Source organism: Sabulicella glaciei (genome assembly GCF_026183895.1).
GTDB classification, from domain to species: domain Bacteria; phylum Pseudomonadota; class Alphaproteobacteria; order Acetobacterales; family Acetobacteraceae; genus Roseococcus; species Roseococcus glaciei.
Genome location: NZ_JAPFQI010000007.1, coordinates 1 through 56,063, shown reverse-complemented (window position 1 = coordinate 56,063; position 56,063 = coordinate 1). Strand labels below are relative to the sequence as shown.

At 70.4% G+C, this 56,063-nt stretch carries 54 protein-coding genes and 1 tRNA gene (1 of these 55 running past the window's edge); 34 read left to right on the top strand and 21 right to left on the bottom strand.

Annotated features, from left to right (window positions below; all coding sequences use genetic code 11):
- The 3 genes in view from OF850_RS10985 to OF850_RS10975 are tightly spaced (at most 13 nt apart) and all read left to right on the top strand, a layout consistent with a single transcriptional unit that may run on beyond the window.
- On the top strand, positions 1-641 hold the 3' portion of the coding sequence (locus tag OF850_RS10985; protein WP_301590133.1) for a cation diffusion facilitator family transporter. Its footprint begins 247 nt before the window's first position; the window shows 641 of its 888 coding nt (coding positions 248-888); its start codon lies beyond the left edge, outside the window; its stop codon occupies positions 639-641.
- Positions 638-1,627, top strand: a complete 990-nt coding sequence (locus OF850_RS23675) for an energy transducer TonB (RefSeq protein ID WP_301590132.1) — start codon at positions 638-640, stop codon at positions 1,625-1,627. Before OF850_RS10985 ends, OF850_RS23675 begins: the two co-directional genes overlap by 4 nt.
- 13 nt (positions 1,628-1,640) lie before the next feature.
- Positions 1,641-2,201, top strand: a complete 561-nt coding sequence (locus tag OF850_RS10975; RefSeq protein ID WP_301590131.1) for a cob(I)yrinic acid a,c-diamide adenosyltransferase — start codon at positions 1,641-1,643, stop codon at positions 2,199-2,201.
- A 9-nt stretch (positions 2,202-2,210) separates the two neighbouring features.
- On the opposite strand, the gene OF850_RS23670 is transcribed toward OF850_RS10975, so the two are convergent.
- Positions 2,211-3,368: a helix-turn-helix transcriptional regulator gene (locus tag OF850_RS23670; RefSeq protein WP_301590130.1), complete on the bottom strand. Its 1,158-nt coding sequence runs from the start codon at positions 3,366-3,368 to the stop codon at positions 2,211-2,213.
- Between the two features lie 214 nt (positions 3,369-3,582).
- Here OF850_RS23670 and OF850_RS10965 point away from each other — a divergent pair, with 214 nt between their 5' ends.
- Genes OF850_RS10965 through OF850_RS10955 form a run of 3 tightly spaced genes read left to right on the top strand, consistent with a single transcriptional unit; the run spans position 3,583 to position 5,695 of the window.
- The gene (locus OF850_RS10965) at positions 3,583-4,308 is read left to right on the top strand and encodes a dienelactone hydrolase family protein (RefSeq protein WP_301590129.1); all 726 of its coding nucleotides are present in this window, start codon (positions 3,583-3,585) and stop codon (positions 4,306-4,308) included.
- Positions 4,305-4,484, top strand: a complete 180-nt coding sequence (locus OF850_RS10960) for a hypothetical protein (RefSeq protein WP_301590128.1) — start codon at positions 4,305-4,307, stop codon at positions 4,482-4,484. The genes OF850_RS10965 and OF850_RS10960 overlap by 4 nt, the downstream gene beginning before the upstream one ends.
- Positions 4,481-5,695: an MFS transporter gene (locus tag OF850_RS10955; protein WP_301590127.1), complete on the top strand. Its 1,215-nt coding sequence runs from the start codon at positions 4,481-4,483 to the stop codon at positions 5,693-5,695. Before OF850_RS10960 ends, OF850_RS10955 begins: the two co-directional genes overlap by 4 nt.
- 13 nt (positions 5,696-5,708) lie before the next feature.
- Here the strand turns inward: OF850_RS10955 and uvrA are convergent, their stop codons facing one another.
- Positions 5,709-8,612, bottom strand: coding sequence for an excinuclease ABC subunit UvrA (gene uvrA, locus OF850_RS10950; protein WP_301590126.1), 2,904 nt, complete (start codon positions 8,610-8,612; stop codon positions 5,709-5,711).
- A gap of 125 nt (positions 8,613-8,737) precedes the next feature.
- Here uvrA and ssb point away from each other — a divergent pair, with 125 nt between their 5' ends.
- The 9 genes from ssb to OF850_RS10905 all read left to right on the top strand — a co-directional run bounded on the left by ssb (position 8,738) and on the right by OF850_RS10905 (position 19,569).
- The gene (gene ssb / locus OF850_RS10945; RefSeq protein WP_301590125.1) at positions 8,738-9,289 is read left to right on the top strand and encodes a single-stranded DNA-binding protein; all 552 of its coding nucleotides are present in this window, start codon (positions 8,738-8,740) and stop codon (positions 9,287-9,289) included.
- Positions 9,290-9,359: 70 nt separating this feature from the next.
- Positions 9,360-12,005, top strand: a complete 2,646-nt coding sequence (gyrA, locus tag OF850_RS10940; RefSeq protein WP_408906469.1) for a DNA gyrase subunit A — start codon at positions 9,360-9,362, stop codon at positions 12,003-12,005.
- Positions 12,002-12,502, top strand: a complete 501-nt coding sequence (gene coaD / locus OF850_RS10935) for a pantetheine-phosphate adenylyltransferase (protein WP_301590122.1) — start codon at positions 12,002-12,004, stop codon at positions 12,500-12,502. Before gyrA ends, coaD begins: the two co-directional genes overlap by 4 nt.
- A gap of 65 nt (positions 12,503-12,567) precedes the next feature.
- A complete protein-coding gene (locus OF850_RS10930; RefSeq protein WP_301590121.1) occupies positions 12,568-13,086 on the top strand; it encodes a peptidylprolyl isomerase in 519 nt (172 codons plus the stop codon).
- Positions 13,087-13,124: 38 nt separating this feature from the next.
- Positions 13,125-13,200: transfer RNA gene (locus OF850_RS10925), tRNA-Lys, on the top strand.
- 256 nt (positions 13,201-13,456) lie between these two features.
- A complete protein-coding gene (locus tag OF850_RS10920; protein ID WP_301590120.1) occupies positions 13,457-13,807 on the top strand; it encodes a response regulator in 351 nt (116 codons plus the stop codon).
- A gap of 85 nt (positions 13,808-13,892) precedes the next feature.
- A complete protein-coding gene (locus OF850_RS10915) occupies positions 13,893-15,842 on the top strand; it encodes a PAS domain S-box protein (RefSeq protein ID WP_301590119.1) in 1,950 nt (649 codons plus the stop codon).
- A 443-nt stretch (positions 15,843-16,285) separates the two neighbouring features.
- On the top strand, positions 16,286-18,307 hold the full coding sequence (locus OF850_RS10910) for a hypothetical protein (RefSeq protein WP_301590118.1): 2,022 nt from the start codon (positions 16,286-16,288) through the stop codon (positions 18,305-18,307).
- The gene (locus OF850_RS10905) at positions 18,304-19,569 is read left to right on the top strand and encodes a glycosyltransferase family 4 protein (RefSeq protein ID WP_301590117.1); all 1,266 of its coding nucleotides are present in this window, start codon (positions 18,304-18,306) and stop codon (positions 19,567-19,569) included. Before OF850_RS10910 ends, OF850_RS10905 begins: the two co-directional genes overlap by 4 nt.
- A gap of 82 nt (positions 19,570-19,651) precedes the next feature.
- Here OF850_RS10905 and OF850_RS10900 read toward each other — a convergent pair whose 3' ends face one another.
- From OF850_RS10900 to OF850_RS10890, 3 genes are all read right to left on the bottom strand, one after another.
- Positions 19,652-21,526 carry a calcium-binding protein gene (locus OF850_RS10900; protein WP_301590116.1) on the bottom strand — a complete coding sequence of 625 codons (1,875 nt, stop codon included), beginning with the start codon at positions 21,524-21,526 and terminating at the stop codon, positions 19,652-19,654.
- A 168-nt stretch (positions 21,527-21,694) separates the two neighbouring features.
- Positions 21,695-22,225 carry a carboxymuconolactone decarboxylase family protein gene (locus OF850_RS10895; protein WP_301590115.1) on the bottom strand — a complete coding sequence of 177 codons (531 nt, stop codon included), beginning with the start codon at positions 22,223-22,225 and terminating at the stop codon, positions 21,695-21,697.
- A gap of 157 nt (positions 22,226-22,382) precedes the next feature.
- Complete coding sequence (locus tag OF850_RS10890) at positions 22,383-22,958, bottom strand: peroxiredoxin (RefSeq protein WP_301590114.1); 576 nt, start codon at positions 22,956-22,958, stop codon at positions 22,383-22,385.
- A 224-nt stretch (positions 22,959-23,182) separates the two neighbouring features.
- Between OF850_RS10890 and OF850_RS10885 the strand changes: the two genes are divergently transcribed.
- From OF850_RS10885 to acdA, 4 genes are all read left to right on the top strand, one after another.
- Positions 23,183-24,109, top strand: a complete 927-nt coding sequence (locus tag OF850_RS10885) for a manganese catalase family protein (protein WP_301590113.1) — start codon at positions 23,183-23,185, stop codon at positions 24,107-24,109.
- A gap of 97 nt (positions 24,110-24,206) precedes the next feature.
- A complete protein-coding gene (locus OF850_RS10880) occupies positions 24,207-25,163 on the top strand; it encodes a hydrogen peroxide-inducible genes activator (protein WP_301590112.1) in 957 nt (318 codons plus the stop codon).
- A gap of 43 nt (positions 25,164-25,206) precedes the next feature.
- Positions 25,207-25,839 (top strand): DUF533 domain-containing protein, encoded by a 633-nt coding sequence (locus OF850_RS10875; protein WP_301590111.1) that lies wholly within the window; start codon positions 25,207-25,209, stop codon positions 25,837-25,839.
- A gap of 4 nt (positions 25,840-25,843) precedes the next feature.
- Positions 25,844-27,058, top strand: coding sequence for a 3-sulfinopropanoyl-CoA desulfinase (acdA, locus tag OF850_RS10870; protein ID WP_301590110.1), 1,215 nt, complete (start codon positions 25,844-25,846; stop codon positions 27,056-27,058).
- Between the two features lie 5 nt (positions 27,059-27,063).
- Here acdA and OF850_RS10865 read toward each other — a convergent pair whose 3' ends face one another.
- The 4 genes from OF850_RS10865 to ispH all read right to left on the bottom strand — a co-directional run bounded on the left by OF850_RS10865 (position 27,064) and on the right by ispH (position 30,557).
- Positions 27,064-28,071, bottom strand: a complete 1,008-nt coding sequence (locus OF850_RS10865) for a glycosyltransferase family 2 protein (protein WP_301590109.1) — start codon at positions 28,069-28,071, stop codon at positions 27,064-27,066.
- A gap of 111 nt (positions 28,072-28,182) precedes the next feature.
- On the bottom strand, positions 28,183-28,629 hold the full coding sequence (rnhA, locus tag OF850_RS10860) for a ribonuclease HI (RefSeq protein ID WP_301590108.1): 447 nt from the start codon (positions 28,627-28,629) through the stop codon (positions 28,183-28,185).
- Positions 28,622-29,590 carry a homoserine kinase gene (locus tag OF850_RS10855; RefSeq protein WP_301590107.1) on the bottom strand — a complete coding sequence of 323 codons (969 nt, stop codon included), beginning with the start codon at positions 29,588-29,590 and terminating at the stop codon, positions 28,622-28,624. Before OF850_RS10855 ends, rnhA begins: the two co-directional genes overlap by 8 nt.
- A 7-nt stretch (positions 29,591-29,597) precedes the next feature.
- On the bottom strand, positions 29,598-30,557 hold the full coding sequence (gene ispH, locus OF850_RS10850) for a 4-hydroxy-3-methylbut-2-enyl diphosphate reductase (RefSeq protein WP_301590106.1): 960 nt from the start codon (positions 30,555-30,557) through the stop codon (positions 29,598-29,600).
- An 87-nt stretch (positions 30,558-30,644) separates the two neighbouring features.
- Between ispH and OF850_RS10845 the strand changes: the two genes are divergently transcribed.
- Entirely contained in the window at positions 30,645-31,175 is a 531-nt protein-coding gene (locus OF850_RS10845) for a hypothetical protein (RefSeq protein ID WP_301590105.1), read from the top strand.
- A gap of 17 nt (positions 31,176-31,192) precedes the next feature.
- Here OF850_RS10845 and OF850_RS10840 read toward each other — a convergent pair whose 3' ends face one another.
- Genes OF850_RS10840 through pdxA form a run of 4 tightly spaced genes read right to left on the bottom strand, consistent with a single transcriptional unit; the run spans position 31,193 to position 34,212 of the window.
- Complete coding sequence (locus OF850_RS10840) at positions 31,193-31,513, bottom strand: P-II family nitrogen regulator (RefSeq protein ID WP_301590104.1); 321 nt, start codon at positions 31,511-31,513, stop codon at positions 31,193-31,195.
- Positions 31,510-32,469 (bottom strand): sodium-dependent bicarbonate transport family permease, encoded by a 960-nt coding sequence (locus OF850_RS10835; RefSeq protein WP_301590103.1) that lies wholly within the window; start codon positions 32,467-32,469, stop codon positions 31,510-31,512. The genes OF850_RS10840 and OF850_RS10835 overlap by 4 nt, the downstream gene beginning before the upstream one ends.
- A 40-nt stretch (positions 32,470-32,509) precedes the next feature.
- Positions 32,510-33,244 carry a pyridoxine 5'-phosphate synthase gene (locus OF850_RS10830; RefSeq protein WP_301590102.1) on the bottom strand — a complete coding sequence of 245 codons (735 nt, stop codon included), beginning with the start codon at positions 33,242-33,244 and terminating at the stop codon, positions 32,510-32,512.
- Entirely contained in the window at positions 33,244-34,212 is a 969-nt protein-coding gene (gene pdxA / locus OF850_RS10825; protein ID WP_301590101.1) for a 4-hydroxythreonine-4-phosphate dehydrogenase PdxA, read from the bottom strand. Before pdxA ends, OF850_RS10830 begins: the two co-directional genes overlap by 1 nt.
- A gap of 99 nt (positions 34,213-34,311) precedes the next feature.
- Here pdxA and OF850_RS10820 point away from each other — a divergent pair, with 99 nt between their 5' ends.
- Positions 34,312-35,046 (top strand): sulfite exporter TauE/SafE family protein, encoded by a 735-nt coding sequence (locus OF850_RS10820; RefSeq protein ID WP_301590100.1) that lies wholly within the window; start codon positions 34,312-34,314, stop codon positions 35,044-35,046.
- Positions 35,047-35,123: 77 nt separating this feature from the next.
- The gene (locus OF850_RS10815; protein WP_301590099.1) at positions 35,124-36,704 is read left to right on the top strand and encodes a DUF4214 domain-containing protein; all 1,581 of its coding nucleotides are present in this window, start codon (positions 35,124-35,126) and stop codon (positions 36,702-36,704) included.
- Here the strand turns inward: OF850_RS10815 and OF850_RS10810 are convergent.
- On the bottom strand, positions 36,694-37,440 hold the full coding sequence (locus tag OF850_RS10810) for a DUF2189 domain-containing protein (protein ID WP_301590098.1): 747 nt from the start codon (positions 37,438-37,440) through the stop codon (positions 36,694-36,696). The two genes, OF850_RS10815 and OF850_RS10810, sit on opposite strands and share 11 nt — an antisense overlap.
- Positions 37,441-37,646: 206 nt before the next feature.
- Here OF850_RS10810 and ccoN point away from each other — a divergent pair, with 206 nt between their 5' ends.
- Genes ccoN through OF850_RS10765 form a run of 9 tightly spaced genes read left to right on the top strand, consistent with a single transcriptional unit; the run spans position 37,647 to position 45,522 of the window.
- Positions 37,647-39,146, top strand: a complete 1,500-nt coding sequence (ccoN, locus tag OF850_RS10805; protein ID WP_301590097.1) for a cytochrome-c oxidase, cbb3-type subunit I — start codon at positions 37,647-37,649, stop codon at positions 39,144-39,146.
- Between the two features lie 14 nt (positions 39,147-39,160).
- Positions 39,161-39,892 carry a cytochrome-c oxidase, cbb3-type subunit II gene (ccoO, locus tag OF850_RS10800; protein ID WP_301590096.1) on the top strand — a complete coding sequence of 244 codons (732 nt, stop codon included), beginning with the start codon at positions 39,161-39,163 and terminating at the stop codon, positions 39,890-39,892.
- Positions 39,893-39,902: 10 nt separating this feature from the next.
- Positions 39,903-40,064: a cbb3-type cytochrome oxidase subunit 3 gene (locus OF850_RS10795; protein ID WP_301590094.1), complete on the top strand. Its 162-nt coding sequence runs from the start codon at positions 39,903-39,905 to the stop codon at positions 40,062-40,064.
- A gap of 7 nt (positions 40,065-40,071) precedes the next feature.
- Entirely contained in the window at positions 40,072-40,938 is an 867-nt protein-coding gene (gene ccoP / locus OF850_RS10790) for a cytochrome-c oxidase, cbb3-type subunit III (protein WP_301590093.1), read from the top strand.
- A gap of 12 nt (positions 40,939-40,950) precedes the next feature.
- On the top strand, positions 40,951-42,438 hold the full coding sequence (ccoG, locus tag OF850_RS10785; RefSeq protein ID WP_368044686.1) for a cytochrome c oxidase accessory protein CcoG: 1,488 nt from the start codon (positions 40,951-40,953) through the stop codon (positions 42,436-42,438).
- Positions 42,435-42,896: a FixH family protein gene (locus OF850_RS10780; RefSeq protein WP_301590092.1), complete on the top strand. Its 462-nt coding sequence runs from the start codon at positions 42,435-42,437 to the stop codon at positions 42,894-42,896. The genes ccoG and OF850_RS10780 overlap by 4 nt, the downstream gene beginning before the upstream one ends.
- Entirely contained in the window at positions 42,893-45,187 is a 2,295-nt protein-coding gene (locus OF850_RS10775; protein ID WP_301590091.1) for a heavy metal translocating P-type ATPase, read from the top strand. Before OF850_RS10780 ends, OF850_RS10775 begins: the two co-directional genes overlap by 4 nt.
- Positions 45,187-45,348 carry a cbb3-type cytochrome oxidase assembly protein CcoS gene (ccoS, locus tag OF850_RS10770; RefSeq protein WP_207537599.1) on the top strand — a complete coding sequence of 54 codons (162 nt, stop codon included), beginning with the start codon at positions 45,187-45,189 and terminating at the stop codon, positions 45,346-45,348. The genes OF850_RS10775 and ccoS overlap by 1 nt, the downstream gene beginning before the upstream one ends.
- A 3-nt stretch (positions 45,349-45,351) precedes the next feature.
- Positions 45,352-45,522: a hypothetical protein gene (locus OF850_RS10765; protein WP_301590089.1), complete on the top strand. Its 171-nt coding sequence runs from the start codon at positions 45,352-45,354 to the stop codon at positions 45,520-45,522.
- Positions 45,523-45,778: 256 nt separating this feature from the next.
- Here OF850_RS10765 and glnA read toward each other — a convergent pair whose 3' ends face one another.
- On the bottom strand, positions 45,779-47,203 hold the full coding sequence (gene glnA / locus OF850_RS10760) for a type I glutamate--ammonia ligase (protein WP_301590088.1): 1,425 nt from the start codon (positions 47,201-47,203) through the stop codon (positions 45,779-45,781).
- A 123-nt stretch (positions 47,204-47,326) separates the two neighbouring features.
- Complete coding sequence (locus OF850_RS10755; protein WP_301590087.1) at positions 47,327-47,665, bottom strand: P-II family nitrogen regulator; 339 nt, start codon at positions 47,663-47,665, stop codon at positions 47,327-47,329.
- 266 nt (positions 47,666-47,931) lie between these two features.
- On the opposite strand from OF850_RS10755, the gene OF850_RS10750 reads away from it, so the two are divergent.
- On the top strand, positions 47,932-49,119 hold the full coding sequence (locus tag OF850_RS10750; RefSeq protein ID WP_301590086.1) for an aminotransferase: 1,188 nt from the start codon (positions 47,932-47,934) through the stop codon (positions 49,117-49,119).
- 5 nt (positions 49,120-49,124) lie between these two features.
- On the opposite strand, the gene OF850_RS10745 is transcribed toward OF850_RS10750, so the two are convergent.
- Positions 49,125-49,355, bottom strand: coding sequence for a hypothetical protein (locus OF850_RS10745; RefSeq protein WP_301590085.1), 231 nt, complete (start codon positions 49,353-49,355; stop codon positions 49,125-49,127).
- 300 nt (positions 49,356-49,655) lie between these two features.
- Between OF850_RS10745 and OF850_RS10740 the strand changes: the two genes are divergently transcribed.
- A complete protein-coding gene (locus tag OF850_RS10740) occupies positions 49,656-50,084 on the top strand; it encodes an SRPBCC family protein (protein WP_301590084.1) in 429 nt (142 codons plus the stop codon).
- Between the two features lie 65 nt (positions 50,085-50,149).
- On the opposite strand, the gene OF850_RS10735 is transcribed toward OF850_RS10740, so the two are convergent.
- On the bottom strand, positions 50,150-50,557 hold the full coding sequence (locus OF850_RS10735) for a hypothetical protein (protein ID WP_301590082.1): 408 nt from the start codon (positions 50,555-50,557) through the stop codon (positions 50,150-50,152).
- 23 nt (positions 50,558-50,580) lie between these two features.
- Positions 50,581-51,129: a YgaP family membrane protein gene (locus OF850_RS10730; protein ID WP_301590081.1), complete on the bottom strand. Its 549-nt coding sequence runs from the start codon at positions 51,127-51,129 to the stop codon at positions 50,581-50,583.
- A 497-nt stretch (positions 51,130-51,626) separates the two neighbouring features.
- Here OF850_RS10730 and OF850_RS10725 point away from each other — a divergent pair, with 497 nt between their 5' ends.
- On the top strand, positions 51,627-53,681 hold the full coding sequence (locus tag OF850_RS10725) for a calcium-binding protein (RefSeq protein WP_301590080.1): 2,055 nt from the start codon (positions 51,627-51,629) through the stop codon (positions 53,679-53,681).
- Between the two features lie 643 nt (positions 53,682-54,324).
- On the opposite strand, the gene OF850_RS10720 is transcribed toward OF850_RS10725, so the two are convergent.
- Positions 54,325-55,197 carry a class I SAM-dependent methyltransferase gene (locus tag OF850_RS10720; RefSeq protein WP_301590078.1) on the bottom strand — a complete coding sequence of 291 codons (873 nt, stop codon included), beginning with the start codon at positions 55,195-55,197 and terminating at the stop codon, positions 54,325-54,327.
- A 146-nt stretch (positions 55,198-55,343) separates the two neighbouring features.
- On the bottom strand, positions 55,344-55,847 hold the full coding sequence (locus OF850_RS10715; RefSeq protein ID WP_301590076.1) for a GNAT family N-acetyltransferase: 504 nt from the start codon (positions 55,845-55,847) through the stop codon (positions 55,344-55,346).
- Positions 55,848-56,063: the final 216 nt, after the last annotated feature.

Below are 56,063 nucleotides of genomic sequence, written 5' to 3'. Positions count from 1 at the left end.
CGCTGATCCTCGCCGCGGCCTTCGTCATTCTCGTGGAAGTGTGGTCCTCCTTCTCGTCGCCCCGCATTCCCGACCTGACCTGGCCCGCCGCAGCCGTGGCGCTCGCGGCGACCGCCATCAACGCCCTCTGGTGCCGCCACCTGTTCCGCCGCTCCGCCGCGCTGCGCTCCCCCGCGCTCAAGGCCGATGCCCGGCACCTCCTGTCCGACGTCGTCACCTCGGTCGGCGTGCTGGCGGGAATCGGGCTGGCGGCGGCGACCGGACTGTGGTGGCTCGACCCGCTGCTGGCCGGCCTCACCGCGCTGAACATCCTGGCCAGCGGCGCGGGCCTCGTACGCGAATCCGTCGGCGGGCTGATGGACGAGGCGGTGGCGCCCGAATCCCTCGCCCGCATCCGCGCCATCGTCGGGCAGGCGGCGGAAGGCGCGATCGAGGCGCACGACATCCGCTCCCGCCAGGCGGGGCGCCTCGCCTTCATCGAGTTCCACCTCGTCGTCCCCGGCACCATGACGGTGGACGAGGCGCACGTGATCACCGATCGGGTGGAGGCGGCGCTGAAGGCCGAATTGGGCGAGGCCGTCATCACCATCCATGTCGAGCCCGAGGGCAAGGCCAAGCACAGCGGGGTGGTGGTGCTGTGACGCCCGAGGGGCCGCGCTGGGGAAATGCGCCGCCGGCGCCGCCCCGCCTGCCCATCGCCATCCCCGTCTCGCTGGCGCTGCACGGCGTGGCGCTGGCCGCCGCCCTGCTGCTGATCCGCCCCACCTTGCCGCCCCCCGCCGAGGAACAGGGGGTGCAGATGGTCTGGGACGAGGTGACGGAGGAGGGCGCCCCCGCGCCCGAGGCCGCACCGGAGCCGGTCGCGCCACCCCCCGCGCCGGAACCGGCCACCCCGGCGCCGCCCCCGCCGCCCAGCCCGCCCGTCGCCGCTTCTCCCCCACCCCCGCCCGCGCCGCCCGCTTCCAGCGCGCCGCCCCCCATGGCGGCCATGCCGCCCCCGCCGCCAGCCGCCCCCGCGCCAAGCCTCGCCGAGGTGCCGCCGCTCGCCTTGCCCGAGGCGACGATGCCGCCCCTGCCCACCGACCTCGCCCTGGCCCCGCCGCCCGAACCCCCCGCGGAGCCCGCGCCGGAAGCGGCGCCCGAGCCGGAACCGGCCGAGGAATTGCCCCTTCCGCCGCCTGCGCCGCCACCCCCGCCTCCACCCGCCCGCCCGTCGCCGCGCCCGGCCCCGGCGCAGCAGGCCCAGCCCCCGTCGCAGCCCCAGCCGCAGCAGCAGGCCAGCCCGTCGCCGCCCGCCTTCCCGCCCGTGATGAGCCCCACCGCCGGGCTCAACCGCGCCGCCGGCGTGCTGGTGCCGCCGGGCCTCGACCCGAATTTCCGCAACCGCGAGATCCCCTATCCCGAGGCGGCCCGCTTCCGGAACGAGACGGGCACCGTCGCGCTGGAGCTTTCGGTCGGCACGGATGGCCGCGTCGCGGGGGTGCGGGTCACGCAATCCTCCGGCTCGCGCATCCTGGACGAGGCGGCGCAGCGCGGCGCCCTGGCCTGGCGCTTCCGGCCGGCGACGCGCGACGGCTTGCCGATCCCGAGCACCGCGCGCACCAGCGTGCAATTCCGTCTGCAATAGAGGGGCACCGCCCATGGTCCGGCTTGACGTCATCACCACGCGCGGCGGCGATGCCGGCGAAACCTCGCTCGGCGACGGGGCGCGGGTCCGCAAGGACGCGCTGCGCGTCGAGGCCTATGGCACAGTGGACGAAGCGAACGCCACCATCGGCCTCGTGCGCCTGCACGCGGCCGGCGAGGCCGACGCCATGCTCGCCCGCATCCAGAACGACCTGTTCGACCTGGGCGCCGATCTCTGCGTCCCGGGCACGGAGGCGGAGAAGCGCCTGCGCATGGAGGACGCGCAATCGGCGCGGCTGGAGGCGGAGCTGGCGGCGATGAACGCGCGCCTCGCGCCGCTGCGCTCCTTCGTCCTGCCCGGCGGCAGCGCCGGCGCCGCCCATGCCCATCTCGCCCGCACCGTGGTGCGGCGGGCGGAGCGCCTAGTGGTGGCCCTGGCCGCGCGCGAGGCGGTGAACCCAGCGGCGATCCGCTACCTGAACCGCCTGTCCGACCACCTCTTCGTGCTGGCGCGCCACCTGAACGAGGATGGCGCGCGCGACGTCACCTGGGTGCCGGGGGCGGGCCGGACCTAGCCCCGGGCCTCACGACACGGCAAGGCCGGCGAGCATCCGGACCAGATCCGCCTGGCCCGCTGCCCCGGTCTTGAGGAAGACGCGCGCCAGATGCGTCTTGAGCGTCGTTTCCGCGATGTTGAGCCGCGCGGCGATGCCGTTGAGGCCGCGCCCCGGCATGGCGGCCACGGCATGCGCCACGGCCGCCTCCGCCGCGGTCAGGCCGAACAAGTCGGACAGCATCTGCGGCGTGGGCAGCGCGGGCGGCGCCGACAGGTCGCGCAGCAGCACCAGCGCCTGGCCGGGGATCGGCGTGCCGCTGCCTGATGCGCCTTGCACGAGGCGCTGCGGCAGCGGCGCGACCAGGACGGCCGTGGCGGCGCTGCCCTCCTCGTCGTGCAGCCGCATCGCGCCCCCGGCCTCGCCCCGATGCGCGACCCCCCGCACGAGGGCGAGGAGGCGGTCGGTTTCCACGCGGCGCCGCGCGACCGCGACGGTGCGGAAATGCGACCCCGCCTCGCCGACGCGCACCAGGCGGATGCCGCCGGCCTTCGCCATCGCCTCCGCCCTGCGGTTCGCCAGCACCACCGCGCAATCCTCGCCGAGGACAAGGAGGCCGAGGGGCAGCGCATCCAGCGCCGCCAGCGCGGGGGAGCGATCCAGGCCCAGCCGGTGCCGAAGCTGCAAGGCGCGCACCATGTGCGGCAGCACGAGCGACAGCTTGCGCCGCTCCTCCGCGCCGAAGGGCGGGGCCCCCGCCGCGCGGTGCAGCCCGACCGGCAGCAGCCCCGCGCTGCCCAGCGGCGCGACGGTGCCCAGCACGTAGCGCAGCCCGAGCGGACGGCCAAAATCGTTCCAGAACTCGCTGCGCACGTATTCCGCATCGGGGACCAGCATCTCCCCCTGCACCAGGACGCGCATCGTGCCTCTGGCGGCGAGGGCGCTGGCGCGATTGGTCCAGAGATCCACCGTGCGGTAGTAGCGCCGGTAGGCGGCGACGGCGTCCGGCGGGATGCCCTCGTGGTGCAGGATCTCCATGGCGCCGGCGGAAGGGTGGCCCACCATGATCGCCGCGGTGCGCGCGCCCACCGCCGCCTGCAGGCGGTGGCCGACCGCCTGCCAGGAGCCCGATCCCGTCGCCGCCTCGTAGATCATCTCGGTCAGCCCGAAGAGGTCCTCGCTCGCCACCGCGCACCTCCATCGCTCGTCGAACGCAGGTCTGATGTGAAGTCGTGAAGGCGGACGGCATGCCGCCGCCGCCACGTCTTGCTTCGCGTGGTCGGCATTTCGTCGCGCGTCCGGCGGCGGCGCGTCATCCATTCGGAGGATGCCGCCGCATGCTTCTTCGCCGCAACCTCCATCGCGTCGCAACGAGCCGAGGCTTCACGAGGAGCCGCTTCGCATGTGCAACCACGCATCCGCGCTGCTCATCGCCGCCTTGCTGGTGGCTTCTCCCGGGCTCGGGTGCGAGGGCGAGCGAGCGGAAACGCTCCCAGCGGACGCGGCCACTTCCGCCATCGGAGCGGGAACGGATGCGATGCTCGAGCTGCCGCCCCGGACCGGGAGCAAGCGCTGGCCGGTCGTGATGATCCTCCGCGGAGCGGACGCCGCGGATGCGCGGTCGGAGGATTACGCGGTCGCGCTGCTGCGGCAGGGCATCGCGGTGCTCGAGATCCACGCGCCCGACGAAGCCGTGCTGGACCGGACCTTTGCATGGGTTGCCGCGCATCCGCGCCTGGATGCTGCGCGCGTCGGCGTGCTGGGCTTCTGGGACGGGGCGCGGGTCAGCCTCGCCGCAGGGCGGGGCGCGGTCGTCGCGCTGGACCCCGGCTGCGCGGGCCTCGCCCTGCCGCGCGAAGGGGTGGTGCTGCTCGTGCACGGCATGGCCGCACCCGACGCGCCGGCCTGCGCCGCGCTGGACGGCACGCCGGGCCTGACGCGGCTGGCCCTGCCCGGCATCGGGCATGGCTGGGACCTTTCGCCCTTCGCCACCCTCGCGAGCGCCCTGCTGCCCGACCCCTCGGGCGTGGGACGGCGGCGCGTCCGGCCCGATCCCGTTGCCGCGGAGGCGCTCGCGCCGATCGTGGCCGCCTGGCTCGCAACCCAGCTCCAAAGGAGGCTTCCATGACACCGGAACAGCATGAGGCACTGCTTCGCCGCGTCGTCCAGAATGGCGACTGGCTCTCGGCCGAGCGGGCCACGCGGGCCTTCGCTTGGTGCGAGGCATGCCGCGCCATGGCGCGCGGCGCGCGCTGGCTGATGGACTGGACGGTCGCGGCCATGAGGCGGCGGATCCGCGCGTGACGCGCGAGTTCCGTTCCGGCTGGCGCGTCGTCCTCGGCGCCTTCCTCGTGACCATGGCGGGGTTCGGCGCCATCTATTCCTACGCCGTCTTCGCCGATGCGCTGGCGGCGGAGTTCGCGGTGAGCCCGGCCTCGCTCTCGGTCATTTATTCGCTGTCCGGGGGAAGCTGCTTCCTGGTCAGCGCCGTGAGCGGCCCGATCGCGGACCGCATCGGCTCCCGCGTGCCGGCGGGGTTCGGAATGGCGCTCGTTGCCGCCGGCCTGTTTCTCGCCGCGACCGCGACGAGCCTTGCGGAAGTCTATCTCGGCTACGGGCTGCTGATCGGGCTCGGCACCGGCTTCGCCTATGTGCCGGCCATGGCGGCAGTGCAGCGCCGCTTCGACAGCAATCGCGGCCTGGCCTCCGGCCTCGCGGTGAGCGGCATCGGCGCGGGCGCTGCCCTGGTCGCCTTCTCCGCCGATGCGCTGTTCAGCGTCGCGGAGTGGCGCGCGAGCTTCGTCGCCTTCGGCCTCTGCGTGGGCGCGGTCGGCTTCGGCGGCGCGCTGCTGCTGGAGCCGGGGAGGGGCGGCAGCGCCGCCGCGCGTTCCGCGCCCGCCGCCGGGTCTCCGGTGCCGGGCTTCGCCTGGATGTGGGCGGGCATCTTCCTGGTCTCCACCCCCTCGGTGCTGCCGCACGCGCTCCTGGTCGGCACCGCGCTGGATCTCGGCCTGCCGCGCACGAGCGCCTTCGGCCTGCTCGGCCTCATCGGGATCGGCACCATCGCGGGGCGCTTCCTGCTGGCGGTGCTGGCGGATGCGGTCGGGCGGCGCGGCGTCTTCCTCGTCTGCTGCGCCGGCATGGCCGGCAGCATGGCGGTCTGGGGCTTCGCGCGGGACGAGGCGACGCTGCAGGTCTTCGCCCTCGGCTTCGGCGCCTTGCAGGGCGGATTCGTGGCGCTGCTGCCGGCCTTCGTGGCGGACAGCGTGGGCGCGCAGCGCCTCGGCCGCGCCTTGGGCTTCCTCTACACCAGCCGGGGCGTGGCGCTGGTGGCGGCGGCGCCCGCGGTGGCCGGCGCGGCGGCTGCGTCCGGCCACACCATCCCCGTGCTGGCCGTGGCGGCGATGGGCGGGCTGGGCGCGCTGCTCCTGGCTTGGAAGGCACGGCCCGCCGGGGCCGTCTTCGCGGGCGGACCGGCCTTCGCCCTGGCCGTCACCGGCGGCGAAAGGGCCTGAGAACGCCCGCGCCTCAGCCCTTCGCCTTCGCCGCCTTCTTCGCCTTCACCGGCGCGTGCCGCTCCAGGATTGGCCGCAGGAAGCGCCCGGTGTGGCTCTCGGGGTTCGCCGCCACCTCCTCCGGCGTGCCCTGCGCCACGATGCGCCCGCCGCCCTCGCCCCCCTCGGGGCCGAGGTCGAGCACCCAGTCGGCGGTCTTGATGACCTCCAGGTTGTGCTCGATGACGATGACGGTGTTGCCGCCCTTCACCAGCGCGTGCAGCACCTCCAGCAGCTTGCGCACGTCCTCGAAGTGCAGCCCCGTCGTCGGCTCGTCGAGGATGTAGAGGGTGCGGCCCGTAGCGCGGCGCGACAGCTCCTTCGCCAGCTTGATGCGCTGTGCCTCGCCGCCCGACAGCGTCGTGGCCTGCTGGCCCAGGTGGATGTAGCCCAGCCCCACCTCCTCCAGCGTCTTCAGCTTCTCGTGGATGGAGGGGACGGCGGAGAAGAACTCGCGCCCCTCGCTCACCGTCATGTCCAAGACGTCGGCGATGCTCTTGCCGCGGAACTTCACGTCCAGCGTTTCGCGGTTGTAGCGCTTGCCCTTGCAGGTGTCGCAGGTAACGTAGACGTCGGGCAGGAAGTGCATCTCGATCTTGATGACGCCGTCGCCCTGACACGCCTCGCAGCGCCCGCCCTTCACGTTGAAGGAGAAGCGGCCCCCCTTGTAGCCGCGCGCCCGGCTTTCCGGCAGCTCGGAGAACCAGTCGCGGATCGGCGCGAACAGCCCCGTGTAGGTGGCGGGATTGGAGCGCGGCGTGCGGCCGATGGGCGACTGGTCGATGTCGATCACCTTGTCCACGTGCTCCAGCCCCTCGATCCGCGTGTGCGGCGCGGGCACGACGGCGCTGCCCATCAGGCGGCGCGACAGCCCGTTGTAGAGGGTCTCGATCACCAGCGTGGACTTGCCGCCGCCCGACACGCCGGCCACGGCGGTGAAGGTGCCCAGCGGGAAATCGGCGGTGACGTCCTTCAGGTTGTTGCCCCGCGCGCCGACCACGCGCAGCGCCCGCTTCATGTCCGGCTTGCGCCGCGACTGGGGCATCGGGATCTCGCGCCGCCCGGCCAGGTAGTCGCCGGTCAGCGACTTGGTGTCGCGCGTCACCGTGTCGGGCGTGCCCTGGCTCACCACCGTGCCGCCATGCGCCCCGGCGCCGGGGCCGATATCCACCAGCCAGTCGGCGGTGCGGATCGCGTCCTCGTCGTGCTCGACGACCAGCACCGTGTTGCCCAGGTCGCGCAGGCGGCGCAGCGTGCCCAGCAGGCGCTCGTTGTCGCGCTGGTGCAGACCGATGGAGGGCTCGTCCAGCACGTAGAGCACGCCCGTCAGCCCGGAGCCGATCTGCGAGGCCAGCCGGATGCGCTGGCTTTCCCCGCCCGAAAGCGTCGCGGAGGAGCGGGACAGCGACAGGTAGTCCAGCCCCACATCCACGAGGAACTGCAGCCGCTCCTCGATCTCGCGCAGGATGCGCCGCGCGATCTCCTGGCGCTGCGGCGTCAGCGTGTCGTTGACGGAAGCGAACCATTCCCGCGCGCGCCGGATGGACAGGGCGCTGGCCTCGCCGATGTGGCTGCCCGCCACCTTCACGGCGAGGGCCTGCGGCTTCAGCCGGAACCCGCTGCACACGTGGCAGGGCTTCTGCGCCTGGTAGCGCGACAGATCCTCGCGCACCCAGGGATTGTCGGATTCGCGGAAGCGGCGCTGGAGGTTGCGGATCACGCCCTCGAAGGGCTTCTCCACCTCATAGGCGCGCAGCCCGTCCTTGTAGCGCAGCGTGACGGAGGTGGAGCCGGTGCCGTGCAGGATCGCGTTCTGCGCCGCCTCCGGCAGTTCCTCCCACGGCGCCTCGGCGCTGATCTTCAGATGCTTGGCGAGCGAGGCGAGGGTCTGGTCGTAATAGGCGGAGGAGGCGTTGCCGGCCCAGGGGGCGACCGCGCCCTCCTTCAGCGAAAGGCCTTCCTGCGGCACCACCAGCGCCGGGTCGAAGAAGCTTTCCACCCCCAGCCCGTCGCATTCCGGGCAGGCGCCCTGCGGCGAGTTGAAGGAGAAGAGCCGCGGCTCGATCTCCTCGATGGAGAAACCGCTTTCCGGGCAGGCGAATTTCTGGCTGAACACCGTGCGCTCGCCGCTATCGGCGTTTTCCGCATAGGCAATGCCGTCGGCGAGGCCGAGCGCCGTCTCGAAGCTGTCGGCGAGGCGCTGGCCCAGATCCGGGCGCACCACCACGCGGTCCACCACCACCTCGATGTCGTGCTTCAGCTTCTTGTCGAGCTTCGGCGCCTCCTCGATCCGGTGCAGCGCGCCGTTGATCTTCACCCGCTCGAAGCCGCGGCGCTGGTACTCGGCCAATTCCTTGCGGTACTCGCCCTTCTTGCCGCGGATCACGGGCGCCAGGATCAGCAGCCGCGTCCCCTCCGGCATGGCCAGCACACGGTCCACCATCTGCGACACGCTCTGCGCCTCGATCGGCAGGCCGGTCGCCGGGGAATAGGGCACGCCCACCCGCGCCCAGAGCAGGCGCATGTAGTCGTGGATCTCCGTCACCGTGCCGACGGTGGAGCGCGGATTGTGCGAGGTGGTCTTCTGCTCGATGGAGATGGCCGGGGACAGGCCTTCGATGCTGTCCACGTCGGGCTTCTGCATGAGCTGGAGGAACTGCCGGGCATAGGCCGACAGGCTCTCCACGTAGCGCCGCTGCCCCTCGGCATAGATGGTGTCGAAGGCGAGCGAGGACTTGCCCGAGCCCGACAGGCCGGTCAGCACCACCAGCTTGCCCCGCGGCAGGTCGAGGTCCACGGACTTCAGGTTGTGCTGCCGGGCCCCCCGGATCCGGATCAGCCCGGCGGAGGAAGCAAGTTCGGCGGCATCGCGGGGCATGGGGGCACGGCTCCAAAAAGGGGCAATGTTCGCATTGCGTTCTTGCCCTTCAAGCACCATATGGGGTGGGTGTCCAAGGGGTTTTCCGGTAAGGAAATGCCCTTGGTTTCGAGGATGTGTGTGCGATGGCCGGCGTGAACAAGGTGATCATCCTGGGTCGCCTCGGGAAGGACCCCGAGGTGCGGAACTTCCAGAATGGCGGCAAGGTGGTGAACCTCCGCGTGGCGACGTCGGAGCGCTACAAGGACCGCGAGGGCAACCAGCAGGAGCGCACCGAGTGGCACTCGGTGGCGATCTTCAACGAGAAGCTGGGCGAGATCGCCGAGCGCTTCCTGAAGAAGGGCAGCGAGGTCTACCTCGAGGGCCAGCTGGAAACGCGCAAGTGGCAGGGCCAGGACGGCCAGGACAAGTACACCACCGAGATCGTGCTGCGGCAGTTCCGCGGCGAGCTGACCTTGGTCGGCGGACGCGGCGGTGGCGGCGGCGATGACATGGGGGCCGAGCCCTCCGGCTTCAGCGGCGGCGGCCGCTCGGGCGGTGGCGGCGGCTTTGGCGGCGGCGGCCGTTCCTCCGGTGGCGGTGGCGGTGGCGGTGGCGGCGGCGGTCGTCCTTCCGGCGGCTGGGACTCCGGTGGCGGCCGCGGCAAGCCCGACCTCGACGACGACATTCCCTTCTGATCGGATTCCCTGAACCTTGACCGACGAGACCACCCCGCCCGACATCGCGCCCATCGCGGTCGAGCAGGAGATGCGACGCTCCTTCCTCGACTATGCGATGAGCGTCATCGTCTCCCGCGCGCTGCCCGACGTGCGCGACGGGCTGAAGCCCGTCCACCGCCGCATCCTCTATGCGATGCACGAAAGCGGCTACGTGGCCGACAAGCCGCACCGCAAGTCGGCCCGCGTGGTCGGCGACGTGATGGGCAAGTACCATCCGCACGGCGACAGCGCGATCTACGAGGCCATGGTCCGCATGGCCCAGCCCTTCTCCATGCGCGTGCCGCTGGTGGATGGGCAGGGCAATTTCGGCTCCATGGACGGCGATCCGCCCGCGGCCATGCGCTACACCGAGGTCCGTCTCGCGAAATCCGCGACGGCGCTGCTGGAGGGGATCGAGGAGGACACGGTCGACTTCGTCGCGAATTACGACGAAAGCGCCCATGAGCCGCGCGTCCTGCCCGCCGCCTTCCCGAACCTCCTGGTGAACGGCGCCGGCGGCATCGCCGTCGGCATGGCGACCAACATCCCGACCCACAACCCGACCGAGGTGATCGACGCCACGCTTCGCCTCATCCGGGAGCCGGACACCACCCTGTCCGAGCTGATGGAGATCATCCCCGCCCCCGACTTCCCGACCGGCGGCATCATCCTCGGCCGCGCCGGGGTGCGCTCCGCCTTCGAGACGGGGCGCGGCTCCATCCCGCTGCGCGCGCTTTGCGACATCGAGGAGATGAAGGGCGGCCGCCAGGCCATCATCGTCTCCGAGGTGCCGTACCAGGTGAACAAGGCGGCGCTGATCGAGAAGATCGCGGAGCTGGTGCGCGCCAAGGCGATCGAGGGCATCTCCGACCTGCGCGACGAAAGCGACCGCTCGGGCCTGCGCGTCGTGATCGAGGTGAAGAAGGACGCGAATGCGGAGGTGGTGCTGAACCAGCTCTACCGCATGACGCAGCTGCAGATCTCCTTCCCCGTCAACTTCCTGGCGCTACACAAGGGCCGGCCGCAGCAGATGGGGCTGCGCGACGCGCTGCTCGCCTTCATCGCCTTCCGCGAGGAGGTGATCGAGCGCCGCTCGCGCTTCCGCCTGATGAAGGCGCGCGAGCGGGCGCACAACCTCATCGGCCTCGCCGTCGCGGTGGCCAATATCGACGAGGTGATCCGCCTCATCCGCCAAAGCCCGGACGCCGCCACCGCCCGCGTGGCGCTGATGGCGCGCGACTGGCCCGCCGCCGATGTTGGCCCGCTGGTCGCGCTGGTGCAGGACGAGGGCAACGAGATCACGGAGGCGGGCACGATCCGCCTGACGGAAGCCCAGGCCCGCGGCATCCTGGAGCTGCGCCTCCAGCGCCTGACGGGGCTGGAGCGCGAGAAGATCGACGCCGAGCTGAAGGAAGTCGGCGCCCGCATCACCGAGCTGCTGGAGATCCTGTCCAGCCGCCCCCGCCGCCTGGAGGTGATGTCCGAGGAGCTGACCGCGGTCCGCGCCACCCTGGCCAGCCCGCGCCTGACGCGGATCGACGACCATGCGGGCGACATCGACGACGAGAGCCTGATCGCCCCCGCGACCATGGTGGTGACGCTGACGCGCGACGGCTACGTGAAGCGCACGCCGCTCGACGTGTTCCGCGCGCAGCACCGCGGCGGCAAGGGCCGCTCGGCGGCCGCCACCCGCGCGGACGACGTGGTGGTGCGCTCCTTCGTCGGCCACACCCACCAATGGGTGCTGTTCTTCACCGATCGCGGCCTCGTCTTCCGCGAGAAGGTCTGGCAGCTGCCCGAGGGCGGGACGGGCGGCAAGGGCCGCTCCCTGCGGCAGGTGCTGAACCTCGCAGACGGGGAATCGGTGACCGCCGTGCTGCCGCTGCCACAGGACGAGAGCCTGTGGGACGCGCTGCACCTCGTCTTCGCGACGCGGCAGGGCAATGTCCGGCGCAACCGCCTGTCCGACTTCCGCAACGTCCGCTCCTCCGGCCTCATCGCCATGAAGCTGGATGAGGGGGATTCGCTGATCGGCGTCGCCACCTGCCGCGAGGGCGACGACGTGCTGCTGGCCACCCGCAAGGGCCGCGCCATCCGCTTCCAGGCGACGGAGGACGTGCTGCGCGTCTTCGCCGGGCGCGATTCCACCGGCGTGCGCGGCATCAGGCTGGCCACCGACGACGTCGTGATCGGCCTCGCCGTGCTCACCCACGTGGATGCGACGGTGGAGGAGCGCGCGGCCTTCCTCAAGGCCCGCCGCCCCTCCAATGGCGAGGAGGGCGAGCCCGTGCCCGGCCCCGCCGACGAGGAGCCGGTGGCCGAGGTGACGCTCAGCGCCGAGCGCATGGACGAGCTGGCGCGGCGCGAGCAGATCCTGCTTTCCGTCACCGATCGCGGCTTCGGCAAGCGCACCAGCGCCTACGAATACCGCGTCACCGGGCGCGGCGGGCAGGGGATCGGCAACATCACCCTTTCGCGCCGCACGGGCGACGCGGTGGTGGCCTGCTTCACCGTGACGCCGGGCGACCACATCATGCTGATGACCGATGGCGGACAAGCCATCCGCTTCGAGGCGCAGCAGGTGCGGCGCACCGGCCGCCTTTCCCAGGGTGTCATGTTCCAGCGGCTTGACGAGAGCGAGCGCGTCACCTCCTGCTTCCCCGTCATCGACGACGAGGAAGCGCCAGAGGCATGACGACGCGCACCGCCCTCTACCCGGGCACCTTCGACCCCGTGACCAACGGCCACCTGGACGTGATCGGCCGCGCCGCGCGGCTGGTGGACCGGCTGGTGATCGGGGTCGCCATCAACACCGGCAAGGGCCCGCTCTTTCCGCTGGAGGAGCGGGTGGCGCTGGTCGAGGCCGAGACGCGCGCCGTCGCGGAGCGCACCGGCTGCACGATCGAGGTGAAGCCCTTCACCGGCCTCCTCATCGGCTTCGCGCGCGAGGTGGGGGCGGGCATGATCGTGCGCGGCCTGCGCGCCGTCACCGATTTCGACTACGAGTTCCAGATGGCCGGCATGAACCACCGTCTGGACTCGGAGGTCGAGACGGTGTTCCTGATGGCGAGCGAGCGCAACCACTTCATCTCCTCGCGCTTCGTGAAGGAAATCGCGCAGCTGGGCGGCGACATCTCCACCTTCGTCCCGCCGCTGACGCTGGAAAAGACCCTGGCCCGCGTGGGCCGCTGAACACAGGGGGATGCCTCATGCACCGCCGCACCCTGCTTGCCACTGCAACCCTGATGGGAGCCGTCATGTCCGACACCAATGAAGCCGAGGCCCAGCGCGCGGCGGACCGCGAGAACCAGCTGATCCTCACGCTCAAGGACGGCGACGTCGTCATCCAGATGCGTCCCGACCTGGCGCCGCTGCATGTGGAGCGGATCAAGACCCTGGCGCGCCGCGGCTTCTATGACGGCACGCCCTTCCATCGCGTGATCGAGGGCTTCATGGCCCAGGGTGGCGACCCCACCGGCACCGGCACGGGCGGCAGCGACCTGCCGAACATCCGCGCCGAGTTCACCCCGCCCAACCGCGCCCGCTTCCTGCGCGGCACCTGCGGCATGGCCCGCGCCATGGACCCGAACAGCGCCAACAGCCAGTTCTTCATCATGTTCGCCCCGGCGCCCAGCCTGGACGGCCAGTACACGATCTGGGGCCAGGTCACCTCGGGCATGGAGCACGTGGACCGCATCGCGCGCGGCGCCGGCTCCAGCGGCATGGTCCGCACGCCGGACAAGCTGATCCGCATGCGCGTCGCCGCCGACGCTTGACACAAGCCGCGCGCGGTGTGACCCACCGCGCGCAGCACGAGCCCGTAGCTCAGTCGGTAGAGCACGTGACTTTTAATCATGGGGTCCAGGGTTCGAGTCCCTGCGGGCTCACCATGAATCCCAGGCAGACGTCCCGCACGCGAACCGGAAATGAGCCGCTGGCCTTTCGGGGAAATGACGCCGGCGACGTCCTTCGCTGAAGAAATGACTTCCCCTTGCCAGACGGCGTCCGATCCTCCGTCCCCGGTCGGAGTCCGCCACCCATCATTGTCACAATTTCAAGTTGCAGGCATGTATTTTGATTGCTACTGCTTCAGTTGTTTGAGGGATCTGCATGGCACAGGCTGGAGCACTCGCTGGCCGGAAGATCTTGGTCGTTGAGGACGAGTACCTGATCGCCCGCGACCTGACAGAGCAGCTGGAAGTGGCCGGAGCGACCGTGCTCGGCCCCGTGGCCACGGTGGATGCGGCCACGCGGATCATCAACCGGGATGAGCGGATCGACGCGGCCGTGCTCGACGTCAAGCTCATGGGCGCGGTCGTTTATCCCGTGGCCGATACGCTTCGCCGCCGCGGCGTGCCGATTCTGTTCGCGACGGGCTACGACCGCGACTCCCTCGCGCCCGCCTTCCAGGACGTCCTCCTGTGCGAGAAGCCGCTGGAAACGTCCCGCGTGCTCAGTCTTCTCAGCGAGCAGCTCAGGCAGGCCCCGAGCGCCTAGGCTCGCGGCATCCCCTGCCCAGGCTGGTCCCGCGATGAGGTGACCGGAATGATCCTGGGACACGGGTCCGACCCGCGATGAACCGATGAGCAAGATGGCGGCACTCATCCGCGCCCATGACTGGGCAGGATCGCCGCTCGGGCCCATCAAGGCTTGGCCGGGAAGCTTGCGGACCGCGCTCGACATCATCCTCCCGAGCGGCTTTCCCACCTTGCTCGCCTGGGGGCCCCGCTTCATCCCGATCTACAATGATGCCCTGATCCCGCTTGCGGGCGCCCGGCACCCTTCCGCCCTTGGCCAGCCGATGGAAGAGGCGTGGACCGAGATCTGGGCGGCCAGCGGCCCGCTCTGCCGGCGTGCCCGGGCAGGCGAGACGATCACGCTCCGGGATCTTGTGATGCACGTGGAGCGGGATGGGCAGCCGCAGGAGACGTGGTTCACCGCTTCCCTGAGCCCCGTGCGAGACGACGAAGGCAAGGCCGGCGGCGTCATGGTCGTGCTGGCCGAGACCGCCAGCCGCGCCCTCACGAACCAGGCGCCCAGGGAGGGCTCCTTCCCCCGGCCCCGCCAGCCCCCGGAAGCGCATCCCCCATCGGCCGACGGCAGCGCCGAGCGCGACGAAGCGGAGCATCGGCTACGGACCAGCGAGGAGCGCCTGGCGGCCATCTTCGCCCAGGCCGCCGTAGGATTGTCGGAGGTGGGTGGGGATGGCCGGTTCCTCGCGGTCAACGACGCGCTGTGCCGGATTCTCGGCCGCTCGCGGGAGGATCTGCTCGGACTTGCGGTCGCCGATGTCACCCATCCCGACGACGTGCCCCCGAGCATCGTCGCGCTGACACGCGCTGCTGCCGGGGGCGAACCCGCCTCGCTGGACAAGCGCTACCTCCGGCCGGACGGAAGCCGGGTGTGGGCGAGCAGCACGGTCACGCGGCTACAGGACCGCAACGGCCAGCCCGGCAATTTCCTGGTCGTGACCGCGGATCTGACGGAGCGCCGGAAGGCCGAGGAGGCGCTCCGCCTGAGCGAGGAAAGGGTCCGCCAGTTCGCGGAGGCCTCGACCAACGTGCTGTGGATCCGCGATGCGGAGACGCTGCAATGGGAATTCCTTTCGCCTGCCTACGAGCCCATCTACGGCCAGAGCCGCGCCGCCGCGCTGGCCGGCGACACGCTCCACAGCTGGGCGGCGCTGGTCCATCCCGAGGACCGGGACGAGGCCCTCGGGGCGCTCGACCGCGTCCGCGCGGGCGAGCACGTGACGCTCGAATATCGCATCGTGCGGCCCTCGGACGGGGCGGTGTGCTGGCTCCGCACCACCGACTTTCCCATTCGCGACGGCGAGGGTCGCGTCGTGCGCATCGGCGGCATCGGGCAGGATGTCACGGAAGCCAAGGCGACGGCGGCGCGCATGGAGGTGCTCGTCGCGGAACTCCAGCACCGCTCCCGCAACATCCTCGGCCTCGTCCAGGCCATGGCGCGGCAGACGCGACGGGACGCCGCCTCGCTCGACGTCTTCGTCGAGCGCTTCGACGCCCGGCTCGGCGCCCTGGCGCGAGCGAATCGCCTCCTGTCGCGGCTGGGCGCCTGGGACCGCATCACCTTCGACGAACTCCTGCAGACGGAGTTGCAGGCCCATGGCGCGCTCGGATCGGAGGATCGGAGGCGCCAGGTCACCCTCGACGGCCCTCCAGGGGTGCAGCTGCGCTCGGCCATGGTGCAGACCTTCGCGCTGGCGCTGCACGAACTCGCGACCAACGCCGTGAAGCATGGGGCGCTGTCCCACCCGGAGGGTCGGCTGGCCGTCCGGTGGTGGCTGGACACGAAGGCGGACGACGAGAAGTGGCTCCACGTCCATTGGAGCGAGCACGGCATGCCGAATGCCGTGCCGGATGCCGGCGAACGGCGCGGCAGCGGCCGCGAGCTGATCGAACGCGCGCTGCCCTACCAGCTCGGCGCGGAGGTGAACTACGAACTCGGCCCTGAAAGGGTGGAGTGCCGCATCGCGCTGTCCATCTCCTCCGGCGATCCCGGACGCTGAAGCATTTTCCAGCCGAGCGGAGATGCCTGGCGGTTCGGAAGATGCATCCAGACAACAGGCCTGACCCACCTTGCCGCGTCCGGCTGCGGCAAGGCGGGCCCGGGGCGGCGCCGGTGGGTTCGAGTGGCATTGGCTCGTGCAGGCCAGCCTCCAAGAAAGCAACGGAAGCGCCAAGCAAAATTCAGGCTGAGATGATGCCTTTCGGCAATCGTATCATGAAGGCAGTCCGAGAAAGAGGCCGGAAATACGCGGCCGGAACTGCTCCTTTCTGAATTGCCATTTCTCCACCCAGCATGTTCGCGCGGGAACCCTCACCAGCATTGTATCCGTATTAATGCGAGGTCCGGGGTTTTGCGCGCTTCCGTCGTTGACCCCATGGGGGGGCTCAAATATCCCCATGGCGAGGTAGGGCGAGTCCAGGGATGGTTGCTCAAGGCACTTTCTTGAAGGTGGATCTGACCGAGGGCACCGGCCTGCGCGGCCATCTCGACGTGGTGGACTGGAAGCACGGCATCAGGGGATGGGCCGTCGATCTCGGCGCCCCCTCGAATCCCGTCAGGCTCGAACTTCTCGCCGGCCAGGAATGCGTCGCCCGTGTCGTCACCAGCAGGTCGCGCCCGGATGTCGTCTCGGCAGCGGGCGTGGCCGCCGAGCCCGGCTTCGCCTTCGGCGCCGACGAACTGCGCGAGCTTCCCGCCCTGGCGCTGGAACAGCCCGAAGCGCGTCTTTCGGTGCGGGTGGACGGCGAGGCGCTCCTGCTGCGCGCTGCGCAGCCCATGCCGACCTTGCGCGAATTCCTGAAGGATCACATCGAGGAACAGAACGCGCTGCGCCTTGAGCGTCTTCTGGAGAACGACCTCGAGGCCGCGCTGGCGCATTTGCAGAACGAGGTGCGGCCCCTTGCCGGCCAGGAATTGCTGGCGAAGCCGGACGGCATGTCCGGCTTCATCGAAGCGGTGTCGACCGAGACGGCAGGGCTGCTTCCGTTCTTCGGCTGGATCCGCGGCGCGGGCCGCACCGCCATTCCCGGCCTCCTCGTTGACCGCGGCCATCACCCGAGCGCCGTCGCCTTTGCTTCCTTTCCGCGGGCCGACCTGCCCGATGGGGCGCATGGCGTCATCGGCGTCATCAAGACCGACTGGCAGCCGCAGGACCCGAACGACGTGGCGCTGCTGCATTTCGGCGAGGGCGCCTCCCTTCATCTCCGCACCAACCTCCCGCTCGCCAAGCTGCGCAACGAGGAATGGCTGGAGTGCTTCGACCGCCATCGCCCGAGGCTGACGGGACCGCTGGTCTCGAAGCTGCGCCGCCTCGTGAGCGTCCATTCCTGGGCGCCGGGGAATGCGGCCAAATCGGGCGTGCCGATGGAGCAAAGCGTCGACCGCATCGTCGCGCTGCCCGGCTTCGGGGTGTTCGTGGAGGGATGGGTGCTTTCGCCTACCCGGCGCCCCGAGGCCCTCATGCTGCGCCTGGGGGCGCGCATCCTCCGCTCGGATCCGCTCTCGACCTTCTTCAAGCCGCGTCCGGACGTGGCGCGCGTCATTCCCGGCAGCGCACGGCTCGCCGATGCCGCGGGCTTCGTGGCGGCGTTCCGGGGCGATATCGGGCCGGAGGACCTCAAGCGGCCCATCCTGAAGTTCATCTTCGAGGATGGCGCCGCGACGAACCATGAGCTGGACGCGCGCACCCTCTTTGTCCTGGGCCACGCGGCCAAGCTCGAGGATCTGCGCCACCTGTACCGCGACCCGACGAGCGAGGATTTCTTTCCCGATCTGGTTCGCGCCCTGGCGGAAGCCGAAAGACCGAGGCTGCGCGAGATGACGCCGGTCAAGGTGGCGCCCGCGCCACGGGCCCTCATCGTGGCGCTGCCCGACGATGCAAGCGAGATCCACCTGGCCTTCTCCGAACTCACGGCCATGGCGCGCCGGAAGCGCCTCCCGGGGGTGGCGGTGATCGCGCAGTCCGGCGCGCATCGGGCGCTGGCGATGTCGCTCTTCAAGTCGCTCGACCGGCGCGGGGCTGCAGCGTGCAGCCTGTTCCTCGTGCCACGCGCCGAGAACGCGGCCTATGTGCTGCCGGAGGTGATCAAGCGCGTGAACTGCGCGCACCTCGCCTTCCTGGGCCCCGGCCTGCACCCGGACCGCGCTGCCACCGATGCGATTGAAGTCGCGCTCTGCCTTCCGGAGCGCGCCGAGGGGTTCGGGCTTCCCATCCTCTCCGGAACGGATTGCGGAGGACCGGCCCGGCACAGCTCGGCCGAAGCCTTCGTCGCGAAGCGTGAGGAAGTTCTCGCCGCGCTTGCGGAGCTGCCGGTCCGCCTGGGAGGGCTGGGCAGCCGCCGGCTGCGCCTGCCGCTTCCGCTCGCTTCCGGGAAGGGCTGCGTCAGGCGGGGATGGGGCGCCGACCCTGGCCGGATGCTGAATGCCGCCAACGATGCCCTGTCGGGGCTGGAGACAGGGCCATGAGCGAGTTGCCGAGACAGCAGAAGGGGCGGATCGCGATCGTTTCGCACCAGCATCCGTCCGTGTCGAAGGGCGGCGCCGAGATCTCGGCCCACACGCTCTTTCGCGGGCTGCTGGAACTCGGGGAGGATGCGATCTTCATCGCGGCCTGCGACGAGTCGAATCGCGGCCGGCTGCACCTGGAATCCGACCGGGAGTTCATCGTCTTCCACGACGTCTCCACCTACGACCACCTCTACCACGCGGCGATGCCCGAGGTGACGGATGCGCTCCGCGACATCTTTGTGAGGGAGGACGTCCGGCTGGCGAATTTCCATCACTGGATCTATCTCGGCCTCGACGTGCTCGACATGGCCACGACCGAGCTTGGCGTGCCGAGCTTCCTGACGCTGCACGAGTTCCTGGCCATCTGCCACAACCATGGCCAGATGGTGACCCGCCCGGCCCGCGTGCTCTGCGACCGCGAATCCCCCCTGGCCTGCGGCGAATGCTTCCCGGAAGCGCGCAGGATGCAGTTCGTCGTCCGGCGCGAGCACTTCCAGCGCCATCTGAACCTCATGAAGGGCTGGATTTCCCCGAGTGAGTTCCTGGCCCACCGCTTCGTGGATTGGGGCCTCGATCGCGAAAGGATGCGCGTCATCGAGAATGGGCTGATGGCCCATGACGGGACCGTGCGCACGCCGCGGCCCCACCGCCCTGGGTCGCGCTGGACCGTCGGCTATTTCGGTCAGATCAACGAGTTCAAGGGGGTCGACGTGCTGCTGAAGGCCTGCGCGATCATTGCGCAGGATCCGGCGCTCGCGTCATCCGTCCAGATCGAGATCAACGGCAACATCGTCGGCTTTCCCGATTTCGCCGAGCGGGTCGCGGCGGCGCAGCAGACCTATCCCTTCCTGGCGTATCGCGGACCCTACACGAACCAGTCCGTGTCGCGGCTGATGCGGAATTGCGACTACGTGGTGATGCTCAGCACCTGGTGGGAGAACTCGCCGGTCGTCATCCAGGAAGCCTTCGCGAGCGGCCTTCCCGTGATCTGCCCGAATGTCGGTGGCATGGCGGAGAAGGTGCAGGACGGCGTTTCGGGTCTGCACTTCCTCCCGAACGACCCTGCCGACCTGGTGCGCGCGCTGCGGGAAGCGATGCAGCCCACGATGCATGAGGAGTTGGTGAAGGGCCTGCCGCAACCTTCCACGGCGCGCGAGATGGCCCGGCGCTATCTCGACGTCTTCGACGAAGCCCTGATGGAGCGGGTCCAGCCCGGCTAGGCCGGAGGATGCGCGGCAGGGTTTCGCCCCGCTGATATGCGTGAAGGGGACGCGCCTCGTGGTGCGTCCCCCTTTGGTTTGATCAGAAGATCAGCGCGTCCTGCACCTGCTGGGTGGTGAGGCCGAAGAAGGCGACCGAGCCCTGGGCGGTGCTGAGCAGCGCCCCGCCATCAAAGGCGGAGAGGCTGACGGCGGCGAGGCCGGAAACGCCCGAGCCGCGCAGGTCCACCCCGAAGCCCGAGCCGGCGACAAGGCCGAAGACATTGTCCGCGCCCCAGTTCGGCATGTCGAAGATCAGCTGGTCCGCGCCCCCGCCCGAGACGATGACGTCGTTGCCCGTGCCGCCGCGCAGCCGGTCGGCGAGGCTGGTGCCGATCAGCGTGTCGTCGCCCGCCCCGCCATCCAGGGTGGAGGCGAAGTCCACGTTGCCCACCAGCGTCTGGCTGCCCGCGCCGCCCGAAAGCTGGGTGGCGAGACCGACCAGCTGGGCGACTTCCAGACCCAGGGGCACGGTCCAGCCATTGACGTGGACGAAGGCAATGTCGTTGCCCTCGTCGGGCTGCTCGATCACGACGTCGCCCGCATCCTGAATGGTGTAGGTATCGTCACCTGTGCCGCCGACCAGGGTATCCGCCCCGCCACCACCGACGAGCGTGTCGTTGCCCGCCCCGCCGACAAGGGTCTCGCCACCAATCGCGCTGCCGAACAGCGTGTCGTTGCCCGCGCCGCCCGTGAGCGTGGCCGCGAGGTTGCCGAAATTCACCAGCGTGGAGCCGGTGTCGGAGGCGGACAGGATATGCGCGTCGTTGATCAGCAGTCCGAACTCGACATGCGCGTCGAGGGTGAAGGCGAAGTTGCCGTCGAAGACGGCGACGTCGTTGCCTTCGCCCGCCATCTCGACAAGCCGGGCCGCAGGGTCGGAAACGACGAAAAGGTCGTCGCCTGCGCCGCCGATCATCGTGTCGGCGCCGCCATTGCCGTAGATCACGTCGTTGCCGCCACCGCCCGAAAGCGTGTCGTCGAAGGCGGAGCCGTTGAGCGTGTCGTTGCCGTTTCCGCCGATCAGGGTGGAACCAAGCGCCGCATTGGCGAAGAGCTGCACGCCTCCATCCGAGCCGGTCAACAGCCGGGCAGTCCCACCCAGCGCCGCGATCTCCACGTGCAGCGGCACGACGAAGCCATCCACGAGAACCCAGAGTGCGTCGGTGCCGCCATTCGCCTCCTCGACCACCAGGGCGGAGAGGCTGGAAACGAAGTACACGTCGTCGCCAGAGCCGCCCACCAGCCTGTCCGTGCCGGATCCGCCGACGAGGATGTCGTTGCCTGCGCCGCCCAGCAGCAGGTTGTCGCCGGCAAAGGCGGTCAGCGTGTCGTTGCCGTCCCCGCCATCCAACGTGTTGTTCAGCTCGTTGCCGATGATCTCGTCATCCAGCGACGTGCCGACCACGTTCTGGAAATTGTGGATCTGGTCGGTGAAGCCCCAGGCGTCGCGGGCGCAGAAGCGCGACAGGTCCACCTGCACGCCCATCTGCACCTCGCCCAGGAAAGCGAGGGTGTTCACCCCGGCGCCGCCATCGAGGTGGTCGTCGCCGGCGCCGCCGCAGACCGTGTCGTCCTGCGGGCCGAGGCGGATCTGGTCCTCCTCCGGGCCGCCGACGAAGACCGAGAAATTCGCCAGCTTGTCGATGCCCCAGAGCACGCCGTCGAGGCCGAACTTGTAGGCCAGGACAGGAAAGGCCGCGGCGTCGGCGCCGGAGTGCCAGATCATGAGTCGCACGCCGTCCCCGGCATGGAACCGGTTCACGCCTTCGCCGCCATCCAGCGTGTCGTCGCCGTTGGAGGCGTAGATGAGGTCATCGCCTGCGGTGAAGGTGCCGGTCACCAGGGAGGATGACTCCCCAGGGACGATCACGTCGTCGCTGACCGAACCCACCACCACGTTGATGCTGCCGCTCATGATCCCATCGCTCCGGAGATACCCGCCAGGAGTTGTCCTAGCGGATGAATCTTCGCGCTTTGGTTAAGCGAAGCCGCGTGGAGAAGCATCGGGGCTTCTCCGTACTCAACTAAAAATTGTATATATCGTGTTTCATGCAATCTTTGCCGCCAACGAGGCGGCTAGCGGTCAAGCCGCCAGCGCTTCCTCGGCATCCAGCGTCGCGGCGGTGGCGTGCACCACGGCGGCGATGCGGATCGCGGCCTGCACCTGCTCCTTGGTCGTGCCGTGCTGCAGCAGCACCTTCTCGTGGCTTTCCATGCACATGCCGCAGCCATTGATCGCGGAGACTGCGAGCGACCACAGCTCGAAATCCACCTTCTCCACGCCCGGCTTCGCCATCACGTTCATGCGCAGCTTGGCCGGCATGGTGGCGTAGTCGCCATGCACGAGGTGGGTGAAGCGGTAGTAGATGTTGTTCATCCCCATGATGGAGGCGGCGGCCTTGGCGGCGTTCAGCGCCTCGGCGGAAAGCAGCGGCCCGAACTCCGCCAGGATGTGGCGGATCACCGTCGCGTTGCGGCTCGCCAGCGCGGAAACGACAAAGGTGCCTGCACGCTGCTGCGCGGACAGCGACGGCTCGGCGGCCAGGCTGCCGAGGTTCAGCTTCTGGTCCTTGGCGTATTCGGGCAGGGCGTTGCGAAGGGCTTCCAGCGACATGGCGGGCTCCAGGGGCGGATGGGGAAGGGGGGGAACACCCGGCTTTCCGCTGCGCTGAGGCGGCGGAAAGCGGGGGATCACGGGGAGCTGGCTGCCCCCCGTTCGCTTGCAGCGCCAGGGCTGGCGCTGCAAGCAGTGAATGCGGTTCGAGCTGCGCTCAGGCCGCCTTCTCGAACAGCTCCTGCGGCTTCAGCGCGTCCTCGCCCTTGGTCCAGTTGCAGGGGCACAGCTCGTCCGTCTGCAGCGCGTCGAGGATGCGCAGCGTCTCCTGCGGGTTGCGGCCCACGTTCAGCCCGTTCACCGCGACGTGCTGGATCGTGTTCTCGGGATCCACGATGAAGGTGACGCGCAGCGGCACGCCGGCCTGCTTGTCCAGCACGCCCAGCGCCGTCGCCAGCTCGCGCTTGATGTCGGCCAGCATCGGGAAGGGCAGGTCCTTCAGGTCGCTGTTGTGGACGCGCCAGTTCAGGTGCACGAACTCGCTGTCGCAGGACACGCCGCACACCACCGCGTCACGGTCCTCGAACTCGCCGTTCAGCTTGCCGAAGGCCGCGATCTCGGTCGGGCAGACGAAGGTGAAGTCCTTGGGCCAGAAGAAGACGATCTTCCACTTGCCGGGGTTGGAGTCGGAGGAGATCTCCTCGAAGGACTTGCCGGGACCGGCGAGGCCCTCGGCGCCGCCCTTCACCGCGGTCAGCTGGAAGGCGGGGAACTTGTCGCCAACGGTGAGCATTCGCTTGTCACTCCTGGTGTCGTTGCGCGGCCCTCAAGGGTCGCTGCCAGGGGAGATGGCATGCCGTGCTGCACTGCACCAATGAATCCTTTGCGCGAGTTCCATCAAGCTTTTCGATGAAGCCCACCGAATGAAATCATCGACCGCGCTGGAAGCCGGCGAGGGCAGAGGGCGTTCGACGCAGGACCATTCCTGGTCATGATCCACCCAATCGGAGGACTCCGATGTTCCTGCGCGTCGACAAGCTGCAGACCGAATTGCCCGCGCCCAAGCGGCAGGATCCCAACGCCGCCGCCGCGCTGCAGGAACTCCTCGGAGGCAAGTACGGGGAAATGTCCACCCTCGGGAACTACATGTTCCAGAGCTTCAATTTCCGCTCCAAGGCGAAGCTGCGCCCCTTCTACGGCCTCGTCGCCTCCATCACCGCGGAGGAGCTGGGCCATGTCGAGCTGGTGAGCAACGGCGTCGCCATGCTCGCCAACGGCCCCGATTCGGAAGGGAACGAGAAGGGCGGCGCCGACATCTCGGACGCACCCTTCGAGTCGATGAAGGACATCCGCCTCGCCGCCTCCTTCTACAGCAATGGCGGCGGCTCCATGCCGGTTGACAGCAACGGCGCCTCCTGGAACCGCGACTTCGTCACGACCACGGGCAACGTCATCGTGGACCTGCTGCACAATTTCCACCTGGAATGCGGCGCCCGCCTGCACAAGCTGCGCGTCTACGAGAGCCTGACCGATCCCACGGGGCGCGAGGTCTGCGGCTACCTGCTGGTGCGCGGCTCGGTCCACGCCCATGCCTATGCGCTGGCCATCAAGAAGATCACCGGCGCCGACCTGGACAAGGTGCTGCCCACCCCGAACATCCCGCTCGACAAGATTCCCGAGTGCCAGAAATACCTGGCCGAGGGGTCGCATCGCCGCCTCTACACCTTCAGCCCCGAGGATTACCGCGAGATGGCCGGCATCTGGGGCGGCGGCGGCGAGCAGGCGCTGCCCACCGACCCGCCCGGCGAGCTGGAAGTGATCGACGGCATGCCCGAGGGCGGCAAGATCCACGACCTGACCGGCGTCGCCTCCGCCTTTACCCCGGACTACGCGCCGGAGGAAATGTTCGAGGTCGCGTCCAAGCTCTACAAGGTGTCGCGCTGACAGGCCGGGGCCGGCGTCATGCCGGCCCCGCGCCCCGCTGGTCTGGACGGTCGCCTTCGATGATCCCTATTGATCGTCGCATGTCCGGCCGGCCCGATTGATGCACCTCCCCAGCCCGCAGCAGCTTCGCTACCTCGTCGCCCTGGCGGAACACGGGCATTTCGGCCGCGCCGCCGCCGCCTGCGCGGTCACCCAGTCCACCCTCTCCGCGGGGGTGATCGCACTGGAGCGGCAATTCGGCGCCAGCCTGCTCGACCGGTCCAACAGCAAGCGCGTGATCTTCACGCCCCTGGGGCTGGAGGTGGTGGCGCGCGCCCGCGCCGCGCTCGCCGCGCTGGAAGCGGTCACGGAAACCGTCGCCGCCTCGCGCGATCCCCTGTCCGGCCCGTTGCGCCTGGGCGTCATCCCCACGGTCGGGCCGTTTCTCCTGCCGCGCCTGATGCCGGCCCTGCGCGACGCGCTGCCCCGGCTGCGCCTCTGGCTGCGCGAGGACACGACGGAACGGCTGCGCGCCCAGCTTCTCGCCGGGCGGCTGGACCTCCTGCTCCTCGCGCTGCCCTGCGAGTGCGAGGGGCTGGAGGTGGAGCCGGTCTCGGCCGATCCCTTCCTGCTGGCCCTGCCGCCCGCGCACCGGCTCTGCGCCCAGCCCGGCGTGCCCGCCGCCGCCCTGACCGGCGAGAACATGCTGCTGCTGGAGGAAGGGCATTGCCTGCGTGCCCAGGCGCAGGAGGCGTGCGGCCTGCCGCGCAGCCTGGCCGCCGGCGAGGAATTCGCCGCCACCTCGCTCCACACGCTGGTGCAGATGGTGGCGGGCGGGCTTGGCCTGACCTTGCTGCCGCGCCTCGCGGTCGAGGGCGGCGTCCTGGGCGGCACGGATGTGGCGCTTCGCCCCCTACTCGGCGAACCGGGCGAGTCGCCCTCCCGCACGCTGGCGCTCGCGTGGCGCCCGCGCAGCCCCCGCGCCGCCGAGTTCCGCGCCCTGCTGCCCGTGATCCGCGCCGGGCTGGAAGGCCCCGCGCCTTGCCCGGCGGAGGAGGAGAGGGTGCCGGCCTAGCCGCCCGTTTCCGCCGCCCCGGAATCTGCCCTAGGCTCGCCGGATGGATCTCGGCCGCATCCTTGGCGCCGTGCTGGAAGGCCAGGCGCGCCGTCCGGCCCGGCGCACCCCGGCGCGGACGCGCCTGCCCTTCGGGCTGACGCAGCGCGACGCCCGCCAGATCAGTCGCGTGGTCGGCGCCCTGGCCGGCATCGCCGCCGATGCGCTGGAACGTCCGCGCGGCGCCGCCCCCGCCAGCGCCGAACCCGCCCCGCCCCCCATCCGCCGCGGCGCCGAACCGGCGCGCCGCCTGCCCGAGACCGCGCCGCGCCCCGCCACGCCGGCCGCCGAGACGCGCGAGGCGCTGCTGCTGCTCCGCGCCATGATCGCCGGCGCCAAGGCCGATGGCGAGCTGGACCGCGAGGAGCGCGCCGCCATCGCCCGCCGCCTGGACGAGGCCGGGCTGTCGGCGGAGGAGCGCGACCTCGTCCTCGCCGATTTCGACCGCCCGGCGGAAACCGCCGCCCTGGCGCGCGAGGCGCGCGACCCGATGCTGGCGGCGCAGATCTACGCCGCCGCCTGCGCCGGGGCCGGCGCGATCAGCGAGCGCGAACGCGCCTGGCTGGACGGGCTGGGCGGGGCGCTGAAGCTTTCGGCCGCGACGCGCGCCGCCATCGAGACAAGGCTGGGAGGATAAAGCCGTGTTCAACCTGACGCCGCAGCAGGAACGCCTGCGCGCCCGCGCCCGCGAACTGGCGGGGGAGGCCGCCGCCCAGGCCGCCGAGACCGACCGCACGCAGCAATACCCCTGGCCCATGGTGCGACGGATGACGGAGGCCGGCTTCATGGGCCTCACCATCCCGCGCGAATGGGGCGGGCAGGGCGGCTCCTACCTCGACGCCGTGCTGGTGGTGGAGGAGATGGCGAAGGGCTGCGCCGTGTGCGGGCGCATCGCCGTCGAGGCCAACATGGGCGCGATCGGCGCCACCATGGCCTATGGCACCGACGCGCAGCGCCGCATGGCCGCCGAGGCGGTGCTGGCAGGCGACAAGCCCGCCATCTGCATCACCGAGCCGGAGGCCGGCTCCGCCGCCTCCGAGATGACGACCACCGCCGTGCGGCGCGGCGACACCTGGGTCATCAACGGGGTGAAGCATTGGATCACCGGCGGCGGCGTGTCGCGCCTGCACCTGATCTTCGCCCGCGCGGTCGAGGACGGGGAGGAGAAGGGGATCGGCGGCTTCCTCGTGCTCGGCCCGCACCCGAACCTGGTGGTGGAGCGGCGCATCCCCTCCATGGGACTGTGCGGCATGCCGGAGGCGGAGCTGCATTTCCGCGACCTGGAGGTGCCGGATTCCATGGTGCTGCGCGCGGGCGGCGGCTTCAAGCGCGGCTTCGCCAAGCTGATGGACGCCTATAACGGCCAGCGCGTCGGCGCCGCCACCGCCGCGCTCGGCATCGCGGCCGGTGCCTATGACCGCGCGCTGGATTTCGTGCAGCGGCGACGCCAGTTCGGCCGCCCCATCGCCGAGTTCCAGGGCCTGTCCTGGATGCTGGCGGACATGTCCATCAAGCTGGAAGCAAGCCGCGCGCTGATCTGGCAGGCCGCCGCCAGCGCCGGCCCCAATGGCTTCCCCGACCGGCTCATGGCCGCCCGCGCCAAGGTGCTGGCCGCCGACAGCGCGGTGGAGGTGACCAACATGGCGCTGCAGCTCTGGGGCGCCGCCGGCTACTCGCGCGACAACCCGATGGAGCGCGCCGTGCGCGACGCGCGCATGTTCCCCATCGCGGGCGGCACGGCGCAGATCCTCCGCAACCAGGTCGCGGAGCAGCTGCTGGGCCGCAAGCTGCCGCAGACGCGCGAGGGCTTGATGGCCCTGGCGCAGGAGGAAGCCGGGCGCCTCGCCGCCGAGTAGCGCCGCTACGCCCCCTGCGCGACGCGCCGCAGCGTCTGGCTGCGCAGCGTGCCGAGGCTGAGCAGGGTGCGCGCCGCCACGGTGCGCAGCCCGGGCGGCAGGGCGGCGACGCCGATCTTGGCGTGGACGCGCAGCGGCGGCGTGGCGCCGAGCCGCGCGGCGATGGCGCGCACCGCGGCGAAATCCTGCCGCACGAAGGCCGTCTCCAGCGCCTGCAGCCGCCGTCGCCGCGCGCTGGCGCGGATGGCGGCGGCGTGGGGAAGCAGGCTCGGCCGCGTCGCCAGCACGTGGTCGAGGATGGCGGCGTCGTCCAGGTTCATCCGCTGCACCTGCGCCGGCGAAAGCCGCGCCGGCTGGCGGATGCTCACCGTGGCGCTGAGCACGAGGCCGATGCGACCATGCTCCGCGACCCGCAGCGCGGTGGCGAAATCGCGGCTCGCGCCGGGCGGCGCCGCCTCGTCCCAGCCGCCGGTGCGGAGCAGGAAGTCGCGCCGCGCTGCCAGGGCGGAAGGAAAGAACGGGGTGAAGCGCAGCAGCCGTGGAAAGGGGGGCTCGTCGAAGAGGGCGAGGCCGCCGCCCAGCAGCCGCGCTCCCGCGAAGAAGCCGGGCGGCGCATCGGAGAACTTGTCGCGCTCGGCCCAGACGCCGTCGCGCACCAGTCGGAAATTGGCATAGGCGGCGTCCAGCCCCGGCGCCGCCTCCCAGAGCCGCGCCATGGATTGGAGGTGGCCGGGCAGCCAGACATCGTCGCTGTCGCAGAAGGCGACGACGTCCCCGCTGGCGAGGCGAAGCCCGGCATTGCGCGCGACCATCGCGCCCGAATGGGGGATGCAGCCCACCGTGATCCGCCCGGCATAGGCCTCAAGCATGGAAAGCGTGGCGTCGGTGGAGCCGTCATCCACCACGATCACCTCATGCGGTGCGTGGTCCTGCGCCAGCACCGAATCCAGCGTCTCGGCCAGGAGATGCACGCGGTTATGCGCCGGAATCACCACGCTGATGCGAAGCGTCACGGCCTGCCTCCCGCCCTGCCGGCGAGATGAAGGAAATGATAATGCGCTGTCATAGACCCCCGTGCGGGAAGAACCGCCCAGAGAGGGGAAGGTTGCGCGGAAACCGCGCCCCTAGCGCCCTGCTTCGCGCGCCTGCGTCGCCAGACGGTCGGCGCGCTCGTTCATCGCGTCGCCCGCATGGCCACGCACCCAGCGCCACTCGATCTTGTGCGGCTTGGCGGCGGCCAGCACGCGCTGCCACAGCTCGTAATTCCTCACCGGCTCTCGCGCCGCGTTGCGCCAGTTGTTGCGGATCCAGCCCTTCACCCAGCGCTCCATCCCGTTGCGGAGGTATTCGCTGTCCGTGTGCAGGATGACGGTGCAGGGACGCGTCAGCGCCTCCAGCGCCGCGCAGGCCGCCGTCAACTCCATGCGGTTGTTGGTCGTCGCCGCCTCGTAGCCCGACAGTTCCTTCTCCACCGTGCCGAAGCGCAGGATGGCGGCCCAGCCGCCCGGACCGGGATTGGGCTTGCAGCCGCCATCGGTCCAGATCTCGACGGTGCGTTGCTCCTCAGCCACCGATCGCCTCCGCGGAGGGAGCGTCGCGGAAGAAGCGCAGCTTGTGCAGGTATTCCATCGGGTCCTTGCGGGTCACCATCGCGCCGGCGGGGGTGTTCACCCAGTCGAAGAGGCGGGTCAGCAGGAAGCGCATCGCCGCGCCCTGGCACAGCAGGGGCAGCGCCGCCCGCTCGTCGCGCGACAGGGGCCGGCGGGATTCATAGCCGCGCAGCAGGGAGCGCGCCTTGGTGACGTTGAACTCGCGCGCCTCCTCGAAGCACCATGCGTTCAGGCACACCGCCACGTCGTAGGCGAGCAGGTCGGTGCAGGCGAAATAGAAGTCGATCAGCCCCGAGACGGTGGGCCGCCGCCCCGCATCCAGGAAGAACACGTTGTCGGGAAACAGGTCCGCGTGGATGTGGCCGCGCGGCAGCGACCCCTCCGCCGGCCAGGCGCCGAGGATCGCGGCAAGCGCCCCGTCCAGCTCCCGCATCAGCGCCGGGTCGGCATCCGGGCGGCAGCGCTCCAGCAGCGTCCCCCAGGCATCGGGGCCGAGGCCGTTGCGCCGCGTCGCCGCGAAGCCACCGCCCGCGAGGTGCAGCGCCCCCAGCGCCTCGCCCAGCGGCTCGCAATGCGAGGGGCGGACGCGGCGCGGCCAGACGCCGGGCAGGAAAGTGCAGATGGCAGCAGGCCGCCCGGCGAGCTCGCGCAGCGCCTCGCCGTCGCGTGCCGGCACCGGCTCGGGGCAGGGCAGGCCGCGCGCGGCAAGGTGGCGCATCAGCCCGAGGAACCAGGGCAGCTCGCCCGGATCCACGCGCTTCTCGTAGAGGGTGAGGATGAAGTCCCCCGCCTCGGTCTTCAGCGCGTAGTTGCTGTTCTCCACCCCCTCCGCGATGCCGCGGAAGGCGAGAAGCGGGCCGAGCGCGTAGTCCTCCAGGAAGAGGCGCAAGGCCTCGTCCGACACCTCCGTGTAGACGGCCATGGATGGATCAGGCGGGCTGGGCCGTGAGCGCGGAAGGCAGCTTGAAGGTGATCTTCTCTTCCGCCACCACCACCTCCTCGGTCGTGACGGCGAAGCGCTCGCGCAGCCGGGCCAGCACCTCCTCCACCAGCACCTCGGGCGCCGAGGCGCCGGCGGTGATGCCGAGGCGCGACACCCCCTCCAGCCGCGCGAGGTCGAGATCGGCGCCGCGCTGCACCATCAGCGACTGCGCGCAGCCGGCCCGCAGCGCCACTTCCTTCAGCCGCACCGAGTTGGAGGAGTTGGGCGCCCCCACCACGATCATCATGTCCACCTGCGGCGCGATGGCCTTCACCGCCGCCTGCCGGTTGGTGGTGGCGTAGCAGATGTCCTCCTTGGCCGGCGCGGACATCTCCGGGAAGCGGCCGCGCAGGATGTCCACGATCTCGGCCGTGTCGTCCACGGAAAGCGTCGTCTGGGTGATGAAGGCGAGGGGCACGCCTTCCGGCGGCTGGACGCGGCGCGCCTCCTCCTCGTCCTCCACCAGCGTCACCGCGCCAGGGGGGAGCTGGCCCATCGTGCCCACCACCTCCGGATGGCCGGCATGGCCGATCAGGAACATGTGGCGGCCGCGGCCGAAATGGTGCTCCGCCTCCCGGTGCACCTTGCTGACCAGCGGGCAGGTGGCGTCCAGGAAGAACATCTCCCGCCGCTCCGCCTCGGCCGGGATGGCCTTGGGCACGCCATGGGCGGAGAAGACGACGGGCTGGCCGTCATCCGGGATCTCGTCCAGCTCCTCCACGAACACGGCGCCCTGCCGCTCCAGCGACTGGACCACGAAGCGGTTGTGGACGATCTCGTGCCGGACGTAGACGGGCGCGCCGTAGCGGCGCAGCGCCTCCTCCACGATCTTGATGGCGCGGTCCACCCCGGCGCAGAAGCCGCGCGGGCCGGCGAGAAGAACGTGCAGGGGGCGCTGTTCGGCCATGGTCGGGGCCTCCGGACTGGGGAATGGTCCCGCTATCTATCCCTTTGGCCGGTTTGGTGCCAGAGACGCGGGCCGGAGGAGGGCTGGATGATGCGGCGATGGATGGTGGCGGCTGCGGCGACCTTGGCGCTGGCGGGGTGCGGCAGCGCCCGGCTCGAGGACCGGCTGGTGGCCTGCCCGCAGCTTTCCCTGCCCGCCGACGCGGCCGACCTGACGCGCTACCAGCCCGGCGCGCCGCCCGACCTGTCCACCCTGGTGCTGGACGCGCGGATCACGGCGGTGGACGGCAATTGCCGCCGCGGCCGGCGCGACCGCACGGTGGATGCCACCGTCTCGGTGCGGATGCGGGTGGATCGCGGCCCGGCCGCCCGGACCCGCACGGCGGAGCTTCCCTGGTTCATCGCGGTGGTCGAGGGGGACGAGGTGCTGAGCCGCCAGGCCTTCACCCTGCCCGTCACCTTCGCGCCCAACACCACGCGGGCGGAGCTTGCGACCCCGTCCATCGAGATCGCCTTCCCGGTGCGGGAAGGGCGCCGCATCCAGGACCTCCGCATCCTGGTGGGGTTCCGCCTTTCGCCGGAGGAGCTGGCGCTGAACCGGCGCCGCGGGCCGCAATAGCCTGCCTCGGCGGAGGGTCAGCCGAAGCGCTCGCCCCGCAGCACCTGGCACTCGCTGACCGAGACGATGGCCGGGCGGGCGCCCAGCAATTCCTCGCGCGCCGCCAGCACCCGCTCCGCCAGGGCGGCGCTGCCGATGCAGAGGATCAGCACGTTGTCCAGCACGCCCGACAGGTCGCCCGATTGGCGGATGCCCTGGCGCCCGCGCCCCTGCGCCACGGGCAGCACGGTCCATCCCGTCGCGCCCAGGCGGTCGAGCAACTCCGTCACGTCGTCGGCGCGCTTCGCCTCCACCACGATCTCGATGCGCTTGCGCGCGTGCAGCGCCGTCTCGGTCATGTGCCCGCCATCCTCAGCCAAAGGGGAATCCCCACCAGGATATTGAAGGGGAAGGTGACGGCGACGGACAGGGTCACGTAGACGCCGGGATCGGCCAAGGGCAGGGCGAGTCGCATCGCCGCCGGCACGGCGATGTAGGAGGCGGAGCCGCCGAGCACGGCCATCAGCGCCACCCCGCCCGGCGACAGCCCGGCCAGCAGCCCCCCGGCGAGGCCCGCCGCACCGCCGATCAGCGGCATGGCCAGCGCGAAGAGGATCAGCCGCGCCGACAGGCCGCCCCCGCCGACGCGAAGCTGCCGCACCGCCATCAGGCCCATTTCCAGCAGGAACAGGCACAGCGCGCCGGGAAACAGCGCCTCGGTGAAGGGGGCAAGCTGCGCCTTGCCGGCCGGTCCGGTGATCCAGCCGATCAGGAAGGAGCCGAGCAGCAGCACCACCGGCCCGTTCAGCAGCACCTCGCGCGCCAGCTTGCCGCCCTGCAGCTTCGGCCCCCCGGCGCCCCCGCCCAGCCGGGCCAGCAGGATGGCGGACAGGATGGCCGGGGTTTCCATCGCCGCCAGCACGGCGGGCATGAAGCCCTCGGCCGGGACGCCGCGCGTCGCCAGGATGCCGGAGGCGGCGGCGAAGGTGACGACGGAAACGCTGCCGTAGTGGCCGGACACGGCGGCTGCCGTGTCGCGGTCCAGCCCCGTCCCCAGGCGCAGCAGGCCGAAGGCCGGCACCGGCAGCAGGAAGGACAGGGCCAGCCCCACGGCCAGCGCGGCCCAGAGCCCCTCCGCCCCGCCGGGCGTGGCCAGGGCCGCGCCGCCCTTCAGCCCGATGGCGACCATCAGGTAGAGCGAGAGCGTCTTGGCCAGGGCATCGGGAATGGACAGGTCGGCGCGCGCGGCGCCGGCCCCGAAGCCGAGGGCGAAGAACAGGATGGGGGGCGGGAAGAGCGTCGCGAGGCCGGTCACGCGCGCCCCCTAGACCGGAAGCGCGGTGGGGAAAAGCCGGTCAGCGCGGGGAAGGCCGTGCCATCGCCGCCCGCATCCGGCGGATCGCGGCGGGAAGCCCCTCGAACACGGCGGCGCCGATCAGGAAATGCCCGATGGACACCTCCTCCACCTCGGGCATCGCGGCGATGGCGCCCACCGTGTCGAAGGACAGCCCATGCCCGGCATGGACCTTCAGCCCCATCCCCGCCGCCGCCCGCGCCGCCTCGGCCAGACGGGCGGCGAGGGGCGCGCGCTCCCCCTCCAGCGCCTCGGCATAGGTGCCGGTGTGCAGCTCCACCGCCTGGGCGCCCAGGGCGGCGGTGCGGGCGATCTGCGCCGCGTCCGGCTCCACGAACAAGGAAACCTCGATTCCCGCCTCCGCGAGGCGCCGCACGGCGTCGGCCAGGAAGGGCCCCGCGCCGAGGACGTCCAGCCCGCCTTCCGTGGTCAGTTCCTCGCGCTTCTCCGGCACGATGCAGCAGGCGGCGAGGCCATGCGCCTGGCGCAGCTTCAGGGCCGTCGCCACCATCTCCACGGTCGCCGCCATCTCGAAGTTCAGCCGCGTCGGCACCTCGGCGGCGATGCGGAACACGTCGGCGTCGCGGATGTGGCGCCGGTCCTCGCGCAGATGGACGGTGATGCCGTCCGCGCCGGACTCCATGCACAGCCGCGCCGCCGCGACGGGACAGGGGAAGGCGCCGCCCCGCGCGTTCCGCAGGGTGGCGACGTGGTCCACGTTGACGGACAGGCGCATCAGGCGGCGTTCCTCCGGGCTTCGGCCAGCCGCGCTGCGAGGCGCAGCGCGGCGATCAGGCTGTTGGGGCTGGCCCGTCCGGTCCCGGCGATGTCGAGCGCCGTGCCGTGGTCGGGCGAGGTGCGGATGATGGACAGGCCGAGCGTGACGTTCACGCCCCCTTCCATGTCCAGCGTCTTGATCGGGATCAGCGCCTGGTCGTGATACAGGCAGATGGCGGCGTCGTAGCCGGGCCGGGCCAGGGCGGTGAACATCGTGTCCGGCGGGTGCGGCCCGGTGGCGGCGATGCCCTCCGCGCGCAGCATCGCCACGGCGGGGGCGACGATCGCCTCGTCCTCATGGCCCAGCGTCCCGGCCTCGCCCGCATGGGGGTTCAGCCCCGCCACAGCGAGGCGCGGCTCCGCGATGCCGAAATCCCGCCGCAGCGCGTCGTGGGTGATGCGCGCGTGCTCCGCGATCAGTTCCGGCGTCAGCCGCGCGATCGCCCGCGCGAGCGGCTCATGCACCGTCACCGGCACCACGCGCAGCTCCGGGCAGGCCAGCATCATCACCGGCGGCACGCCTGTCCCGGCCAACTCGCCCAGGAATTCGGTGTGGCCGGGATGGGGGAAGCCGGCGGCGGTCAGCACCGCCTTCTGGATCGGGTTGGTCACCACCGCCCCGGCGCGGCCTTCGCGGGCCAGGGCGACCGCCTCCTCGATGGAGCGCAAGACCGCCGGGGCATTGGCCGGGTCCGGGCGACCGGGCCGGACGGGGGCGGGAAGGGGGCGGTGCAGCACCGGCAGGGCCTCGGGGAAGGCCGCCTCCGCCTCCTCGGGAGAGGCCACCCGGGCCACCGGAACCCCGGAAACAAGGCCCGCATCGCCCAGCAGGACGAAGCCCGGCCCGTCCCTGCGCAGCGCCTGCCAGGCGAGGGCGGAAATCTCGGGGCCGATTCCGGCGGGTTCGCCCATGGTGAGTGCGAGCATGGGAATCGGCTTACCCCAGAGGCGGCGCCCGCGCATCAGCCGGGCGCGGATTTGATGCCGCGCAATGCGGGGCGGCGCATGCCGGGCTAGTGTTCCCCCATGCTGGCGGATTGCCTCCATGACCTCGCCGCGCTCGGCCCGGCGGGGCTGCCCGCGCTGGTGGGCGCCCTGTTCCTGGCCGGGCTGGCGGGCGGGCTGACCCATTGCGCCGGGATGTGCGGCCCCTTCGTGCTGGCCCAGGCCGGGGCGCGGGCGGATTCGGCCCTGTCCGGCGGGTCGGTGCGCCGCCTCGCCGGGGCGGCGCTGCTGCCCTACCACCTGGGCCGCGCCACGGGCTACGCGGCGCTGGGGGCGGCGGCCGGCGGGTTCGGCGCGCTGCTGTCCGGGCTGACGGGGATGCGCTTCGTCGCGGCCCTGCTGCTCGCCCTGGCGGCGCTGGCGATGCTGGCCCAGGGCTCGGCCCGGCTGGCAGCGCTGCTGCCGCGGCTGCCGGTGCCGCGCCTGCCCGATCTCCTGTCGCGCCGCCTCGGCCCGCTTCTCGCCGCGCCGGGGCCATGGGCGGGGTTCCGGCTCGGCCTCCTGCTTTCGGCCCTGCCCTGCGGGCTGCTCTGGGCGGCGCTGGCTGGGGCGGCGGCCTCGGGCAGCGCCCTGGCCGGGGGGCTGGCCATGGCCGGATTCGCGGCCGGCACGGTGCCGGCGCTGCTGGGGGTGGCGCTGCTCGGGCAGTTCTTCCGCCGCGTCGTCGCGGGCGAGCGCGCCCATGCCCTGGCCGGCGGGCTCTTCCTGTTCAACGGCGTGGTGCTGCTGGCCCTCGCCGTGCGTCTCGCCGCCTGAACGGGACGCCGCTTACCCGGGCTTAAGGGGCTGTCCCCTACGCATCGCTGCATCGGATGCGAGCGCGGGGCGCATGGATGCAGCAGGTCAATCTCCTCGGCAGCCTGCCGGGGACCATCATGGAGAACACCGCCTCCTGGGGGTGGTTCGGCTCCCTTAACCTCACCTTCGACCCTGCCCTGATCCGCTACGTGGATCTGGAAGGGCCGGGATCCAGCTTCTTCGACGTTGCGCTGAACCGGCACCTGGGCACGCTGCTCGTGAACCCGCTCGCCCGCATCGACTACGAGGGGCTGGGCCTCGTCGGCCTGGGCGCCGACCTGTCCTTCCGCATCCGCTTCTTCATGGCCGACGGCACGGTCGCCCTGTCCGCCGCGGAATACACCGTGCGCGTGCAGGACGTGGACGACACCCCGCCCCAGGCACTGTCCTTCGCGACCGGCGGGCGCGTGCTCGCCGGAGCGACGGGGGCGGTGATCGGCACGCTGGCCGTGACGGACCCGGACACGGTCTCCGGCTTTTCCTTCCACGTGCGGGGGGACGAGGCTTGGCTGTTCGAGTTCGTGGGCCGCCAGCTCCGCCTGAAGCCGGGTATGATGCTTTCCGCCTATGACGGACCGATCCGCTCCCTTTTCGTCGAGGTGTCGGACGGGCGCCAATCCGCGGGCTTCGACCTCCGCATCGAGGTGGCGACGGGCGCCGTGCCGGGCCAGCCCCTCGCCAACCTCCTCCTGCCCGGGGAGGTGAGCAAGGGGTTCTTCTGGCTGGGCAAGACGCTGATCGGCCAGTGGTCCAAATCCGACCTCGCCCTGGTGCGCGACTATTCCACCGCCATCCGCTTCACCCTCCGCAGCGGCGAGGAGGTCTGGGCGGAAAAGACCGGGATCATCGACCTCATCGACAGCCGCATCGTCTTCGACGCCAAGAGCAAGGAGGCGCGGGTCTGGAACCTCTACCACGCACTCATGAAGGAGGAGCCGGGCGGGGCCGTGATCGGCTTCATGTCCGACGCCTTCTACCACTCCTGGTACAAGGAGGTGGACTGGGTGCGGGACATGCTGGTGATGCCGGCCTTCCAGGCGAAATACGGCACCCTTTCCAACCGCCAGTTCGTCGAACTCCTGTACCGCAACACGATCGACTGGCGCGACCCGAATGGCGAGAACTACCACACGGCCCGCCTCGATGCCGGGCTGTCGCGCGAGCAGCTGGTGATCGATTTCGGCAACTGGCGCGACGCCACGGGCTTCGTCGCCAAGCGGGCGGCGCTGGGCATCACCCAGGACCGGCCGCGCGCCACCCAGGCCGACACGATCATGCGGCTGGGCGCCGACATCCCGCCCGACCAGCTCTATCGCGACTGGTACATGAAGATCTTCTTCGGCCAAGCCAGCCTGCGCGACCTCGCGGAATGGACCGTCGCCCAGCCCGGCTTCGCCGCCAAATGGGGCGGGGCGCATCCCTGGGCCTTCGTGGAAGGCTTCTTCCGCGAGGCCGGCGCCTCCATCATGACGGAGCAGATCTCCTGGTACACCTGGGAGATCGCCTATGGGCGCATGGACAAGGCCGGGTTCCTGGCCGACGCCTCCGGCTGGGTCGCCAATCCGCTGAGCGGCAGCTACGCCTCGCTCAAGCCGGTCAGCGACTTCATGCTGTGACGTCGCCGGGCGCCACCAGGTCGCGATAGGCGTGCCAGGTGGCGTGGCCGATCAGCGGCAGCGCCACCGCCAGCCCGAGAAAGAACGGGACGAGGGCGAGGCCGGTGAAGACCACGATCAGCCCGGCCCAGAGCGCCATGGCCCCCTTGTTCTCCATCACCGCCTGCACGGACAGGGTCACCGCCTCCAGGAAGCTCACCTCCGGCCGGTCCACCAGCAGCGGGATGGACACGGCGCAGGTCGCGAAGGCCACGGTGGCCAGCACGAAGCCGAAGCCGGTGCCGATGAGCAGGAAGGGCAGCAGGTGGTCGCTGCGCAGCAGGGCGAAGGGCAGATCCGCCAGGGTCGGCCCGAAGCCGAAGCCGAAGAACAGCGCGAAGAGCAGCCCGGCCACGCGCGTCCAGAACAGGTGGATGACCAGCAGCAGCGCGCCCATCATCGCCAGCTGGACGCCGTTGCGCCGGAACCCCGCCACGGCTTCGGCGAGTCCCGGCCGCTCGCCGAGGGACAGGCGGCGGCTGGTCTCGTAGAGCCCGGCGGCGAGGAGCGGCGCCAGGATGAAGAACCCCGCCGTGGCCGGCAGGATCGCCCAGGCGGTGCCCATCTCGAACATCAGCAGCGCCAGCAGCCAGCCGAACAGGGTGAGGGCGAACCCGTAGGCAAGGCTGACCGGCTTCGCCGCCAGGAGGTCGGCCCAGCCGCGCGCCAGCCAGGTCCATGGCCGGTCCGTGGCCACGCGCCGAATCCTTGCGTGCGACGGAATGGGGGTCGGAAAGGTGTCAATGCTCATCCGCGTGGTTCTCCCGGGCGTGGATGGGGTTCTGCCATGCGGCGGCGCCGGGGCCGCTTGATCCGGATCAAGGACGCCCCGCCTTCGGTGGGCGCATGAGCCGCCTGCGGGGCGGATTGCGCCCCGGGCCTGAAGGACGAGGAGAGTTTCGCATGGCCAGCGCGAGCATGGCCGCCAGCCCGGGGGATTGGGCGGCGGCACGACCGAGGACGGAGGTGGCCTATGTGGAAGCCCCCATCCGCGCCTTCGCCATCGCCACGATGTTCTGGGGGATCGTCGGCTTCCTGGTGGGCGTCGTCATCGCCTCCCAGCTCGCCTGGCCGGCGCTGAACCTCGGGCTGGAATGGACCAGCTTCGGCCGGCTGCGCCCCGTCCACACCTCCGCCGTCATCTTCGCCTTCGGCGGCAACGCCCTGCTCGGCACCTCGCTCTACATCGTGCAGCGCACCTGCCGCGCGCGGATGTGGGGCGGCGAGGAGATGGGGTGGTGGCTGTTCTGGGGCTACCAGTTCTTCATCGTCACCGCCGCGCTGGGCTACGTGCTCGGCGTCACGCAGGGCAAGGAATACGCAGAGCCGGAGTGGTTCTCCGACCTGTGGCTGACCGTGCTGTGGGTGATGTACCTGCTGGCCTTCGCGGGCACGATCATGCGGCGCGAGGAGCCGCACATCTACGTCGCGAACTGGTTCTTCCTCGCCTTCATCATCACCGTCGCGCTGCTGCACATCGGCAACAACGTCTCCCTGCCGCTGGCGATCACCTCGACCTTCTCCTACGCGGCGCCGGCCGGCGTGCAGGGGGCGATGATCCAGTGGTGGTACGGCCACAACGCGGTGGGCTTCTTCCTGACCGCGGGCTTCCTCGGGATGATGTACTACTTCATCCCCAAGCAGGCGCAGCGACCGGTCTATTCCTACCGCCTGTCCATCGTCCACTTCTGGAGCATCATCTTCCTCTACATCTGGGCGGGCCCGCACCACCTGCACTACACCGCGCTGCCCGACTGGGCGCAGACGCTGGGCATGGTGTTCTCGGTGATGCTGTGGATGCCGAGCTGGGGCGGGATGATCAACGGGATCATGACCCTCTCGGGCGCCTGGGACAAGCTGCGGACGGATGCCGGGCTGCGCTTCAGCGTCACCGCGGTCGCCTTCTACGGCATGTCCACCTTCGAGGGCCCGGTCATGTCCATCAAGGCCGTGAACTCGCTGTCGCACTACACGGACTGGACCATCGGCCACGTGCATTCCGGCGCGCTGGGCTGGAACGGTTTCATCACCTTCGGCGCGCTGTACTGGCTGATCCCGGTGCTGTGGAAGCGCGCGCGGATGTGGAGCGAGGCGCTGATCGCCTGGCACTTCTGGCTCGCAACGCTGGGCATCGTCCTCTACATCACCGCGATGTGGGTGTCCGGCATCATGCAGGGCCTCATGTGGCGCGCCTACGATGAGCTGGGCTTCCTCCAGTACTCCTTCATCGAGACGGTCGCGGCCATGCACCCCTACTACGTGATCCGCGCCATGGGCGGCCTCCTCTACCTCTCGGGCGCGCTCCTCATGGCTTGGAACGTCTTCAAGACCATCACCGCCGGCGAGTCTGTGGAGGAGGCGCGCGTCGCCGCCCCCGCCGCCCAGCCCGTGCCGGCCGAGTGAGCGAGGCAGGACCCATGCTCAAGAAGTTCACCCACGGCACGATCGAGCGGAACGTCATCCTGCTCAGCGTGCTCACCCTGATCACCGTCTCCATCGGCGGGCTGGCGCAGATCGTGCCGCTCTTCACGGTGGAGAGCACGATCGAGCGCGTGCAGGGCGTGCGCCCCTACACCCCGCTGGAGCTGATGGGCCGCAACATCTACGTGCGCGAAGGCTGCTACGCCTGCCACAGCCAGATGGTGCGCCCCTTCCGCGACGAGAACGAGCGCTACGGCCACTACTCGCTGGCGGCGGAAAGCATGTACGACCGCCCGTTCCAGTGGGGCTCCAAGCGCACCGGGCCCGACCTGGCGCGCGTCGGCGGCCGCTACTCGGACGACTGGCAGGCCGCGCACCTGCGCGCCCCGCGCGACCTGGTGCCGGACACGGTCATGCCCGCCTACGCCTTCCTCGACCGCCCGCTCGACTACAGCGGCATCGAGGCGCACCTCCGCGCGCAGCGCGCCCTCGGCGTGCCCTACTCGGAGGAGATGGTGGCGAATGCCCGCGCCGACCTCGAGGCGCAGGCCCGGCCGGACATGGACGCGAGCGGCTTCTCCTCCCGCTACGCCCGGGCCCGCCAGGCCGCCTTCGACGGCAACCCGCAGCGCGTCACCGAGATGGACGCGCTCGTCGCCTACCTGCAGATGCTCGGCACCCTCGTGGATTTCCGCGACGTGACGCCCGAGCAGCTGCGGCAGCAGTGAGGACGGCGCCATGCACGAGCTGCAATCCCTGTTCAGCAGCCTCTGGGTCGCCTGGTTCTTCGTCCTCTTCGGCGGGATCCTGGTCTGGGTGCTGTGGCCGACGCGAAAGAAGACCTGGGAGGAGCGGGGCAAGATGATCCTGCGCGACGACGACCGGGCTGAGAAAGGCTGAACCGACCATGCCGACCAAGATCGAGAAGGACGCCATCTCGGGCCAGATGACCACGGGCCACGAGTGGGACGGTCTCAAGGAACTGGACACCCCGATGCCGCGCTGGTGGCTGTGGACCTTCTACGCCACCGTCGTCTTCGCCCTCGTCTGGGTGGTGATCTACCCCGCCATCCCGGTCAGCGGCCTCACCGGCCTGTCGGGCTGGACGGCGCGCGGGGCGCTTCCGGCCGAGATGGCGGCGGAGCGCGCGCGGATCGAGCCGATGCTGGCGCGGCTGCGCGAGGCGAGCCCTGCCGAGATCGCCGCCGATCCGGAGATGCGCGCATTCGCCCTGGCGGGCGGGCGCGGCGCCTTCAACAACGCCTGCGCCGGCTGCCACGGCGCGGGCGGGCAGGGGGCGCCGGGCTTCCCGTCCCTGGCCGACGATGACTGGCTGTTCGGCGGCAAGCTGGACGAGATCCAGCACACGATCCGCCATGGCGTCCGCGCCGGGGAAAGCGACGACCAGCGCGGCATCGCCATGCCGGCCTTCCTGTCCACCGGCATGATGACCGCTGCCCAAGTGAACGACACCGCCGAATACGTGCTGTCGCTCACCGGCCGCGCCACCAATGCCGAGGCGGCGGGACGCGGCGAGGCGCTGTTCAGCGAGAACTGCGCGAGCTGCCATGGCGAGCGCGGCGAAGGCAACCGCGACATGGGCGCGCCGCGGCTGAACGACCGCATCTGGCTGTTTGGCGGCGACAAGGCCGCGGTGGTGCGCACCATCGCCTATAGCCGCGCGGGCGTGATGCCCTCCTGGCAGGGGCGCCTCGACCCGGCGGTGGTGAACATGCTCACCCTCTACGTCCACTCGCTGGGCGGCGGCGAGTAAGGGAGCCGCGCCATGGGCATGATGCAGGCCGAACGGAAGGGCGAGGCGGCGGCGACGCCCTCCCTCTACGCCTCCCACGTCAAGGTGCAGCCGCGCGCGGTCTCCGGGCCGGTGCGGCGCGCCAAGTGGACGGTGCTGTTCCTGCTGCTCGGCCTCTACTACGCCGTGCCCTGGCTGCGCTGGAACCGCGGGCCGGGCGTGCCCGACCAAGCGGTGCTGGCGGACATGGCCCATGCGCGCCTCTTCCTCGGCCCGATCGAGATCTGGCCGCAGGAGGTCTATTACCTCGTCGGCCTGCTGATCCTGGCCGCGATCGGCCTCTTCGCCGCCACCTCGCTCTTCGGCCGCGTCTGGTGCGGCTTCGCCTGCCCGCAGACCGTCTGGACCGACCTTTTCATGTGGGTCGAGCGCAAGGTGGAGGGCGACCGCAACGCCCGCATCAAGTTGGATGCCGGCCCGCGCGACGCGGCGTGGTGGCGCAAGAAGGCGGCCAAGCACGCCGCCTGGCTGACCATCGCCATGGCCACCGGCGGCGCCTGGATCATGTACTTCAACGACGCGCCCACCGTCACGCGCGAGATGCTGACCGGCGAGGCCAGCCTCACCGTCTATGGCTTCTTCGCCCTGTTCACCGGCACGACCTGGCTGCTGGCCGGCGGCGCGCGGGAGCAGGTCTGCACCTACATGTGCCCCTGGCCGCGCATCCAGGGCGCCATGCTCGACGAGAACTCGCTCGTCGTCTCCTACCGCGAATGGCGCGGCGAGCGGCGCGGCAAGCCCAGCGACGCGACGGCGGGCGACTGCGTGGACTGCAAGGCCTGCGTCCATGTCTGCCCCACCGGCATCGACATCCGCGACGGGCAGCAGCTCGAATGCATCGGCTGCGGCCTGTGCATCGACGCCTGCGACGACGTGATGGGCAGGCTGGGCCGCGAGAAGGGGCTCATTGCCTTCGAGACCCTGTCCAACCTCGCCGCCTCCGCCGCCGCGACCAAGGGCATGGAGCCCGGCCCGGCGCGCCGCGCGGCCGGGATGGCGGCGCGCACCGCGCCCCGCTTCCTGCGGGTCCGCACCTTGATCTACGCCGGCGCGCTCGGCGCGGTGGCCGCGGTCATGCTCGGGGCCTGGGTGATGCGCGAGACCCTGACCATCTCGGTGCTGCCCGACCGCGCGCCGCTCTTCGTGCGCCTGTCCGATGGCGGCATCCGCAACGCCTACACGCTGAAGCTCGCCAACAAGCTGCGCGAGGGCGGGACCCTGACCCTCGAGATCCGTGGTCCTGCGGATCTTTCGCTGATGGTACCCGAGGCGCCACATGACCCGCAGGGACGGCCCCTGCTGCACGCGCGGCCGGACGCCATCGCCTCCTACCGTGCCTTTGTTTCCGCGCCGCCCACCCTCCACCTCCCGGAGCGCGTGGAGGTCACTTTCCGCCTGCTGGACGCAGAGGGCCGCGTCCAGGCCAGCGCCACCTCGGCCTTCCTGGGACCCCGCCCATGAGCACCGAACGCAAGAGCCGCTGGATCCCCTGGGTCTTCGTCGGCGGCATGGGCGTGGTGGTGGCGGTGAATGCGGTGCTGATCACCTCCGCGGTCGGCACCTTCACCGGCGTCACCACCGGCCGCGCCTATGACCGCGGCCGCGCCTACAACCACGTGATCGAGGAAGGCCGCCGCCAGGACGCGCTGGGCTGGACGGCCCGCGTGGCGCGGTCGGGCGGCGACGTCGCCGTCACGGTGACGGATGCCGCGGGCATTCCCGTCAGCGGGCTCCTCGAGGCGGAATTGCTGCGCCCGCTGGATGGCGAGCGCGTCGCCCTCGGCGCCGCCGCCGCGCGCGGGCGTTTCGCCCTCGCCCTGCCGGAAGCGCTGCGCGCCGGCCAGTGGGAGCTGCGCGGCCGCGTTTCCACCGGCGACGGGCGCCATCTCGACATCCGGCATCGCCTCGTCCTGCCGTGAACATCGTCGCCGCCCCTGTCTGCGCCCATTGCGGCGCCCCTTCTCCGACGAGCTTCTGCTGCGACGGATGCGAGGGCGCGCATGCGCTGGTGGCCGGGCTGGGGCTCGACGCCTTCTACCGCCGGCGCGAGGCCGCCATCGGCGAGATGCGACCCGCCGAGGCGCCGCAGATCGACTTCGCCCCCCTGGCGCGCACGGAAGGGCAGGGCGCCTGGACGCTGGAGCTGATGGTCGCCGGCCTTTCCTGCGGCGCCTGCATCTGGCTGGTGGAGCAGGCGCTGGCCGCCGAGCCGGAGGTGCGCCGCGCCCGCGCCAACCTGTCCACGCGCCGCCTCGTCCTCACCTGGGTAGGCGAGGCGGAGCGCGCCAACCACCTCGTGGGCCTCGTGGCGCGGCTGGGCTTCCGCGTCGCCCCCTTCTCGCCGGCCTGCATGCGGGCGACGGAGGATGCGGAAGGTCGCGAGATGCTGCGCGCCCTGGGCATCGCCGCCTTCGGCGCGATGAACGTCATGCTCGTTTCCGTCGCCGTCTGGGCGGGCGGCGAGGATATGGGGCCGCAGACCCGCCACCTCATGCACTGGCTGGCGGCGCTGATCGGCCTGCCGACCGTCGCCGTGGCCGGCATCCCGCTCTTCCGGTCGGCCTGGGCCGGGCTGCGCGCCGGGCGGCTCAACATGGATTGCGCGGTGTCGCTGGGCATCCTGCTCACCACCGCCATGTCGCTCTCCGAGACGCTGCGGAACGGCGACTACACCTGGTATGACGGCGCCACGGCGCTGCTGGCGCTGATGCTGGCGGGCCGCGTGCTGGACCGCGCGGCGCGGCGCAAGGCGCGGCAATCCGTCGCCGAACTCCTGGCCCTGCAGGATGGTAGCGTTTCCGTCCTGGGCGAGGCGCATCCCGTCCCGGTGGACCGCGTCCGCCCCGGCGCGCGCATCCTGGTCGCGACCGGCGAGAGGCTGCGCCTGGACGCGGCGCTGGAGGACGCGGGGGCGCTGCTGGACACCGCCGCCACCACGGGCGAGAGCCTGCCGCGCTCCTTCGCGCGCGACGAGGCGCTGCCGGCCGGCGCGGTCAACATGGGCGCGCCCTTCGTGGCGCGGGTGACCGCCGCCGCCGCCGACGGCTCGCTCGCCGCCATGGCGCGGCTGCTGGAGCGGGCGGAGCAGGCGCGTGGCCGCTGGGCCTCGCTCGCCGACCGGGCGGCCCGCTCCTACGTCCCGGTCGCGCATGTCGTCGCGCTGCTGACCTTTCTCGGCTGGATGGTGCTGGGCGGCGCTTCCTGGCAGGACGCGCTGGTGCCGGCCGTCGCGGCGCTGATCATCACCTGCCCTTGCGGCCTCGCCATCGCCGTGCCGGCGGTGCAGGTCGTCGCCGTGGGCGCGCTGTTCCGCCGCGGCGTGCTGGTGGCGAGCGAGACGGCGCTGGAGCGCCTCGCCTCCGCCGACCACGCGGTGCTGGACAAGACCGGCACGCTGACCGAGGGCAAGCCGCGCCTCCTTCCCGGCGCGTGGGTCGCGGCCGACCTCGACGCCGCCACCGCCCTGGCCGCGGCCAGCCGCCACCCCCTCGCCATCGCGCTGTCCCGCGCCTGTCCCGGCGCCCGGCCGGCCCTGGGGGTGGTGGAGCATCCCGGCCGGGGCATGGAGGCGGAAGGCGCGCGGCTCGGCTCCGCCGCCTTCTGCGGCGTCCCCGACGCCGGGGGCATGGCGCTGCACTTCACCCGCCCGGGCCATACGCCGGTCACGTTCCGCTTCGAGGACGGGCTGCGCGCCGACGCGAAGGAGGCGGTCGCCGCGCTGCGCCGCGCCGGGCTTTCCGTGGAACTCCTGTCCGGCGACGGCGCCGACGTGGTGGCGCGCATCGCCGCCGAGGCCGGCATCGCCGACTGGACCGCCGGGGCGACACCCGAGGCCAAGGCTGCGCGCATCGCCGCCCTGCGCGAGGAAGGGCGGCGCGTGCTGATGGTGGGCGACGGCATCAACGACGCGGCCGCCCTCGCCGCCGCCCATGTCGGCGCCGCGCCTGGCGAGGGGACCGACCTCGCCCAGGCGGCGAGCGACGTGGTGCTGCGCGGCGGCGGGCTGCTGCCGCTGGCCGAGGCGATCGGCGTGGCGCGCCGGGCGCAGCGCCTGGCGCGGCAGAACATCCGCTTCGCCTTCCTCTACAACGCGGTCGCCGTGCCGGTGGCGATCGCGGGCTATGCCACGCCGCTGATCGCGGCGCTGGTGATGGCTTCCTCCTCGCTGATCGTCATCGGCAACTCGCTCCGCGCCGGGAGGACGGATTGATGGACATCCTGGTCTACCTGATTCCGGTGGCGCTGTTCCTGGGAGGGCTGGGGCTGCTCGGCTTCCTGTGGGCCATGCGCTCCGGCCAGTACGAGGATCTGGACGGCGCCGCCGCTCGCATCCTGTTCGACGACACCGAAACCCCGCGAAAGGGACGCTGACCCATGCCTGCCTTCTTTCTGGTCTTCTATGCGCTGATCGCCCTGCTGGGCCTGTTCACCACCGCCGCGGCCGAGGGCTACCTCGCCACCTTCGGGGGGCTGATGGCGCTGTTCGGCCTGGTCATGGCCTATGGCGTGGTGAAGCGGCACTACGACGCGAACGAGGCGCACTGAGCCTCTCAACGTGGCCCGCTTCGCGGGTTTCGCGGCGGGGACCAAGCGCTGATGCTTCGTGGCCGCGCGGCACGGGCCTGATGGAGGAGAGCAGCGCACCCCTGCTGGCCATCCGGCCGCAACGCGGCCGGCGCCGCCAGACCGACAGCCCAGCCCATGCGACCGGGGCGCGGCGAAAGCCAAGCCGCCGGAGGCGGCGCCCGGCGCCTGAGGGCACAAAAAAACCGGCGCCCCGAGGGGCGCCGGCCAATTTCCGTCAAACCGAGTAGTACATCTCGAACTCGACCGGGTGCGGGGTGTGCTCGAAGCGATACACCTCGCTCCACTTCAGCTCGATGTAGCTTTCGAGCTGGTCCTTGCTGAACACGTCGCCGGCCAGCAGGAAGTCGTGATCGGCTTCCAGCGCGCCCAGCGCCTCGCGCAGGCTGCCGCACACGGTCGGGATGCCCTTCAGCTCCTCCGGCGGGAGGTCGTACAGGTCCTTGTCCATGGCGTCGCCCGGGTGGATCTTGTTCTTGATCCCGTCGAGCCCGGCCATGAGCATCGCCGCGAAGGCGAGGTAGGGGTTCGCCGTCGGGTCGGGGAAGCGCACCTCGACGCGCTTCGCCTTCGGGCTCGTCGCGTAGGGGATGCGGCAGGAGGCGGAGCGGTTGCGGGCCGAATAGGCCAGCAGCACGGGCGCCTCGAAGCCTGGGATCAGGCGCTTGTAGGAGTTGGTGGACGGGTTGGTGAAGGCGTTCAGCGCCTTGGCGTGCTTGATGATGCCGCCGATGTAGTACAGCGCCATCTCGGACAGGTCGGCATAGCCGTTGCCCGCGAAGACCGGCTTGCCATCCTTCCAGATGGACTGGTGCACGTGCATGCCCGAGCCGTTGTCGCCATAGACCGGCTTCGGCATGAAGGTCGCGGTCTTGCCGTAGCTGTGCGCGACGTTGTGGATCACGTACTTGTAGATCTGCATGTGGTCGGCCTGGCGGACCAGCGTGCCGAACTTCGTGCCCAGCTCATGCTGGCTCTGCGCCACCTCGTGGTGGTGCTTCTCGCCTTCGACGCCCATCTCGATCATGGTCGAGAGCATCTCGGCGCGCAGGTCCACCTCCGAGTCCACCGGGTTCACCGGGAAGTAGCCGCCCTTCAGACCCGGGCGGTGGCCCATGTTGCCCTCGGGATAGTCCTTCATGGACGCGCCCGGACCCTCGATGGAGTCGAGCTGGAACATGCCGAAATTGCCGCCCGTGCCGAACTTTACGTTGTCGAACACGAAGAACTCGGCCTCGGGGCCGAAGAAGGCGGTGTCGCCGATGCCCGTGCTCTTCAGGTACTCCTCGGCCTTCTTGGCGGTGGAGCGGGGGTCGCGGTTGTAGCGCTGGCCGGTGGACGGCTCGTAGATGTCGCAGACCAGGATCATCTGCGGCTTCGCGGCAAAGGGATCCATGCAGGCGGAGGAGGCGTCGGGCATCAGGATCATGTCCGACTCGTTGATCGCCTTCCAGCCGGCGATGGACGAGCCATCGAACATGATGCCTTCCTCGAACATCTCCGGCTCGATCGTCGAGACGTGCTGCGCCGTGTGGTGCCACTTGCCGCGCGGGTCGGTGAACCGGAAGTCCACGTACTCCACGCTGTTCTCCTTGATCATGTCCATGACCTTGGAGACGGCCTCGGAGGAATTCATCGCCATGCTGTCTCTATCCCGTTGCTGCGTCCTTGAATGCTTCGCCGCCGCTTCGCGCCGCGCGGCCGCCACGCTTCCGTCCCGGGACGCACCGGGACGGTTCGCGGCTGAACTCGTGCCGTCCGTGCCTTAGACGGCGTCCTCGCCCCGTTCGCCGGTGCGGATGCGGATCACCTCCGCGATGTCGGACACGAAGATCTTGCCGTCGCCGATGCGCCCCGTGCGGGCGGCGGCGGTGATCGCCTCCACCGCGCGGTCCAGCATGTCATCGGCGCAGACCACCTCGATCTTCACCTTGGGCAGGAAGTCCACGACATACTCCGCGCCGCGATAAAGCTCGGTGTGGCCCTTCTGCCGGCCGAAGCCCTTCGCCTCGATGACGGTGAGGCCCTGAAGCCCGATCTCGTGCAGCGCATCCTTCACCTCGTCGAGCTTGAAGGGCTTGATGATGGCCTCGATCTTCTTCATCGCATCCGTCGTGTCTGGCGCAGGCGGTGGTCGGCCCGCTGGTTTCCTTGCGGCCCGGCGCGATGCGTGCCGCCCCAGGTCCGGATTGGTGTTTGGCATGGTGGCGGCGGGGGGCGCAATCATGGCCGGGCGGGGGAATCAGGGGGGGCCAGGCGTGGCACCGCCTGAAAGCGCGGCAGGATGCCTGCGGCTTGGGCAGGCATTGCCGGCCGGGTCGCCCCGCCCCAGAATAGGGGCCTCCGCCGCGCCTGAAGGTTTCCGATCCGATGCAGCCCCAGAACCACCTGCTTTCCGCCACCGGCACCACCATCTTCACGGTGATGTCCGCCCTCGCGGTGCAGCACGGGGCGATCAACCTCGGCCAGGGCTTCCCGGATTATGACGGGCCGGAGGACGTGATCGAGGCCGCGGCGGCCGCGCTGAAGGACGGCCGCAACCAGTACCCGCCCCTGACCGGCGTGCCCGAGCTTCGCCGTGCCGTGGCCGAGGCGAACCGCCGCTTCTACGGGATCGAGGTGGACCCGGACCGCGAGGTGGTCGTCACCTCCGGCGCCACCGAGGCCATCACCGCCTGCCTGATGGCCGTGCTGAACCCGGGCGACGAGTGCGTGTTGCTGGAGCCGCTCTACGACACCTACCTGCCGGTGGTGCGCCTGCTGGGCGCCGTGCCGAAGCTGGTGCGCCTGTCGCCACCCAAGTGGGAATTGCCGCGCGCCGAGCTGGCCGCCGCCTTCGGGCCGAAGACCAAGGCGATCCTGCTCAACACGCCGATGAACCCTTCCTCCAAGGTGTTCACCGCCGCGGAACTCGCCTTCATCGCCGACCTGCTGGAGCGCCACGACGCCTATGCCGTGTGCGACGAGGTGTACGAGCACCTGACCTATGACGGCTGGAAGCACATCCCGCTGATGACCCTGCCCGGGATGCGCCCCCGCTGCATGCGCGTGGGCAGCGCGGGCAAGACCTTCAGCCTGACGGGCTGGAAGGTCGGCTACGTCACCTGCGACGCCACGCTGCAGCCCAACGTGGCCAAGGCGCACCAGAACCTGACCTTCACCACCCCGCCCAACCTGCAGCGCGCCGTGGCGGTTGGGCTGGCGAAGGATGATGGCTACTTCGCCTCGCTGTCCGGCGAGTTGCAGGCCCGGCGCGACCTGCTGGCCGAGGGGCTGGCGCGGCTGGGCTTCGCCGTGCTGCCGGCCCAGGGCTCGTACTTCGTCACCGCCGACATCCGCTCGGTCGGTTTCGCGGGGGATGACGTGGCCTTCTGCCGCGCCCTGACGGAGGAAGCGAAGGTGACCGCCATCCCTGTCACCGCCTTCTATGCCGGGCCGGACGCGCCGAACCACTACGCGCGCTTCGCCTTCTGCAAGAACGAAGCCGTCCTGCGCGAGGCGCTGGCGCGCATCGGCGCCTGGGTCGCGCAGCGCGGCGACCGGCGCGAAGCGGGGTAGGGGCCTCAGGCGGCGTCGGACGCCTCTGCTTCCCGGCAGAACTCGTAGCCCGCCACGTCCGCGCGCTGCCACCGGCGGCAGGCCTTGCGGACGACGCCGCCCGGCAGGTGCAGGACCGCTTTCTCCGGGGCCGGATCAGGGTCCAGAAGGTGGATGCGGGCGCCGTGGATGGACATGTCGAGCACCACGCAGCCGTTGGAAACGCCGCCGGCCACGATGCGGCCGCCGCTGATCATGGATGTTCGGGCCGCCCGACGGCGTTCCGGTGTCGCTTTTCCCGCCATTCCTCTTGAATGGCAGACCGTGTCGAAAGTTTGACCGTGCTTTGCAAAAAAGGGAAGGTTTCGTCCCGGCGGCCTGGCGCGGTGCCTGAGCGTGACGTATCGGGGGGTCGGAGCACCGCAGGACAGGGCCCCGGAACACGGGGAAGCCGCGCGGCCTTCTAGGTGGTGCGCTGAGGACCGCTGGAGCCATGGGCGAGGCTTCGTGGCCTCCGCGCAGCCGCAACCGCCTCCTCCGCGTCACGTTGCGCGGGGATGGAGCAGCAGATCACCATCGCCCGCCCGGCCCCCGAGGTCTTCGCCTACCTGGCCGACCCCGCCCATCTGCGCGACTGGCTGACGCACCTACGCCGCGACGACACGGAACTGCCGGAAGGTGGGCTGGAAAGCGACCGCTCCGCCGGAACGGTGCGCTGGTCCTTCGACCCGGCCGGGGAATGGCGGGTGCAGGAAGTGGACGGGGTGACGCGGCTGATCCTGCACCTCCAGCGCGACACCGCCCCAGCCGCCGACCCGACCGGCCCGGAGACGCCGGAGGACGCCGCCCGCTTCAGCGCCGAGGCCGCGCTGCAAAGCCTGAAGTCGCATCTCGAGCGCGCGGGGGGCGGCGACCCGGATCTGCGCACCGCCGATGTTTCGAGCCGTGCCTACGGCCACAGCGCCACGCAGGACCCGGACATCTGAGTGCCCGTCCGGCTGCCGTCTGCATACGGTGGCAGGAGGGGTTCCGCTCCCCAGTCGGCGTCAGGTCATCGGACCCGCGCCACCGCCCCTGCCCATAGATTGGCCCCATAGAACAGGGCCGCGGCCAGCAGGAGCCTGAGCGCGACCTCGGTGGCGCCGAGGCCGGATGGGGCAAGCGAGATGTCGTGGACGAGCCAGAAGCCGAGCACGATCACGAGCAAGGTGGCCCCGATCACGCCGATGCCTCCCAGCAGCGCGCGGCGCAGCCCGATCTGGCGGCGCACCCGAAGCAGCCTGACCCCGCTCCGCATCGCGATCGCGAGCAGGACGAGGGCATAGAGCAGCATCAGCAGGAAAATGGCCTCGCCCCCCTGCGGTCCGGCGCCAGGGATGAAGTCGCGGAAGTACTGGTAGAAGCCCAGGAGCGGCGCCAGAACCACGGCATGCTTGAGCGCGCCCAGGAAGCCCCGCACGGAGCGGCCTCCGGCGGCCTGGTTCAGGCGAAGCCGGCGCGGGAGGGGAGGTTCAGCCGCTTGAGCGCCATCACCACGGGGCACAGACCGGTGAAGGAAGCCTGGATCAGATGCGCGCCCATGGCGCCGGTGAGCCACAGCCAGCGGATGTCATGCAGGGCCGCAAGCAGCACGCTGCCCAGCACGACGACGCCAACCACAAGAAGGATCGTCCGCTCCACGGTCATTTCCTGAGCCTCCCACGGGGGATCGAGCATGGTGGCGGGTTGTGGGGGCCAGCAAGTCCTTTCTCGGCGACGCCGGCGGTCCTGTTCGGCGCCGGCATTCCGGCCCTCGCGCCAGATGCGGCGTGCCCGGCCGCCAGATCCGAAGGCGGCACCCACGGAGAAGGTGAAGGTGCCGACCAGCTTCACGTCATGCGTCTGCAAGCGGCAGGTGCGATAGGGCGATGGCGCTGGGCTGGATCTGACGGTCGTACCTCGTGACACGAAGTCCCGGTTGTTCTGCGACACCTGCACGGCAGGGCGCATCCTTCCGGGTACGAAGCGGAACATGCCGCTGTCGGCCGACATGCGCCGGATGAACGCCGACTGGCCCGGGACACTCCCGCATCCTGGCGCGATCCCAATGGACAGTATGCGGTACTGCATGGCTCCCGCGCGACCTGGGTGGACGAGGCACCCGCTTGCATGAGCGCGAGGCAGCGGAAAAGGCGCGCACGCATGAAGTCAGCACCAAGGCGCCTATCGCCGCTTCGGCCAGTTCCACCGGCGAGTTCCGCGCATGCGCGAGTGCGCTGAGCACGGCGCTGGACTCCGCGCCGACCACGCTGCCACGCGCGACCGACGCACCGGCGGCGCATGACCCAGGAAGACTTGGTGCGACATGCGGAAGCGTCGGCTTGATCGCAGCCAAATATGACCGATTGACCGCCAACTATGCTTTCGGCATCGCCCCCGCCCCGCCCAGCACTGGGTATTCATACCTAGGAATTAGATGGGTTGCCATGGGTTTCGGGCTTGGCTTAAAGGCCGGTCTTCATTTCCTGAAAGTTCGGGGGGGCCTGAGAGTGGCGAATTTGACTGTTGGACAGGGCAAGCAGTTCTCGACGATTTCTGGTGCCATTGCCGCATCACGTGACGGGGACGTCATCTCGATCGATGCCGGAACCTATAAGAATGACTTCGCCACCATCAACACGAAGATCACCCTCCAGGGCGTGGGTGGCATGGTGAAGATGGTGGCCACCGCGGCGCCGCCGAACGGCAAGGCCATCCTGGTCACCAACAGCGATGTCACCATCAAGGGGCTGGAGTTCTCCGGCACCAAGGTTCCCGATGGGAACGGGGCCGGCATCCGCTACCAGGCGGGCCACCTGACCATCACGGACAGCTACTTCCACCACAACGAGAACGGCATCCTCACGGCCTCGAACACCGCGGGCAGCATCACCATCCGCAACTCGGAGTTCAGCCATAACGGCGTGGGCGACGGGCGCACCCACAATCTCTACGTCGGCAAGATCGGCTCGCTGAAGATCGACAACAGCTATTTCCACGATGCCAAGGTGGGGCACCAGATCAAGAGCCGCGCGCTCGAGACCACCATCACGAATTCTCGCATCGCCGAGGGGGAGGGTAACGGCTCCTACAGCGTGGACCTGCCCAATGGCGGCCGCGCGAAGATCCAGAACAACGTGATCGAGCAGGGGGCCAAGTCCGGCAATCCGGTGATCGTGTCCTTCGGCGTGGAGAAGAACCTCCATGCAAGCAACAGCATCGAGATCAGCGGCAACACGGTCTCGAACCTCCTTGGCTCCTCGTCCTCGAAGCTTCTGTGGAACACGACGCCGGTCACCGCCACGGTGAAGGACAACAGCGTCTTCGGGCTTTCGCCGAAGCAGTATGCCGACGGTCCGGCGACCATGTCGGGGACGAAGGTGCTGACCACCAAGCCGGCCTTCGACACCTCGGCGCCATGGGCGCACACCTCCGTCCCGGCCCCGGAGCCGACTCCGGCGCCCCCACCAGCTCCGGCACCGGCACCTGCGCCAGTTCCTGTGCCGACGCCGGTCCCTGTTCCAACGCCAACGCCAACGCCGGCTCCGGAGCCCACTCCGGCTCCGGCACCCGTTCCGGCTCCGGCACCCGTTCCGGGCCCGGTGGATGGTTCAAAGCCCATCGGCACTCCCCGCAACGACATCATCACCCTCCCTGGCGTGGCGAAGGGGATCACCGTGGATCTGGGGGAGGGCCGCGATGCCCTTGCGCTCTCCTCGGCTGGTCCGAACACGGTGACGGTGCTCAACACGGAGGTGATCACGGGCGGCTCGCAGGCGGACACGGTCACGCTGGGCGCGGCCACCACCAACGCCGTCATCGACCTCGGCGCCGGCAATGACCGCCTGGTGCTGGCCAACGGAACCAACACGGTCACCGTCTCCAATGTCGAGACGGTGATCGGCGGCACGGGGGTCGACACGGTCATCCTGGCGCCCAACCTGTCGCACACGATCCAGCTCCAGGGGATCGAGCGCGTGGTGGGCGGCACCCAGGCGGACACCGTGACGCTGATGGCGGCCGTGAACGGGATGGTGGTGGACCTGGGCGGCGGGCGGGACCAGCTCAAGCTCGCGGCCGGCACCAACTCGGTCACCGTGTCCAACACGGAGCTGGTGATCGGCAACTCGGGCACGGACCAGATCAAGGCCACCGGCAACACGGCGACGCGGCTCGAGGGCCGGGACGGCGACGACTACCTGACCGGCGGCGGTGGGGCGGACGTGATCGTCGGCGGGCTGGGCCAGGACCGGATGACCGGCGGCGGCGGGCCGGACCGGTTCGTGTTCACCTCGACGCTGGACTCCATGCTGGCGGCGCCGGACCGCATCACCGACTTCAAGCCGGGCCAGGACCTTCTGGCCTTCGAGGGGCTGGGCCACAAGAACTTCATGTGGCTGGGTGCGAACGGCTTCACCAAGCTGGGCTTCACCCAGGCCCGCTTCAACGACGCGACCTCGACCATGCAGCTCGACGTGAACGGCGATGGCCTCGCCGACATGGCCATCCAGATGGACGGCATCAAGGCCTCCATGCTGTCCCAGAAGGACTTCTCCTTCCTGTGACGCAACACCCGCCGGGCCCCGCAAAACGGGGCCCGGCTTCCTGGCGCTCGGCGTGCAAGGGCCGCACCATTGCGCGCACATCATCCGGTCAGCACGACGAGCCGCCGACCCGGGCAGGGGTCCCGCACGGGGACGTATCTGGGCGTCCGCGATGACATCTTGACGACGCGGCGCTTGGCGCGGGCTTCCTGAACGGGAGGAGCCGTGTATCGCCGCTGGACGGGCGTGGCGTGCTGAGAGATCGCAGGACATGTGCCGTTCTCCTTCCCGCACTGTGTTCCGAGTTTCTGCGAACCGGGCATCACGAGTGAAGAAGCGACCACATGGCCAGCGGGACGGTTCAGGACGATCCGCTTCAACGCGTTCTGTCTGGACGGAGTGATGCGCAACCGGCGGGCGAGCAACGTGGCGGAACTGCCGGTTCGCGACGGGCCAGCCTAGCCCCACACTGGCGACCGGCACGATCGCGGCTGCAGTCGATCTCCCGCGCCTTGTCGCGCTGATGCACGACTGGGCTGCGCACTGTCCGGAAACCCCCGTTCGTCTTGCCGGCGCACAAGACCGGCTGACGACGCGCAGTCGCGAGAGACACAGACACGGCCCTCGAAAATGACCCGCTCAGCGAGACGGACGGAAGCGAAGATCAGTTCCGTCGCGTAGCGAGCAGCAGGTACCCCGAGCCAGCTTTGATGAGATTCGTGTCGTAGGCGTGCTCCAGCACGGCACGGATCACCTGAAAGGCGGGAAGGGCGCTTTCCTTGAGATCCTCGACGACAAGCCAGCCATTCGGGGCAAGCACGTCAAGCGCGAAAAGGATCGCGCCGATATTGGCATCCGGCGCATGCAGCCCGTCGTCGATAACGATGTCATAAGGCGCTTCGGCCCCCAGCGAGCGTAGTTCCGCGAAGGACCCAAGGTCACGCTGGTCGACGAAATGGGTCGTGATCCGGTCTTCCTGGAAGAGGATGGCACGGTCTATGTCGGCCCCTCGAACTTGCGCGTCAGGAAGAAAGTCGCGGAAGGCGCGGAGCGAGGCGCCGGGCTTGCCGTCCTCTCCCATGTGGGAAACGAGCGTGACGTTGGGCGTGCCTATTCCAATCTCAAGCAGATGGCGCACCTTTGCGGTGTCCGGGAAGCGGGCGAAAAGTTCCCCGTAGACCGGGTGGTAGCCGTTCATCGAACCCTTATCGCTGCCATGCTCGTCGAAGAGGCGCTTCAGGCGTTCCGCGTTCCTCCGGCCACGTTCGCTGGCACAGAACTCTTCTGCCGTCTGCATCACCGCGGTTCCAGGCGAAATCCGTGCCGCGAGATCAGCCAGAAGAGGGAATGTGCGGCGCGCCGAAATCAAGCCGTGCTCCGCAAGCATGGCGGAGGCTCCGCGCGAATTCGGCACGAACAGGTCGAGATCCTGGAAAACACACTCGACGATCACCTGCGCCTTGACCTGGCGCTTCCAATCTTGTGCGAAAGGAAACACTCGGCTCATTCGGCTGATTGCGGATAATGCGCTGGACATTCTATGCCTCCAACCCTTCTCGCGAAGACAGCGCATCCGCGCACAGAGGCGCTGGCGCCAGGAGTTGAGAAGGCTAGCAGGGCGAGAGCCTGCTTCGAAACTTTCCTGCGACAAGGGAGGGCGTGGCGCGGCCTGCGGCGTGGCGGTCAGAAGCGAAGCGCCATCAGCACCTCGTCGTGGTATTCGCCCCCGACCTTCAAGGCTCTTGGCTCGACGCCATATGGTCGGAAACCGAGTTGGGTGTAGAGCCGGACCGCCGCCACGTTGGACGCCACGACCGAGAGCCGAACTTCCTCGACCACGTCCTTCGCGTGCGCCAAGACGCGCTCTGCCAGGGCCGCCGCGAGGCCGCTTCCACAGACCTCCGAACGGACGAACATTCCCCACAGCACGCCCTTGTGCCTCGCTTTGGCGGCGCCGCTCACGTGCAGCGCCGCCACTCCGGCAAGATCTGGATCACCGTCGCGCCAGCCGCCCCACACCACGTTGAGATCCAGGCGCTCCGCGAACCACTCAACGGTCCTACCCGCCTCATCCTCGAACGACGCCCCGAACGCCTCCGGATGGCTGCGCAACCCCAGCAGGCGCAGGTCGCGGTATGTCAGTGCGTCGGAGGCGCCGAGCCGCCGGAGCGTGAAGCTGGGGCTCATGGCGCCTTCCTGGTTCTCGGTGGGCAGAGCGTATCCGGTCCTGGCGTCCACTAGAACGGGCAGGCCAGACGTTCCGAGCGCATTCCGAAGCAGGCTCTGAGCTCGACTTTGGCCATTCAGGCGGCATGGCAGAGGGCATAGGCGATGCCCTCGCGGAGGGCTTGCGGGAGTTTTGCGGCATCGGCCGACTGCCGGGACACGGCGAAACCCTGCTCA

Bases quoted from the DNA above. Each gene is read 5' to 3' on its own strand.
- OF850_RS10885 (WP_301590113.1), top strand. From the start codon at position 23,183: ATGTTCCTGCGCGTCGACAAGCTGCAGACCGAATTGCCCGCGCCCAAG.
- pdxA (WP_301590101.1), bottom strand. From the start codon at position 34,212: ATGCTCGCACTCACCATGGGCGAACCCGCCGGAATCGGCCCCGAGATT.
- ccoN (WP_301590097.1), top strand. From the start codon at position 37,647: ATGGCCAGCGCGAGCATGGCCGCCAGCCCGGGGGATTGGGCGGCGGCA.
- OF850_RS10765 (WP_301590089.1), top strand. From the start codon at position 45,352: ATGCCTGCCTTCTTTCTGGTCTTCTATGCGCTGATCGCCCTGCTGGGC.
- OF850_RS10875 (WP_301590111.1), top strand. From the start codon at position 25,207: ATGGATCTCGGCCGCATCCTTGGCGCCGTGCTGGAAGGCCAGGCGCGC.
- OF850_RS10890 (WP_301590114.1), bottom strand. From the start codon at position 22,958: ATGCTCACCGTTGGCGACAAGTTCCCCGCCTTCCAGCTGACCGCGGTG.
- OF850_RS10750 (WP_301590086.1), top strand. From the start codon at position 47,932: ATGCAGCCCCAGAACCACCTGCTTTCCGCCACCGGCACCACCATCTTC.
- uvrA (WP_301590126.1), bottom strand. From the start codon at position 8,612: ATGCCCCGCGATGCCGCCGAACTTGCTTCCTCCGCCGGGCTGATCCGG.
- OF850_RS10745 (WP_301590085.1), bottom strand. From the start codon at position 49,355: ATGATCAGCGGCGGCCGCATCGTGGCCGGCGGCGTTTCCAACGGCTGC.
- OF850_RS10715 (WP_301590076.1), bottom strand. From the start codon at position 55,847: ATGAGCCCCAGCTTCACGCTCCGGCGGCTCGGCGCCTCCGACGCACTG.
- OF850_RS10815 (WP_301590099.1), top strand. From the start codon at position 35,124: ATGCAGCAGGTCAATCTCCTCGGCAGCCTGCCGGGGACCATCATGGAG.
- ccoP (WP_301590093.1), top strand. From the start codon at position 40,072: ATGCCGACCAAGATCGAGAAGGACGCCATCTCGGGCCAGATGACCACG.
- OF850_RS10915 (WP_301590119.1), top strand. From the start codon at position 13,893: ATGAGCAAGATGGCGGCACTCATCCGCGCCCATGACTGGGCAGGATCG.
- OF850_RS10740 (WP_301590084.1), top strand. From the start codon at position 49,656: ATGGAGCAGCAGATCACCATCGCCCGCCCGGCCCCCGAGGTCTTCGCC.
- OF850_RS10720 (WP_301590078.1), bottom strand. From the start codon at position 55,197: ATGTCCAGCGCATTATCCGCAATCAGCCGAATGAGCCGAGTGTTTCCT.
- glnA (WP_301590088.1), bottom strand. From the start codon at position 47,203: ATGGCGATGAATTCCTCCGAGGCCGTCTCCAAGGTCATGGACATGATC.
- OF850_RS10795 (WP_301590094.1), top strand. From the start codon at position 39,903: ATGCACGAGCTGCAATCCCTGTTCAGCAGCCTCTGGGTCGCCTGGTTC.
- OF850_RS10975 (WP_301590131.1), top strand. From the start codon at position 1,641: ATGGTCCGGCTTGACGTCATCACCACGCGCGGCGGCGATGCCGGCGAA.
- coaD (WP_301590122.1), top strand. From the start codon at position 12,002: ATGACGACGCGCACCGCCCTCTACCCGGGCACCTTCGACCCCGTGACC.
- OF850_RS10840 (WP_301590104.1), bottom strand. From the start codon at position 31,513: ATGACCGAGACGGCGCTGCACGCGCGCAAGCGCATCGAGATCGTGGTG.
- OF850_RS10730 (WP_301590081.1), bottom strand. From the start codon at position 51,129: ATGTCGGCCGACAGCGGCATGTTCCGCTTCGTACCCGGAAGGATGCGC.
- ispH (WP_301590106.1), bottom strand. From the start codon at position 30,557: ATGGCCGAACAGCGCCCCCTGCACGTTCTTCTCGCCGGCCCGCGCGGC.
- OF850_RS10895 (WP_301590115.1), bottom strand. From the start codon at position 22,225: ATGTCGCTGGAAGCCCTTCGCAACGCCCTGCCCGAATACGCCAAGGAC.
- OF850_RS10965 (WP_301590129.1), top strand. From the start codon at position 3,583: ATGTGCAACCACGCATCCGCGCTGCTCATCGCCGCCTTGCTGGTGGCT.
- OF850_RS10820 (WP_301590100.1), top strand. From the start codon at position 34,312: ATGCTGGCGGATTGCCTCCATGACCTCGCCGCGCTCGGCCCGGCGGGG.
- OF850_RS10780 (WP_301590092.1), top strand. From the start codon at position 42,435: ATGAGCACCGAACGCAAGAGCCGCTGGATCCCCTGGGTCTTCGTCGGC.
- OF850_RS10855 (WP_301590107.1), bottom strand. From the start codon at position 29,590: ATGGCCGTCTACACGGAGGTGTCGGACGAGGCCTTGCGCCTCTTCCTG.
- OF850_RS10755 (WP_301590087.1), bottom strand. From the start codon at position 47,665: ATGAAGAAGATCGAGGCCATCATCAAGCCCTTCAAGCTCGACGAGGTG.
- ccoO (WP_301590096.1), top strand. From the start codon at position 39,161: ATGCTCAAGAAGTTCACCCACGGCACGATCGAGCGGAACGTCATCCTG.
- OF850_RS10930 (WP_301590121.1), top strand. From the start codon at position 12,568: ATGTCCGACACCAATGAAGCCGAGGCCCAGCGCGCGGCGGACCGCGAG.
- OF850_RS10960 (WP_301590128.1), top strand. From the start codon at position 4,305: ATGACACCGGAACAGCATGAGGCACTGCTTCGCCGCGTCGTCCAGAAT.
- OF850_RS10905 (WP_301590117.1), top strand. From the start codon at position 18,304: ATGAGCGAGTTGCCGAGACAGCAGAAGGGGCGGATCGCGATCGTTTCG.
- OF850_RS10830 (WP_301590102.1), bottom strand. From the start codon at position 33,244: ATGCGCCTGTCCGTCAACGTGGACCACGTCGCCACCCTGCGGAACGCG.
- ccoG (WP_368044686.1), top strand. From the start codon at position 40,951: ATGGGCATGATGCAGGCCGAACGGAAGGGCGAGGCGGCGGCGACGCCC.
- OF850_RS10845 (WP_301590105.1), top strand. From the start codon at position 30,645: ATGATGCGGCGATGGATGGTGGCGGCTGCGGCGACCTTGGCGCTGGCG.
- ccoS (WP_207537599.1), top strand. From the start codon at position 45,187: ATGGACATCCTGGTCTACCTGATTCCGGTGGCGCTGTTCCTGGGAGGG.
- ssb (WP_301590125.1), top strand. From the start codon at position 8,738: ATGGCCGGCGTGAACAAGGTGATCATCCTGGGTCGCCTCGGGAAGGAC.
- gyrA (WP_408906469.1), top strand. From the start codon at position 9,360: ATGCGACGCTCCTTCCTCGACTATGCGATGAGCGTCATCGTCTCCCGC.
- OF850_RS10900 (WP_301590116.1), bottom strand. From the start codon at position 21,526: ATGAGCGGCAGCATCAACGTGGTGGTGGGTTCGGTCAGCGACGACGTG.